At 66.3% G+C, this 56,825-nt stretch carries 50 protein-coding genes and 2 tRNA genes (1 of these 52 only partly in view); 24 read left to right on the forward strand and 28 right to left on the reverse strand.

Features of this window, described 5'->3' with window-relative positions:
- The 4 genes from WBP06_RS14980 to WBP06_RS14995 form a co-directional block, all read left to right on the forward strand.
- Positions 1-236 carry the final stretch of a MotA/TolQ/ExbB proton channel family protein gene (locus tag WBP06_RS14980; protein WP_395329377.1) on the forward strand. The gene continues 538 nt to the left of window position 1, outside the view, so only the last 236 of its 774 coding nucleotides appear in the window; its start codon lies beyond the left edge, outside the window; its stop codon occupies positions 234-236.
- A gap of 117 nt (positions 237-353) precedes the next feature.
- Entirely contained in the window at positions 354-887 is a 534-nt protein-coding gene (locus WBP06_RS14985; RefSeq protein WP_395329379.1) for an ExbD/TolR family protein, read from the forward strand.
- A gap of 23 nt (positions 888-910) precedes the next feature.
- Positions 911-1,345 (forward strand): ExbD/TolR family protein, encoded by a 435-nt coding sequence (locus tag WBP06_RS14990; RefSeq protein WP_395329381.1) that lies wholly within the window; start codon positions 911-913, stop codon positions 1,343-1,345.
- A gap of 161 nt (positions 1,346-1,506) precedes the next feature.
- Positions 1,507-1,929 (forward strand): ExbD/TolR family protein, encoded by a 423-nt coding sequence (locus WBP06_RS14995; protein ID WP_395329383.1) that lies wholly within the window; start codon positions 1,507-1,509, stop codon positions 1,927-1,929.
- An 89-nt stretch (positions 1,930-2,018) separates the two neighbouring features.
- Here the strand turns inward: WBP06_RS14995 and WBP06_RS15000 are convergent, their stop codons facing one another.
- Positions 2,019-4,502 (reverse strand): ligase-associated DNA damage response DEXH box helicase, encoded by a 2,484-nt coding sequence (locus WBP06_RS15000; protein ID WP_395334188.1) that lies wholly within the window; start codon positions 4,500-4,502, stop codon positions 2,019-2,021.
- A gap of 103 nt (positions 4,503-4,605) precedes the next feature.
- Between WBP06_RS15000 and WBP06_RS15005 the strand changes: the two genes are divergently transcribed.
- On the forward strand, positions 4,606-5,877 hold the full coding sequence (locus tag WBP06_RS15005; RefSeq protein WP_395329385.1) for an MgtC/SapB family protein: 1,272 nt from the start codon (positions 4,606-4,608) through the stop codon (positions 5,875-5,877).
- Here the strand turns inward: WBP06_RS15005 and pgmG are convergent.
- From pgmG to WBP06_RS15020, 3 genes are read right to left on the reverse strand one after another with little or no spacing between them, the layout of a single operon-like run.
- The gene (pgmG, locus tag WBP06_RS15010; RefSeq protein WP_395329387.1) at positions 5,874-7,280 is read right to left on the reverse strand and encodes a phosphoglucomutase/phosphomannomutase PgmG; all 1,407 of its coding nucleotides are present in this window, start codon (positions 7,278-7,280) and stop codon (positions 5,874-5,876) included. The two genes, WBP06_RS15005 and pgmG, sit on opposite strands and share 4 nt — an antisense overlap.
- Positions 7,280-7,603, reverse strand: coding sequence for a J domain-containing protein (locus WBP06_RS15015; RefSeq protein ID WP_395329389.1), 324 nt, complete (start codon positions 7,601-7,603; stop codon positions 7,280-7,282). Before WBP06_RS15015 ends, pgmG begins: the two co-directional genes overlap by 1 nt.
- Positions 7,604-7,613: 10 nt before the next feature.
- Positions 7,614-8,426 carry a division plane positioning ATPase MipZ gene (locus tag WBP06_RS15020; protein ID WP_395329391.1) on the reverse strand — a complete coding sequence of 271 codons (813 nt, stop codon included), beginning with the start codon at positions 8,424-8,426 and terminating at the stop codon, positions 7,614-7,616.
- Positions 8,427-8,564: 138 nt separating this feature from the next.
- On the opposite strand from WBP06_RS15020, the gene panC reads away from it, so the two are divergent.
- The 7 genes from panC (at position 8,565) to WBP06_RS15055 (ending at position 16,807) form a co-directional block, all read left to right on the forward strand.
- On the forward strand, positions 8,565-9,422 hold the full coding sequence (gene panC / locus WBP06_RS15025; protein WP_395329393.1) for a pantoate--beta-alanine ligase: 858 nt from the start codon (positions 8,565-8,567) through the stop codon (positions 9,420-9,422).
- Between the two features lie 146 nt (positions 9,423-9,568).
- Positions 9,569-10,351 (forward strand): CsgG/HfaB family protein, encoded by a 783-nt coding sequence (locus tag WBP06_RS15030; RefSeq protein ID WP_395329395.1) that lies wholly within the window; start codon positions 9,569-9,571, stop codon positions 10,349-10,351.
- 167 nt (positions 10,352-10,518) lie between these two features.
- On the forward strand, positions 10,519-11,208 hold the full coding sequence (locus tag WBP06_RS15035) for a response regulator transcription factor (RefSeq protein WP_395329397.1): 690 nt from the start codon (positions 10,519-10,521) through the stop codon (positions 11,206-11,208).
- A gap of 5 nt (positions 11,209-11,213) precedes the next feature.
- Complete coding sequence (locus WBP06_RS15040) at positions 11,214-12,596, forward strand: sensor histidine kinase (protein WP_395329399.1); 1,383 nt, start codon at positions 11,214-11,216, stop codon at positions 12,594-12,596.
- Between the two features lie 45 nt (positions 12,597-12,641).
- Positions 12,642-13,046 carry a hypothetical protein gene (locus WBP06_RS15045; protein WP_395329401.1) on the forward strand — a complete coding sequence of 135 codons (405 nt, stop codon included), beginning with the start codon at positions 12,642-12,644 and terminating at the stop codon, positions 13,044-13,046.
- Between the two features lie 90 nt (positions 13,047-13,136).
- Positions 13,137-15,428, forward strand: coding sequence for a TonB-dependent receptor (locus WBP06_RS15050; RefSeq protein WP_395329403.1), 2,292 nt, complete (start codon positions 13,137-13,139; stop codon positions 15,426-15,428).
- Entirely contained in the window at positions 15,428-16,807 is a 1,380-nt protein-coding gene (locus tag WBP06_RS15055) for a PepSY-associated TM helix domain-containing protein (RefSeq protein ID WP_395329405.1), read from the forward strand. The genes WBP06_RS15050 and WBP06_RS15055 overlap by 1 nt, the downstream gene beginning before the upstream one ends.
- A gap of 57 nt (positions 16,808-16,864) precedes the next feature.
- Here WBP06_RS15055 and cydX read toward each other — a convergent pair whose 3' ends face one another.
- The 3 genes from cydX to WBP06_RS15070 are packed head-to-tail and all read right to left on the reverse strand — an operon-like array spanning position 16,865 to position 19,737.
- Positions 16,865-16,981 (reverse strand): cytochrome bd-I oxidase subunit CydX, encoded by a 117-nt coding sequence (gene cydX / locus WBP06_RS15060; protein WP_395329407.1) that lies wholly within the window; start codon positions 16,979-16,981, stop codon positions 16,865-16,867.
- A 10-nt stretch (positions 16,982-16,991) separates the two neighbouring features.
- Positions 16,992-18,140: a cytochrome d ubiquinol oxidase subunit II gene (cydB, locus tag WBP06_RS15065; RefSeq protein WP_395329409.1), complete on the reverse strand. Its 1,149-nt coding sequence runs from the start codon at positions 18,138-18,140 to the stop codon at positions 16,992-16,994.
- Positions 18,141-18,153: 13 nt separating this feature from the next.
- On the reverse strand, positions 18,154-19,737 hold the full coding sequence (locus WBP06_RS15070; RefSeq protein ID WP_395334190.1) for a cytochrome ubiquinol oxidase subunit I: 1,584 nt from the start codon (positions 19,735-19,737) through the stop codon (positions 18,154-18,156).
- A 129-nt stretch (positions 19,738-19,866) separates the two neighbouring features.
- Between WBP06_RS15070 and WBP06_RS15075 the strand changes: the two genes are divergently transcribed.
- Both WBP06_RS15075 and WBP06_RS15080 read left to right on the forward strand, forming a co-directional pair.
- Positions 19,867-21,450, forward strand: a complete 1,584-nt coding sequence (locus WBP06_RS15075; protein ID WP_395329410.1) for an ATP-binding cassette domain-containing protein — start codon at positions 19,867-19,869, stop codon at positions 21,448-21,450.
- Positions 21,447-23,033, forward strand: a complete 1,587-nt coding sequence (locus WBP06_RS15080) for an amino acid ABC transporter ATP-binding/permease protein (protein ID WP_395329412.1) — start codon at positions 21,447-21,449, stop codon at positions 23,031-23,033. The genes WBP06_RS15075 and WBP06_RS15080 overlap by 4 nt, the downstream gene beginning before the upstream one ends.
- A 4-nt stretch (positions 23,034-23,037) precedes the next feature.
- On the opposite strand, the gene WBP06_RS15085 is transcribed toward WBP06_RS15080, so the two are convergent.
- Positions 23,038-23,409, reverse strand: coding sequence for an ArsR/SmtB family transcription factor (locus WBP06_RS15085; RefSeq protein WP_395329414.1), 372 nt, complete (start codon positions 23,407-23,409; stop codon positions 23,038-23,040).
- Between the two features lies 1 nt (position 23,410).
- Positions 23,411-24,052: a peroxiredoxin gene (locus tag WBP06_RS15090; protein WP_395329416.1), complete on the reverse strand. Its 642-nt coding sequence runs from the start codon at positions 24,050-24,052 to the stop codon at positions 23,411-23,413.
- 292 nt (positions 24,053-24,344) lie between these two features.
- On the opposite strand from WBP06_RS15090, the gene WBP06_RS15095 reads away from it, so the two are divergent.
- Positions 24,345-24,527, forward strand: coding sequence for a hypothetical protein (locus tag WBP06_RS15095; protein ID WP_395329418.1), 183 nt, complete (start codon positions 24,345-24,347; stop codon positions 24,525-24,527).
- A gap of 51 nt (positions 24,528-24,578) precedes the next feature.
- On the opposite strand, the gene WBP06_RS15100 is transcribed toward WBP06_RS15095, so the two are convergent.
- The 7 genes from WBP06_RS15100 to pepN form a co-directional block, all read right to left on the reverse strand.
- Positions 24,579-24,652, reverse strand: a tRNA-Gly gene (locus tag WBP06_RS15100).
- A gap of 105 nt (positions 24,653-24,757) precedes the next feature.
- Positions 24,758-25,294, reverse strand: a complete 537-nt coding sequence (locus WBP06_RS15105) for an adenine phosphoribosyltransferase (protein WP_395329420.1) — start codon at positions 25,292-25,294, stop codon at positions 24,758-24,760.
- A 91-nt stretch (positions 25,295-25,385) separates the two neighbouring features.
- Positions 25,386-26,198 (reverse strand): cytochrome c1, encoded by an 813-nt coding sequence (locus WBP06_RS15110; protein ID WP_395329422.1) that lies wholly within the window; start codon positions 26,196-26,198, stop codon positions 25,386-25,388.
- Between the two features lie 28 nt (positions 26,199-26,226).
- The gene (locus WBP06_RS15115) at positions 26,227-27,525 is read right to left on the reverse strand and encodes a cytochrome bc complex cytochrome b subunit (RefSeq protein WP_395329424.1); all 1,299 of its coding nucleotides are present in this window, start codon (positions 27,523-27,525) and stop codon (positions 26,227-26,229) included.
- A 23-nt stretch (positions 27,526-27,548) separates the two neighbouring features.
- Positions 27,549-28,082, reverse strand: coding sequence for a ubiquinol-cytochrome c reductase iron-sulfur subunit (gene petA, locus WBP06_RS15120; RefSeq protein WP_395329426.1), 534 nt, complete (start codon positions 28,080-28,082; stop codon positions 27,549-27,551).
- 456 nt (positions 28,083-28,538) lie between these two features.
- Positions 28,539-29,306: a peptidoglycan editing factor PgeF gene (gene pgeF, locus WBP06_RS15125; RefSeq protein WP_395334192.1), complete on the reverse strand. Its 768-nt coding sequence runs from the start codon at positions 29,304-29,306 to the stop codon at positions 28,539-28,541.
- Between the two features lie 10 nt (positions 29,307-29,316).
- Positions 29,317-31,950 carry an aminopeptidase N gene (gene pepN / locus WBP06_RS15130; RefSeq protein WP_395329428.1) on the reverse strand — a complete coding sequence of 878 codons (2,634 nt, stop codon included), beginning with the start codon at positions 31,948-31,950 and terminating at the stop codon, positions 29,317-29,319.
- A gap of 84 nt (positions 31,951-32,034) precedes the next feature.
- On the opposite strand from pepN, the gene WBP06_RS15135 reads away from it, so the two are divergent.
- A complete protein-coding gene (locus WBP06_RS15135; RefSeq protein WP_395329430.1) occupies positions 32,035-32,883 on the forward strand; it encodes an SDR family NAD(P)-dependent oxidoreductase in 849 nt (282 codons plus the stop codon).
- Here the strand turns inward: WBP06_RS15135 and WBP06_RS15140 are convergent.
- Together WBP06_RS15140 and WBP06_RS15145 are read right to left on the reverse strand one after the other, a co-directional pair.
- Complete coding sequence (locus WBP06_RS15140) at positions 32,793-33,713, reverse strand: DMT family transporter (protein WP_395329432.1); 921 nt, start codon at positions 33,711-33,713, stop codon at positions 32,793-32,795. The two genes, WBP06_RS15135 and WBP06_RS15140, sit on opposite strands and share 91 nt — an antisense overlap.
- Positions 33,710-34,705: a threonine aldolase family protein gene (locus WBP06_RS15145; RefSeq protein WP_395329434.1), complete on the reverse strand. Its 996-nt coding sequence runs from the start codon at positions 34,703-34,705 to the stop codon at positions 33,710-33,712. Before WBP06_RS15145 ends, WBP06_RS15140 begins: the two co-directional genes overlap by 4 nt.
- Before the next feature lie 62 nt (positions 34,706-34,767).
- Here WBP06_RS15145 and WBP06_RS15150 point away from each other — a divergent pair, with 62 nt between their 5' ends.
- Complete coding sequence (locus tag WBP06_RS15150) at positions 34,768-35,058, forward strand: GNAT family N-acetyltransferase (protein WP_395329436.1); 291 nt, start codon at positions 34,768-34,770, stop codon at positions 35,056-35,058.
- 155 nt (positions 35,059-35,213) lie between these two features.
- Here the strand turns inward: WBP06_RS15150 and WBP06_RS15155 are convergent, their stop codons facing one another.
- From WBP06_RS15155 to WBP06_RS15170, 4 genes are all read right to left on the reverse strand, one after another.
- Positions 35,214-38,810, reverse strand: coding sequence for a hydantoinase B/oxoprolinase family protein (locus WBP06_RS15155; RefSeq protein ID WP_395329438.1), 3,597 nt, complete (start codon positions 38,808-38,810; stop codon positions 35,214-35,216).
- 248 nt (positions 38,811-39,058) lie between these two features.
- Positions 39,059-40,357, reverse strand: a complete 1,299-nt coding sequence (locus tag WBP06_RS15160; protein ID WP_395329440.1) for an amidohydrolase family protein — start codon at positions 40,355-40,357, stop codon at positions 39,059-39,061.
- Positions 40,354-41,739: an amidohydrolase gene (locus tag WBP06_RS15165; protein ID WP_395329442.1), complete on the reverse strand. Its 1,386-nt coding sequence runs from the start codon at positions 41,737-41,739 to the stop codon at positions 40,354-40,356. Before WBP06_RS15165 ends, WBP06_RS15160 begins: the two co-directional genes overlap by 4 nt.
- Before the next feature lie 75 nt (positions 41,740-41,814).
- Positions 41,815-43,437 carry a peptide MFS transporter gene (locus WBP06_RS15170; protein ID WP_395329444.1) on the reverse strand — a complete coding sequence of 541 codons (1,623 nt, stop codon included), beginning with the start codon at positions 43,435-43,437 and terminating at the stop codon, positions 41,815-41,817.
- Between the two features lie 308 nt (positions 43,438-43,745).
- Between WBP06_RS15170 and WBP06_RS15175 the strand changes: the two genes are divergently transcribed.
- The 3 genes from WBP06_RS15175 to WBP06_RS15185 all read left to right on the forward strand — a co-directional run bounded on the left by WBP06_RS15175 (position 43,746) and on the right by WBP06_RS15185 (position 45,143).
- Positions 43,746-44,027: an integration host factor subunit beta gene (locus WBP06_RS15175; protein WP_395329446.1), complete on the forward strand. Its 282-nt coding sequence runs from the start codon at positions 43,746-43,748 to the stop codon at positions 44,025-44,027.
- Between the two features lie 142 nt (positions 44,028-44,169).
- Positions 44,170-44,254, forward strand: a tRNA-Leu gene (locus WBP06_RS15180).
- 208 nt (positions 44,255-44,462) lie between these two features.
- Positions 44,463-45,143, forward strand: a complete 681-nt coding sequence (locus tag WBP06_RS15185; protein WP_395329448.1) for a PilZ domain-containing protein — start codon at positions 44,463-44,465, stop codon at positions 45,141-45,143.
- A gap of 19 nt (positions 45,144-45,162) precedes the next feature.
- On the opposite strand, the gene msrB is transcribed toward WBP06_RS15185, so the two are convergent.
- Genes msrB through WBP06_RS15200 form a run of 3 tightly spaced genes read right to left on the reverse strand, consistent with a single transcriptional unit; the run spans position 45,163 to position 47,950 of the window.
- Positions 45,163-45,654: a peptide-methionine (R)-S-oxide reductase MsrB gene (gene msrB / locus WBP06_RS15190; protein WP_395329450.1), complete on the reverse strand. Its 492-nt coding sequence runs from the start codon at positions 45,652-45,654 to the stop codon at positions 45,163-45,165.
- 26 nt (positions 45,655-45,680) lie between these two features.
- Positions 45,681-46,946 carry an ABC transporter permease gene (locus WBP06_RS15195; protein ID WP_395329452.1) on the reverse strand — a complete coding sequence of 422 codons (1,266 nt, stop codon included), beginning with the start codon at positions 46,944-46,946 and terminating at the stop codon, positions 45,681-45,683.
- The gene (locus WBP06_RS15200; RefSeq protein ID WP_395329454.1) at positions 46,943-47,950 is read right to left on the reverse strand and encodes an ABC transporter ATP-binding protein; all 1,008 of its coding nucleotides are present in this window, start codon (positions 47,948-47,950) and stop codon (positions 46,943-46,945) included. The genes WBP06_RS15195 and WBP06_RS15200 overlap by 4 nt, the downstream gene beginning before the upstream one ends.
- Before the next feature lie 44 nt (positions 47,951-47,994).
- Between WBP06_RS15200 and queG the strand changes: the two genes are divergently transcribed.
- The gene (queG, locus tag WBP06_RS15205) at positions 47,995-49,065 is read left to right on the forward strand and encodes a tRNA epoxyqueuosine(34) reductase QueG (protein WP_395329456.1); all 1,071 of its coding nucleotides are present in this window, start codon (positions 47,995-47,997) and stop codon (positions 49,063-49,065) included.
- Positions 49,066-49,072: 7 nt separating this feature from the next.
- Here queG and WBP06_RS15210 read toward each other — a convergent pair whose 3' ends face one another.
- From WBP06_RS15210 to lgt, 3 genes are read right to left on the reverse strand one after another with little or no spacing between them, the layout of a single operon-like run.
- Complete coding sequence (locus tag WBP06_RS15210; RefSeq protein WP_395329458.1) at positions 49,073-49,582, reverse strand: DUF2306 domain-containing protein; 510 nt, start codon at positions 49,580-49,582, stop codon at positions 49,073-49,075.
- A 19-nt stretch (positions 49,583-49,601) separates the two neighbouring features.
- The gene (locus WBP06_RS15215) at positions 49,602-50,663 is read right to left on the reverse strand and encodes a class I SAM-dependent methyltransferase (RefSeq protein WP_395329460.1); all 1,062 of its coding nucleotides are present in this window, start codon (positions 50,661-50,663) and stop codon (positions 49,602-49,604) included.
- Positions 50,664-50,670: 7 nt separating this feature from the next.
- A complete protein-coding gene (gene lgt / locus WBP06_RS15220) occupies positions 50,671-51,570 on the reverse strand; it encodes a prolipoprotein diacylglyceryl transferase (RefSeq protein WP_395329462.1) in 900 nt (299 codons plus the stop codon).
- 197 nt (positions 51,571-51,767) lie between these two features.
- Here lgt and WBP06_RS15225 point away from each other — a divergent pair, with 197 nt between their 5' ends.
- The 3 genes from WBP06_RS15225 (at position 51,768) to WBP06_RS15235 (ending at position 56,786) form a co-directional block, all read left to right on the forward strand.
- A complete protein-coding gene (locus WBP06_RS15225; protein WP_395329464.1) occupies positions 51,768-54,518 on the forward strand; it encodes a [protein-PII] uridylyltransferase in 2,751 nt (916 codons plus the stop codon).
- A gap of 266 nt (positions 54,519-54,784) precedes the next feature.
- Positions 54,785-55,951 carry a patatin-like phospholipase family protein gene (locus WBP06_RS15230; RefSeq protein WP_395329466.1) on the forward strand — a complete coding sequence of 389 codons (1,167 nt, stop codon included), beginning with the start codon at positions 54,785-54,787 and terminating at the stop codon, positions 55,949-55,951.
- Between the two features lie 52 nt (positions 55,952-56,003).
- Positions 56,004-56,786 (forward strand): 3-hydroxybutyrate dehydrogenase, encoded by a 783-nt coding sequence (locus WBP06_RS15235; RefSeq protein ID WP_395329468.1) that lies wholly within the window; start codon positions 56,004-56,006, stop codon positions 56,784-56,786.
- Positions 56,787-56,825: the final 39 nt, after the last annotated feature.

Below are 56,825 nucleotides of genomic sequence, written 5' to 3' on the forward strand. Positions count from 1 at the left end.
TCGGTGAATCGCTGATCATGACCGCGCTCGGCCTGATCGTCGCCGTTCCCGCCGTTCTCGCCTACAACTACCTCCAGAGCCGCAACAAGCGCATCGCCGAACTGCTGACCGGCTTCTCGAGCGACCTGCTGGCCAACATCAACTCGAAGGGCGCCGTCAAGCCCGCCGTTGCTGCTGCTCCGGTGAAGCCCGCCGCTGCTCCGGCCAAGCCGGCTGCTGCTCCGGCCAAGCCGTAAGCTGCACGGAATGCGTCGCCGCTGGGCGCCGACGCTTTCCACCGGGGACCAAAGGCGGCGCAGCGTACATGCAGCTCCGTCGCCTCCCCAGGGCAACGCAAGGATTAGGATAAGACTATGGCGATATCCACGGGCGGAGGCGGTGCCGAAAAACCGATGTCCGACATCAACACGACGCCGCTCGTCGACGTCATGTTGGTGCTTCTGATCATCTTCCTGATCGCGGTCCCGGTCGCGATCCAGACGATCGAAAAGCTGAAGATCCCGGTCATCAAGTCGGAAGAATCGAAGGACAAGGTCGAAAACCTCCTCCTCTCGGTCACGACCACCGACGATTCGGGTCGCAGCGCAGGTGAACCCGGCTACCAGGGCGCTTCGCGCAACGGTGAATGCCGCGTCTACTTCAACAACATCACGCCGGTGACCTCGAAGGAACTGTACGACCAGGCCTTCAAGCGTCTTGATGCAATCGTGAAGCGTGCAGGCGGTCCGGAAGCCCTTCGGGACAATCCGGATCTGGTTCCGCAGGTTCACATCCGCGGTGACGTGAACGCCCCTTGGCGTTGCGTGGCCGGCGCGATCTACAACGTCCAGATTGCGGGCTACCCGACGGTTGGATTCATTTCCAACCCGGTTGACCCCAACGGCTGACGGTCGAGAAGGAGTAACATTCCATGGCAATGTCAGGCGGCAAGGACGATGGCGCGCCGATGATGGAAATGAACACGACGCCGTTGATCGACGTCATGCTCGTTCTCCTCATCATGTTCATCATCACCATCCCGGTTGCGACCAACTCGATCGACATCGATCTGCCGGTTGCAACCCCTCCGACGAACACGCCGCCGCCGGTGGACCCGATCAAGAACAAGATCGTGCTCACCACGGATGCGAAGATCCTCTGGAACGGCAATCAGGTCGACCAGAACACCCTGCAGAACCTGCTGGCGCAGTCGCTGACCTACAAGGTCGAGCCCGAACTGCAGTACCAGCCGGAGGCGCAGGCCAGCTACGAGCTGTCGGCTCAGGTTCTGCAGCTCATCAAGGCTGCGAACGTGACCAAGTTCGGCTTCGTCGGCAACGAGCAGTTCCGCGACTTCGGCAAGTAAGCCGGACAACGGATCGGTCCTTCGGGATCAGGAAAGGGGCGGAGAGATCCGCCCCTTTTTCTTTGCCCTTCGCAGATGCCCGTGCCGCCTTGGCGGCTTCGCGCATTCGGGTTACATTTCATGCCAGTGCGGAAAAAGATCCCTGAAGAGAGGACTTGCCCATGACCACTGGAGAGGCCGTTTCCCGCGAAGCCCCGATCAGCGCGATCAACACCACGCCCCTGATCGACGTCATGCTGGTGCTGCTGATCATGTTCGTGATCACCATCCCGGTCGCCACGCAATCGATCCAGGTCGATCTGCCTGCCGGCATGACCGAACATACCGTGCAGCCGCTGCAAAACACGATCACGCTGGGCGTCGACGGCACGATCCGCTGGAACGGCCATGCCGTGGACAAGGGTGAACTCGCCAAGCTGCTCTACGGCACCACACACCTGCGGGCCGAACCCGAACTGCGTTTCCGCCCCGATGCGGACGCCGCCTATGCCCGCACCGCCGAAGTGCTGCAGACGATCAAGGCCTCCGGCGTGACCAACTTCGGCTTCGTCGACAACGAACGCTTCCGGACGTTCGACCGCTAACCCGGCTATTCCACTCCGCCATCCGATAGCCCATCGTCCCCATGCAATGGGCCGATGGCGGGGTGGGACGCCGATGCGCAGAAACCCTCTCAGTCCTCGCCGGGCGGATCCACCCGCATCGCCAGCGAGGCAAGGCTTTCCGCCTCCACCAGCAGATCCTCGTCCGCCGAGCCCGACGGCAGCGATTCGCGGCCGATCATCGAAAGGGCCGGCACCGACAGCGGGCTGATTCGCTCCAACTGGACATGGTCCACCTCCCGCGCCGCCCGATCCAGCACGTCCGCCACGCGGGCCACGTCGGTCATCCGCGCGCGCGCATCGGCCCAGGCGGCCTCGATCAGCAGGTGATCGGGCTCGTACTTGCGCAGGACATCATAGATCAGGTCGGTGGAGAACGTGACCTGCCGGCCGGACTTGCGCGTTCCCGGCTGCTGGCGCTCCACCAGTCCGGAGATCACCGCCACCTCGCGAAAGGCCCGGCGCAGGAGATAGGACTGCTGCACCCAGTCGACGAATTCGTGCGTCAGGATATCCGGGGAAAGCAGCGCCGCCGGATCCTCCACCGGCTTCAGGCCCCAGACCACCAGTGCATAGTCGGTGGCGACGAAGCCCAGCGGCCCCAGCCCGCGATCCTCCATGCGCCGGGTGATCAGCATCCCCAGCGACTGGTTCGCGGGCCAGCCCTCGAACGTGTAGTAGGTCGTATAGGCCGCGCCGTGATGCGGAAAGCTTTCCACCAGCAACCGCCCCGGCGCGGGCAGGTGCGAGCGCCAGTCCTGCACTTCCAGCCATTCGCGCACATCGTCGGGAAAGCGCGCCCAGCCCGCCCGGTCGCACAGCATGCCCCGAACCCGCTCGGCCAGATGCGTGGAGATCGGCATGCGCTGGCCCATGTAGCTGGGGATCGTGGCCGATCGCTTCGCCGCGCGCACGATCAGCTCCAGCTCGCGCAGCGCCTCCACTTCCAGATCCATCCCGGCGAAGCGGAAGGTGTCTCCCGGCTTCAGGCTGGCGCCGAAACCTTCCTCCACTTTGCCCAGCGACCGGCCATTGCGGAAGCGGACCTCCAGCATTTCGGCATCGACGATGATACCCGCATTCAGCCGGTGCCGCGCCGCGTGTTCGGGGTGGGTGAGCCGCCACTGCCAGCCGCCTTCCCCATCCTTCTCCCGCACGATGCGGCGGAAGCGGTCGTAGGAGCGCAGCGCGTAGCCGCCGGTCGCCACGAAATCGAGCACGCGGGCGAAGATCGCCTCGTCCACCCAGGCATAGGCGGCGGAGGAGCGCACTTCGGCCAGCACGGCATCCTCGCGGAACGGGCCCGCGCAGGCGGTGCCCATCACGTGCTGGGCCAGCACGTCCAGCCCGCCGGGCCGGAACGCTTCACCATCGCGCTGCCCTTCACGCACGGCTTCCTGCGCGGCGAAGGCTTCCAGAAATTCGAAGCGATTGCCGGGCACCAGCATCGCCTTGCTCGGCTGGTCCAGCCGGTGATTGGCGCGCCCGATGCGCTGGAGCAGGCGCGAGGATCCCTTGGGCGCCCCCATCTGCACCACCAGATCGATGTCGCCCCAGTCGACACCTAAGTCGAGGCTGGCGGTACATACGAGGGCCCGAAGCCGCCCTTCCGCCATCGCCCCCTCCACCTTGCGCCGCGCCTCCTTGGAGAGTGAGCCGTGGTGGATGCCGATCGGCAGATTATCCTCGTTCGCGTCCCAGAGTTCCTGAAAGATGTACTCAGCCAGGAAGCGGGTGTTGGTGAAAACCAGCGTGGTGCGATGCGCCTTGATCTGGCCGATCAGTTGCGGGATCGCCCATGTCGCCGCATGGCCGCTCCAGGGGATGCGCTCCTCCTGCGGCAGCAGGATGGAGACTTCGGGTTCCGCCCCCGGTTCGCCTGCCACCAGTTCGACCGCGTCGATCTCACCCCACGGCGCCAGCCAGCCGCGAAAGGCATCGGGGTCGGCCAGCGTCGCCGAGAGCCCGGCGCGCTGCAACTCGGGGCTGAGTGCCTGCAGCCGTGCCAGCGAGAGTGCCAGCAGGTCGCCGCGCTTGCCGGTGGCGAAGGCGTGGATTTCATCGATCACCACACGCTTCAGGCCGGCGAACAGCGTGGGCGCCTCAGGGTAGGTCAGCAGGAGCGAGAGCGATTCGGGTGTCGTCAGCAAGACATGCGGCGGGCGGGCGCGCTGGCGCGCCTTGCGGTCCGACGGGGTATCGCCGCTGCGCGTCTCGATCCGAATCGGCAGCCCCATCTCCTCGACCGGGGTGAGCAGGTTGCGCTGCACGTCGTGCGCCAGCGCCTTCAGCGGCGAGACGTAGAGCGTGTGCAACCCCTCCGGCACATCGTCGCCCGCCAGGCGTGAGGGGCAGAAATCCGCGAGCGTCGGCAGGAAGCCCGCCAGCGTCTTGCCCGCGCCGGTATCGGCCACCAGCAGCGCGTGCTTGCCGCGATCCGCCGCCGCCAGCATCTCTGCCTGATGGCGACGGACCCGCCAGCCCCGCCCGGCGAACCAGCCGGCGATCTCCGCGGGAACCTGTGAGTCCGTCTTTCGGGGTCTGCGCGCCGCCATGGCAGATAGGTGGAGAGAAAAGCCTTCTGCTGCAAGAACGTCCGGCTTGCGCTTCACCCCGCGGCCGGTCACCATGACAGGCTCAGCCACCGGTGCGAGGCCTATGCCGATCGATCTCGAGCTGTCCGACCTTGCCAGACTGGCCGTCAGCCTTGCGCTGGGTTTGCTGGTGGGCATCCAGCGCGGGTGGGCCCAGCGCGATCGCCCGTCCGGCACGCGGTTCGCCGGCATCCGCACGTTCGCGCTGATCGGGCTGGGCGGCGGCATTTCCGGCATGCTGTTTCGCGGCGCGCCCGGCCCGGCCACCGTGCTGCTGGCGGTGATCGCCCTGCTGGTGCTGATCGGCTATGTGCGCGACAGCCGCCTGAACGAGACGGCCAGCGGCACCAGCGGGCTGGTGGCACTGCTGACGATCGCCAGCGGATTCCTGGTCGGCGTGGGGGAACGGGTGACCGGCACCGCCATCGCCGTGATCATGGTGCTGCTGCTGGCGCTGCGCGAACAGCTTCACGGCTGGATCGACAAGCTGAGCCAGCGCGAGGTGCTGTCGATCGCCCGCTATGCGCTGATTGCGCTGGTGATCCTGCCGCTGCTGCCGGACCAGGCATTCGGCCCCTACGGTGCCTGGAACCCGCGCAAGCTGTGGCTGGTGGTGGTGCTGGTATCGGGCTTTTCCTTCGCCGGCTATTTCGCCACCCGCGTGCTGGGGGCCAAGCGCGGGATCATCGCCACCGCCGCCGCCGGGTCGCTGGTGTCCTCCACCGCCGTCACCGCTTCGCTGGCGAGCCGGATGAAGCTGGGCGAGGAACCGCGCCCGGTGTTTCCCGCCGCGATCGCCTTCGCATCGGTGATCATGTTCCTGCGCGTCTTCGTGCTGGTCGCGCTGCTGGCGCCGATCGCCCTGCCCACGCTGGCGCGGTTGATTGCCCCCGGACTGGTGGTGGGGATCATCGCCGCCGCATGGTACTTGCGCCGCAGCCGCGCCGCGCCTGTCCCCAATCCCGGCCACGAACTGGCGATGCGCAATCCGTTCGACATCGGACCGGCGCTGATGCTGGCCGGGCTGGTGATGGTGCTGACGGTCGCCTCGCTATGGGTACTGCGCAATTTCGGCGAGCGTGGGCTGGCGGTGGTGCTGGCAGTTTCCGGCACGGTGGACGTCGATTCGGCGATCATCACCATGGGCGGGCTGGCCGGGCAATCGCTCGACGCGCGGACCGCCGGGGTGGTGTTGGCTATCCCGGTTGCGCTCAACACCTTGTTCAAGGCCGGTGTGACGGTCAGCCTTGCGGGCTGGCAGCAGGGCAAGAGCGCGGCCTTGCCGCTGGTCGCCAGCGCGGCCGCCGTGGGTGTGGCGATCCTGGCGCTGCCTTAGGCCCGGCGCGACAGCCCCGATGCCGCGAGTTGAGCGTCGATCGCATCCAGCAACCGCTGGAGCCCTTCCTCCGTCTCGCTCTCCGCCCGGGCGGTCAGCATCGCCTGCGTGTTCGAGACGCGCAGTAGCCACCAGCCATCGGGCGTGGTGACGCGCACCCCGTCGACCGCCACGACGTCGGCCCCGGCGCCGACAAGGCGCATGCGCACTTCCTCCACCGCCGCAAACTTGCGGTCTTCGGCAACCGCAAAACGCAGTTCGGGTGTGGAGATCAGCGGCGGCATGGCATCGTGCAGTTCAGCCACGCTGCGGCCCAGCCGCAGGCTGGCGGCGATCAGGCGCAGGGCCGCGTAGAAGGCATCGTCAAAGCCGTGATAATCGTCGGCGAAGAACATGTGGCCGGTCATTTCACCCGCCAGCAGCGCGCCGGTTTCCTTCATTCTGGACTTGATCAGCGCGTGCCCGGTCTTCCACATGTCCGGCACGCCGCCCATCCGTGCGACACCTTCGAACAGCGCGCGGGATGCCTTCACATCAGCGATCACTTGCGCCCCCGGATTCCGGCGCAGCAGATCCTCGGCATAGATCAGCAGCAACTGGTCCCCCGCCAATGCGCGGCCGTGGCTGTCGATCACCCCGATCCGATCGGCATCCCCATCGAAAGCGACACCGAAATCGAGGTTCTTCGCCGCGACGAGCGCGCGAAGGTCTGCAAGATTGGCATCCTCGCTCGGATCGGGATGGTGGTTCGGGAAAGCCCCATCCACTTCAGTAAAGAGAAGATGATGGTCCCCAGGCAGCCGGGAAGTCAGCAGCTCCAGAACCGGACCGGCAGCGCCGTTGCCGGCATCCCAGCCGATCCGCAAGTTGGCCAGCTCCTCGCCCGGCAGCCCGTCGAGGGCCGGCAGCAGCCCCTCGACATAGGCAGCGATGACGCTGCGATCCTCGACGACGCCACCGGCAGAACGGGCATCGTCATCCCATTCCCCCGCCGCCGCCAGTTCGCCCATCCGCTGGATCGCCGCCCCGTAAAAGGGCCGACCCGCCATTACCATCTTGAAGCCATTCTGATCGGCGGGATTGTGGCTGCCAGTTATCTGAATGCCGCCCTGCACGTCTTCGGCTGATATCTCCGCGAAATAGAGCATCGGGCTACTGGACAGGCCGATCCGCACCACGTCGACGCCGCTGGCCGTGAGGCCATCCACCAGCGCCGCCTCCAGCACCGGGGAACTGACGCGGCCATCGCGGCCGACCACCACCCTGCGCCCACCGTCGCGGCGCAGCAGCGTGCCGAACGCGCGGCCAATGGCATGGGCATCGTCCGCGTTCAGGTTTTTGCCGAAAGTGCCGCGAATGTCGTATTCGCGCAGGATCGTGGGATCGAACCGATGCGCCCGCATCAGCCCTGCGTGCCGCCGTCCAGCGTTTCCAGCAGCAGATCGCGTGCGGCATTGGCCTCGTGGATCTTCTCGCTCGATCCACCGCGATCGGGATGGACCTGGATCACCCGGCGCCGATGCGCCTCCATGATCGCCTCGCGGCTGGCCCCCTCTGGCACACCCAGTACGGCGCGGGCCTGGGTCTGGGCGTGGATCTGGGCGAAGCTGGATGCCTTGGGCTCACGCGATCCGGCCAGATAGCGGCGCCAGTTCCGCCACGGCCATTGCCCGGTAGCCAGTTTCCACGCGATGCAGCCCAGCGCAATCAACCAGATCAGCTTCATCGCCGGGGTTTCAACCTTCGTCCGAGAGTTCGAACTGCGGTTCGCGCCGTTCGGGCATCGGCAGGTTCAGGCCCGCCACCAGCCCGCGCAGTTCCTGCCGCGCGACAAGGTGGCTGGTGCCCAGCTCGCCCAGGTGCCCCTTGTCCAGCAAGGTCAGGCCGGAAGGGAACAGTTCACGGAAGATGACGCGTTCGGACAGGCCGGGCGAAATGCGGAAGCCCACGCGCTTCGACAGTTCCTTCAGCGCGCCTTCCAGGCGGCGCATGTTTTTCGCCTCAACGTGCTGGACGCGGTTGCGCACCACCACCCAGTCGAGTTCACGGCGCCCTTCGTTGATGGTCTTGAGGCCGCGTTTCTTGCGGGTTTCCCACATGAGTTCGGCGTAGAAAGACAGCTTCTTCACGCGGAAGGTTTCATTCTCCACCTGGCCGATCAGGTCGAAGTCGACGAAGCTGTCGTTCAGCGGCGTCACCAGCGTATCGGCGGTGGCGGCCACGTGGCGGGCGAACTGATCGTCGCGGCCGGGGGTGTCGAACACCAGGAAGTCGTAACCCTCGGCGATCTGTTCGGCCAGTTCGTCCAGCTCGTTGATATCGTCGCCATCGTAGACCGCGAAGCGGGCGCCGGGCAGCGCGATCTCGCGCTGGCGCTCCGTCTCCATGCGGTTTTCCAGATAGCGGTACAGCGTGCGCTGGCGCGGATCGAGGTCGATCGCGGCCACCTTGGCGCCCTGATAGGCCAGCGCGATGGCGACGTGGACGGCTGTGGTGGACTTGCCGGTGCCGCCCTTTTCATTGGCGAAAACGATGCGATGCGCTGTCACGGACCCTAGCTTTCCCTGTTACCGCCGGCCCTGCCCGGCAGGCGAATTCTCAACCGCTTCTTGCCGCCCGGGGCGCGCCGGCGCTAAGGGCTGGCGCGAGGACCGGTCAAGTCCATTCTAACGGAGCAGCCACCCCCAATGCAAACCGTCCACAGCCTTGATCCACTGCGCAGTGCCATCCAGACCCTGCGGCAGACCGGGACTGTCGCCCTTGTCCCCACCATGGGCGCACTTCATGAAGGTCACCTGACACTGGTGCGCGAAGCGCGGAAACGGGCGGATCACGTGGTCGTCTCGATCTTCGTGAACCCCCTGCAATTCGGCGTGAACGAGGATCTGGACGCCTATCCGCGCCAGCTTGAACGCGATTGCAACTTGCTGGAGCCCGAAGGCGTGGCGCTGGTCTGGGCCCCCACGGTGGACGCGATGTATCCGCAGGGCTTTGCCACCAATATTGCGGTCACCGGCGTGTCGGACGGTCTGTGCGGCGCCTCGCGCCCCGGCCATTTCGATGGCGTTGCCACCGTCGTCTGCAAGCTGTTCCACCAGGTGCTGCCCGATGTGGCGCTGTTCGGGGAGAAGGACTGGCAGCAATTGGCCGTGATCCGCCGCATGGCGCGCGACCTTGACCTGACCCGCCCCCATGTCGACGCGATCATCGGCGTGGACACGGTGCGAGAGGAGGACGGCGTCGCCCGATCCTCGCGCAATGCCTATCTGACGGCGGAACAGCGCGCGGCGGCAGTTACCCTGCCCACCGCGATGAAGGCCGCGATCGCCGCGATCGAGGGCGGTGCGCCGGTTGCGGAGGCCTTGGGCGATCTGGAAAAGGCGCTGCTGGCCGGCGGCTTCGCGTCGATCGACTATGCCGAACTGCGCGATGCCGAAAGCCTTGTCCCGCTCGACGCGCGTTCGGACCGGCCGATGCGCCTGCTGGTGGCCGCGCGGATCGGCAAGGCCCGCCTGATCGACAACATGGCGGTTGTCCCGCGCTGAGGCATTTTCTTACGCGCAAAACTGTCAATAAGGATTGAATCTGACAGAAATAGTCATTTGTTTGCAAACGATTCAACCCTAAGGTCCCCCGCGCAATGGGCAAGCCGCGCCGGGTCGCCGCGCGGCGAAACAGAGGGATCAGCATCATGAAGACGTTCGCATGCGCGCTCGCCGCGCTGGCCGTTGTGGCAGGCGCTCCTTCCGCGTTCGCGGAAGACAAGTCCTCCGGCCGCAAGCTGCAGGACAAGGGCACGCAGCAGATTCCGGTCTGCCGCAAGAACCTGGGCACCGTGGCCATCATCGAGCCGGACAACCAGTGGTGGCGCGAACTCAGCCTGGGCAGCCCGGAAGCGATCCTGCGCGTCTTCGTGCAGCAGTCACACTGCTTCACGCTCGTCAACCGGGGCCGCTCGCTGCAGAACAGCGCCATGGAGCGCGCACTGGCCGAACAGGGTGAACTGCAGCGCGGCTCCAATATCGGCAAGGGCCAGATCAAGGCGGCGGACTACTTCCTGCAGCCGGACATCGTTTCCACCAACAACAACTCCGGCGGCGGCGGCCTGGGTGCCGTGCTGGGCGGCGTGGGCGGCATGTTCGGCAACGGCATCGGCCGCATCGCCGGCGGCTTGAACGTCAAGAAGGGCGAGGCGAACGTCACGCTCTCCGTCGTCAATTCGCGCACCACCGTGGAAGAGGCGCTGACCGAGGGCTATGCCCGCAAGTCGGACGTCAGCTTCGGCGGTTCGGGCAGCGGCTTCTTCGGCGGCACCTTCGGCGGGGCCGGCGGCGGCGGTTACCAGAACACGCAGATCGGTCAGATCATCGTGCTCGCCTACCTCGATGCCTATACCAAGCTGGTCTCCCAGCTGGGCGGCCTGCCCGAGGATCCCTCGGCAGCGGCGCCGATGGCGACTTCGGGCTCGCACTGACAAGGCGGGCAGGTGCCGCAGGCGATGCTCTAACAGGCATTGTCAGCGGATATCCTGTCGGCCAATGCCTAGTCTGGACGGGGGCCTTTCACCGGGCTCCCGCCAGAATGGGGCACCTGCATGACGGAAACGACACGAAGCGCTGGCGGCGAGGGCCGCGGACGGGCATGAACGCGCTGCGCATTCTCTATATCGAGGACGACGCCCGCGCCGCCGCGCAAGTGGCGGAACTCGCCGACGGCGCCGATCTCGCGCTCACCTGGGCCGCGAACGGGCAGGACGGCCTGATGCGCGCCGGCGTCGAACGCTACGACGTGATCATCCTTGATCGCATGCTGCCCGATCTTGACGGGCTGACCATCCTGGAACGCCTGCGCGAATCCGGCGTGGGCACCCCCGTGCTGATGCTGTCCGCGCTGGGCCGCACATCGGACCGGGCCGAGGGGCTGGACGGCGGCGCCGACGACTATCTGGCCAAGCCGTTCGAGGCCGAGGAACTGCTCGCCCGCCTGCGCGCGCTGCACCGCCGCGCTTCCGGACGGGAACACAGCGCGGTGATCCTCTACGGCGCCTTCGAATGCCACGTGAAGGCGCGCACTGCCTTTCGCGACAACCGCCACCTTGCGCTCAGCCCCAAGGAATTCGAGCTTTTCCGCTATTTCATGGAAAACGCCGGCGAAGTGCTGACGCGCGAGATGCTGCTGCGCGACGTGTGGAAGATGAATTTCGATCCCCAGACCAACGTGGTGGACGTCAATATCGGCCGCCTGCGCCGTAAGCTGGAGGATGGGTTCGACAGCCCGGCGCTGGAGACCATCTGGGGTTCCGGCTACCGCCTGCTCGACGGCGCCCACTGACCGCGATGGCGCGGCTGGTAGACATTCGCCGATCGATCTTCGCGCAGATCGTGCTCTGGGCGATCGCGATCGCCGCGATCATCACCGGCTGCCTCTGGCTGCTGACCGATACGACGATCCGCAGTACCAGCCGCACCGCGCTGGAACGCGCGGTCGAGGTCGATCTTGCCGGCATGGTCGATATCTACGCCAGCGGCGGGCGCGACGAACTGGCCCGCCGCATACAGGACCGTCTGGCGCTGCAACCGCGCGACGGCCATACCGCGCACTACATGCTGGCCGACAAGGCGAACCATCGCATTGCCGGCAATTTCGATACCTGGCCCGGCCTTCATGCCGCCACGTCCGAAAGTGCCGACATCATCTCGCCCGACGGGGTCCGCGCCCATGGCCGCGCCATGCAGCTGAGCCCGGACCTGAAGCTGGTGGTGGCGCACGAGGATCGCGACATCGGCCCGCTGCGCCGTCAGGTCGCCTTCGTCTACGGGGCCGGCGGGCTGCTGGCGGTGATGGCAGTGGCACTGGCGGGCTGGCTGGCGGTGTTTCGGCTCGGCACCCGGATCGAGCGGATCAATGCGGCCTTCCGCCATCCCGACAACCAGGCACTGGCCCGCCTGGAAAAGGGCTCGCACGATCGGGACGAGATCGACGAACTGACCCGCCATTCCGCCGATGCGCTGGCCCGCCTGCGCCGGCTGGCCGGGGCCCAGCGCGAAACCACCGACCAGCTTGCGCACGAGATGCGCACGCCGCTGATGCATCTCGACAACCGGCTGGTGAAAGCGCTTTCGGCAACGCCCGATGCCGAGACCGCCGCCCGCATCGCCGATGCGCGGCAGGAGATCCGCCGCATCGTGCGGATGCTGGAATCGCTGCTCGACATTGCCGCCAGCCAGGCGCGGCGCGGCGATCGCCACGGCCTTTGCCCCGTGGACCTCAGCGCACTCGCCGATCGGCTGGGCGAACTCTATGCCGACAGTGCCGAGGAATCGGGCCACACCCTGAAGCTGGACATCGCCCCCGGCGTGGTGGTGGAGGGGGAGGAAATGCAGCTGACCCGGCTGATCACCAACCTGCTGGACAATGCGTTCAAGTTCGTGCCGGCCGGCGGCACCGTGGAACTGCGGCTGAAGCCCGGCCCCTGCCTTACCGTCTGCGACGACGGCCCCGGCGTGCCGGAAGCCGAGCGGGAGCGGGTATTCGACAAGTTCGCACGGGGCAGCGAGCCCGGATCGCAGGACGGCGCCGGTCTGGGGCTGGCCTTGTGCCGGGCGATCGCGGAGCGGCACCAGCTTGAGATCGCCCTGCTGCCCTCCGCGCGCGGCGCCTGCTTCATGGTCGCCCCGCAAGCCGGGCGGCGCGCCACCACGGATCGCCTGCACGGTTGAACTTGGCCGATGACGCCGCCGCATTTTCCGGCTAGGCCCCTTCGCGTGGGCACACTTCGGCACTTCTTTCGGGCCCGTCCCGAACTGGCGGCTCTGCTGCTGGCGCTGGCGCTGTGCCTCAAGGCCGTGGTCCCCGCCGGATACATGCCCACCACGCAAGGCAGCACGCTGACGGTGGAGCTGTGCTCCGGCTCTACACCCGGCGGTAAAGTGACGATCGCCCTGCCGACGCGCGACGGCCATGCCAACGAAAACGCCAGCAAGACGATGGACCATCCCTGCGCCTTCTCGTCGCACGCGGCCGCAGCCATCGACACGGTACTGCCGGCCCTTCTGGCCATCGCGCTGGCCTTCGTCTTCGTGGCCGCAATCCTGCGCGAGCCATTGGCCCTGCGCGCAATCCGCGCGCAAATCCGCCCACCCTTGCGCGGACCACCCGCCCAAGCCTGATCCCCGCCATCGCCGCGCGCCTGCGTGCGGCCCTTCCGGCTTGAGTGCACGCGGACGCCCAAGGCGCGCGTGCCGATCAGGTGACGTTCGATGATCCGTATTCTGCTCGCGCTTGGCGCGGCTCCGCTTGCCCTGTTTCCACCAGCCGCTTTTGCCGATGATCCCGCAGAAGCCCCTTCACCGGATTCCATTCTGGTCGTCGGCCAGCGAGATGCGCCGATCAGCCTCGACGCGCGCGGGCTTTCCGTCAGCCTGGGCGACGAACAGTTCCAGGGCGTGAATGCCCAGAACGTCGAGGATCTGATCAAGTACGCGCCCGATTTCTTCGTGCGCAAACGCTTCGCCGGCGATTCCAACGGCGTGCCCGGCTTTCGCGGCACCCATTCGACCCAGAGCGCGCGTACGCTGGTGATGGTGGACGGGTTCACCGTGTCCAACTTCCTGGGCAACTCGTTCGCCTACGCGCCCAAGTGGGGCGTGGTCGGCCCGGGCGAGGTGGAACAGTTCGACGTCGTCTACGGCCCTTATTCGGCGCGCTATGCGGGCAATTCGATGGGCGGCGTGGTCAATATCGTGACCCGCTCCCCCGAACGGACCGAGGCGTTCGCCACCGTGCAGGGCCTCGTTCAGCCATACGACCAGTACGGCACGCATGACACCTATTGGGGTTGGTCCGGCGAGGCGGGCATGGGCTTTCGGCAGAAGGACGGCCCATGGTCGCTGCGCCTGTCCGGCCGCCACCTGCGCAACACCGGCCAACCGATGATGTTCTATGGGTTGACGCCATCGGCCAGCACGGCGGCGACAACGCCGGTTACGGGCGCCGTGGTCGATCCCAAACAGCACATGACCGGTGCGCCCGGAACCGCCACCAACCCGATCTTCGCGGCGCAGAGCCCCGCCGAAATCACGCAGGATCAGGCCAAGCTGCGCCTTGGCTATGACGGCGCCTCCGGTGTCACCGGCGAACTGCTGCTGGCCTATTGGCACAACCTCGACAGCCAGACCGCGCCGGACTGCTACTTGCGCGACGCCACGGGCAACATCGTGTGCGAGGGGCTCGTCTCGATCGACGGACAGAAATACGCCGCCAGCGGCGCCAACTGGTCCCGCACCATCCGCGACGAACTGCTGGCGGGGGCCAAAGTCTCGGCCCCGGTTTCGGATGTGCTGACGCTGGACCTCAATCTCTCGACCTACCAGATCCTGCGGTCGGACGGGTTCACCTCGAAAGGCTACACCGCAGGAGAATCCAATGGCGCGGGCACGCTGGCGCGGCAGGGGCCGACGTACTGGTACACCGGCGATCTGGCGCTCACCGCCGATCTGCGCGGGGCCACATTGGCAGGCGGCCTCAGCGGCAACCTCTACAAGACCGATCAGATCAACTACACACTGGCGAACTGGCGCAAGGCTGCCGGCAAGGCGTTCTCAACCGAAACTTTCGGCAAGACCCGCAACCTGGCCGCCTGGGCCGAACTGCGCGTGCCGATCCAGACCGTGACGCTGACATTGGGCTCGCGATTCGAGGATTGGCGCGCCTTCGACGGCGGGCTGGGGCGGCTCGATACCAATGGCCAGCCGGTGTTCAACCGCTACGCCAGCCGCCACGCCACCGGCTTCCAGCCCAAGGCCGCCGCCGAATGGGCGATCGATCCCGATACCCGGCTTCAGTTCAGCCTTGCCAAGGCCACTCGCTTCCCGACAGTGGGCGAGCTGTTCCAGGGCAGCCTGAACGGCGACGGCAGCTTCAATCCGGACAGTTTCGATCCCGCCCTGAAGCCCGAACGCTCGACCGACGCCAACCTGCTGCTGGCGCACCAGTTCGGCAACGTGAAGCTGACCGGATCGGTGTTCTGGCAGCGGGTGAAGAACACGATCTTCAGCTTTACCGGCTTCAACCAGAACGGCGTGACCACCTCCAGCTTCAAGAACATCGACCTGACCCGCCAATACGGGATCGAACTGATCGCCGAGGCCAGAGAGGTGCTGCCCGGCCTGGACGTGGACGCCAACGCCGCGTGGATCGATTCGGTCACCCTGCGCAACGATGCCGCGCCTGCGGCCGAGGGCGTGCAGTTCCCGCGCATTCCGCGCTGGCGGCTGAACGGCAACCTGCGTTACCGGGTGATCGAGCCGGTCCTGCTCTCGATCGGCGTGCGCTATGCCAGCCGCCCGAACACCGACCTGTTCGGCCTGCAGCGCGGTGACACCTACGGCTATACCTCCGAACTGTTCGCACTCGACGCCAAAGTCAGCTGGGACGTGACCGAGCAACTGCGCCTCAGCGCCGGCGTCGACAACCTGACCAACGACCGGGCCTGGGTCTACCACCCCTACCCGCAGCGCAGCTTCCTTGTCGAAGCGGGATGGAAGATGTGATGGGAACCGAAATCCCGGCCGAAATGCGTAAGGAACGCTGGTATCGCGCGGTCTGGCGCTGGCACTTCTATGCCGGGCTGTTCTGCGTGCCGTTCGTGCTGTGGCTCTCCGTCACCGGCGGGCTCTACCTGTTCAAGCCGCAGATCGAGCAGGCGCTCTACGCCCCCTATCGCAATGTCGTGAGCGGGCCCGGCCCGCGCCTCTCGCCAGACCGGATCGCCGCGCAGGCGGTGGCGGCGGTGCCGGGATCGATGCTGCACAAGTACGTCCTGCCGCGTTCCCCCGCAGACGCGGTGGAAGTGCTGGTGGGCAAAGGCGCGGGCGAGATGCGCGTCTGGGTCCACCCGCAGACCGGCGCGGTGCTCTACAAGGTGCCGGAGGAAAGCCGGTTCATGCGCGTGGTGTTCCGCCTGCACGGCGAACTGCTCTCGGGCAACTATGGCTCCGCACTGGTCGAGACGGCGGCATGCTGGACCGTGGTGATGCTGCTGACCGGCCTATTCCTCTGGTGGCCGCGCGGCGCTAGCGGGCTGGCAGGCGTGCTCTACCCCCGCCTGCTCCGGGGGAAGACGCTGTTCTGGCGCGACATCCATGCCGTCACCGGCCTGTGGATTTCGCTGGGCGCACTGTTCCTGATCGCCACCGGCCTGCCTTGGGCCAATGCCTGGGGCGACTATTTCCGGCAGGTGCGCACGGTGACCGGCACGGCGGCAGGGCAGCAGGACTGGTCCGCCGGTTCCTCCGCCGAGGCGCACCAGCGTATGGCGGCGGACGCGGGAATGCGCGCGATGATGTCCGAACATGCCGAACATCACGGCATGACCATGCGCCACTTGCCCGCCAACCCCGCCGCGCTGGATGCCGTGGTGGGCCGGGCAGGAGGGCTCGGTTTCGCGCATCCGGTCGAAGTCAGCCCGCCCACCGCGCCGGACGGCCCATGGCAGGTGCGCAGCCAAGCGGAGAACCGCCCGATGCGCGATAGTGCCGAAGTCGCCGAGGACGGCACGCTGATCGGGATCGAGCGCTATTCCCAACGCCACTGGATCGACCGCGCGGTGGGCTACGGCGTCGCCATCCACGAAGGCGAATGGCGCGGGCTGGCGAACCAGCTGGTCAATCTGGCGGTGCTGCTGGGGCTGGTCACGCTCTGCCTGTCCAGCGTGGTGCTGTGGTGGCGGCGCAAGCCGGAGGCGATGCTAGGCGCCCCGGCGACATTCGCGCCGTTGCGTCACAGCTGGGCGCTGGTCTTGCTCGTGCTGCTGATGGCCCTGCTGATGCCGTTGTTCGGTCTCTCGCTGGGCCTTGTCGTGCTGGCGGAATGGAGCCTCAAGCGCCTTGTGCCCCGGCTCGGCCAGTGGATGGGCTGGCGCACGGCATAAGAAAACGGCGGCGCTCCGGGTGGGAGCGCCGCCGCTGTCGTGACGTCGATCATGACGTCAATCGAGGACCGTCTTCTCTTCGGACGGATCGGTGTGGAACTCATGCCACACGCCGTTGATGATGCCGAAGCCGACCGCCAGGCCAACGCCGAGGATCCAGGAAAAATACCACATAGTCGGCTCCTCAATAGAAGTCTGGGTTCATGCCCACTTCGTGCTGGGTCACCCGGCCGAACATCACCTTGTAGGCCCAGGCCGTGTAGAGCAGCACGATCGGCAGCAGGATCACCGTCACCAAGAGCATGATGAACAGCGTCGTGTGGCTGGACGATGCGTTCCACGCCAGCAGGCTGGAGCGGGCATCGATCGAGCTGGGCAGGATGAAGGGGAACATCGACAGGCCGACCGAGGCGATGATGCCCAGGTTCGCCATCGACGATCCGGCGAAGACCAGCACATCCTTGCGCCCGCGAATGCCGAACAGTGCAACCAGCGGCCCGGCCAGCCCCAGCACCGGCGCCAGGATCATCCACGGATGCGCGCCGTAATTGGCCAGCCACGCCCCGGCGACATGCGCGCTTTCGGCAAGGCGGGGGTTGGATGCCCCCTGCGGATCGACGGTGCCGACCAGCGCATAGCCGATATCGCCCTTCGCCAGCCACAGCCCGCCCACGGCGTAGAGCACGAGGGCGACCAGCGCCGCCACCTGACCATAGCGCTGCGCACGGTCGCGCGCCGGTCCGTCTTCCAGCTTCAGCGTCAACCAGCCGGCGCCGTGCAGCACCAGCATCGCCACCGACACCAGCCCACAGAGCAGCGCGAAGGGGCTGAACAGGCCAAGCAGCGTGCCTTCGTAGAAGCTGCGCAAGTCGCTATCCAACCGGAAGGGCACGCCCTGCAACACGTTGCCGATCGCCACGCCGAACACCAGCGAAGGCACGAAGCCGCCGACGAACAGCGCCCAGTCCCAGCGCGAACGCCAGGCCGGATCGGGCCTCTTCGAACGGTACTTGAAGCCGACCGGGCGCAGGATGAAGGCGGACAGCACCAGGAACATCGCGATGTAGAAGCCGGAGAAGCTGACCGCGTAGACGAAGGGCCAGGCGGCGAAGATCGCGCCGCCGCCCAGGATGAACCACACCTGGTTGCCTTCCCAGGTGGGGCCGATGGCGTTGATCACCATGCGGCGTTCCGCATCGGTGCGCCCCACGAAGGGCAGCAGCGCGGCCGAGCCGAGGTCGAAACCGTCGGTCAGGGCGAAGCCGATGAGCAGCACGCCCATCAGCGTCCACCAGATCACCCGCATCGTTTCATAGTCGAAGGGAATGGACATCGTTGCCTCCTTCTTACTCGGCCGGGATCGCGGTGAAGGTGGTGGCGGGCGCACGCTCGGGCGCGGGCTCGCCATCATAGCCTTCGTAGACCTCGGGCCCCTTGCGGATCGTCGCCAGCATCAGCTTGACCTCGATCACCGCCATGATCCCGTAGAGCGCGGTAAAGCCGAAGATGGTGGACCAGATCTGGGTCACCGTCAGGCTGGATGCGCCCAGGAACGTGGGCAGCACACCGTCCACCGCCCAGGGCTGACGGCCCAGTTCGGCGACCAGCCAGCCGATCTCGATCGCGATCCACGGCAGCGGCATCACCAGCACCGCCGTGCGCAGGAACCACTTGCGGTCGAACCGGCGACGGACGGAGAAAGCAAAGGCGGTCGCGAAGAAGGCGATGAAGAAGAAGCCCAGCCCCGCCATCACGCGGAACAACCAGAACAGCGCCGGCACATTGGGCACCGTGGTCCATGCCGCCTTCAGGATCGTGGCGTCGTCCGCCATGCGCGGATCGGCCACGAAGCGCTTCAGCAGCAGGGCATAGCCAAGGTCGTCCTTGTTCCGCTCCCACGCCTCACGCGCGGCAAGGTCGGTGGGATTGACCTTCAGCTTCTCCACCGCGTCATAGGCCAGCACGCCATTGCGGATGCGATGGTCCGCGCGCTCCACCAGCGGAATGATGCCGGTGACTTCGCCCGAAAGACTGCGCGTCGCGATCAGGCCCAGAACATAGGGAATCTTGATCTCGTGCGTCGTCTCATGCGCGCTGTTGGACGGCAGGCCGAACAGGTCGAGCCCGGCGGGCGCCTGCTCGGTCTCCCACATGGCCTCCATGGCGGCCATCTTCATCTTCTGGTTGTCCGAAATCGCGTAACCGCTCTCGTCCCCCAGCACGACGACCGAAAGTGAGGAGGCAAGGCCGAAGGCTGCCGCCACGGTAAAGCTGCGCTTCGCCAGTTCCAGATGACGCCCGCGCAGCAGATAGAAGCACGAGACGCCCAGCACGAAGAGGCTGGCGCAGACGTACCCCGCGCTGACGGTGTGCACGAACTTCGCCTGCGCGACCGGATTGAAAATCACGTCCTTGAAGTTCGATACTTCCATGCGCATCGTTTCGGGATTGAACACCGCCCCGGTCGGATGCTGCATCCAGCCGTTGGCGACGAGAATCCAAAGCGCCGAAAGGTTGGAGCCGATGGCCACCATGATGGTCGTCAACAAGTGGCCGCGCTTGGAAAGCCGGTCCCAGCCGAAGAACATCAGGCCCACGAAGGTCGCCTCCAGGAAGAAGGCCATCAGGCCCTCGATCGCCAGCGGCGCGCCGAAAATGTCGCCCACGTAGTGCGAGTAATAGGCCCAGTTCATGCCGAACTCGAACTCCATGGTGAGGCCGGTGGCCACGCCAAGGACGAAGTTGATGCCGAAAAGCTTGCCCCAGAACCGCGTCACGTCCCGCCAGATGGGACGATCGGTTATCACATAGACACTTTCCATAATTACGAGAATGAAGGAAAGGCCGAGTGTCAGGGGAACGAAGAGAAAATGGTACAGCGCCGTAAGGGCGAACTGCAACCGGGAGAGTTCAACCACTGCCATATCGATCATGTCGAATCCTGCCTTTTGAGCACTCTGGCGAGACAGATTGGGTTGCCTCGAACAGGTTGGTTTCGTAGGGTCGCGTTAGGCTCGCCCCTTTGGGCTGTCAAACAATACTTACATGGTTTCCGTAATTTGATCTATGTCAAAACAACCGTGCCGTGGCTGGCCGACATCGCCGGCGCAGCGATCCTCTCCTGGGGATTGGCCAGCGGTGTTGGGCGGATCGCCGGACACGTGACTGGGCCGCTCGCCGCGTCCGCTGCCGGACCCGGCCCCCTGCTGCTGCCCGCCGCGTTCATGCTCGGCGGGGCGACCCTGCGTGCCGGCGCGGCTTTCGCCGTGGACCGGAATGCCGTCGGCACCGCTCTGGCCAAAGGCCGGGAACGCCGCCGCCGGTTGTGGCCCGCTCTCCTCGGAGGACCGCTGCCGGGCCCGCTAAGCACCGGGGAAAGCACCACACTTGCCATCGACCATAACACGGCAATCGCAAATCGCGATGTCAGGTATTCCCCTGTCCGCCTGAACGCCGTGATCGGGCCGCTGGTGGTTGCCGGCATCGTCGCCCCCGCCAGTTGGGTGGCCGCCGCGATCATGCTGGCGACGCTGCTGCCCTTCGTGCTCGGCTCGATCCTGGCCGGCACCGCCGCGCGCCGCGCGTCCGAACGCCAGCTGGCCGCCCTGTCCGCACTGTCCGGCCTGTTCGTCGACCGCGTGACCCACTTGCCGCTGATCCGCCACTACGGCGCCGAAGCGCGCATTTCGCAGCAAGTGCGCGAGGCGACCCGGCAAGTGGCGCAACGTACCGTGGCGGTGCTGCGCGCCGCCTTCCTGTCGAACGCGGTGCTGGAATTCTTCGCCGCACTGTCGATCGCGCTGGTCGCCGTCTACTGCGGCTTCTCGCTGCCCGGCCTGCTGCCGTTCCGCGCGCCGGAAACGCTGACGCTGGTTCCCGCCTTCTTCGTGCTGGCCATGGCGCCGGAATTCTACCTGCCGATGCGCCGCCTTGCCGCCGCCTATCATGAGAAGCAGCTTGGCGAAGCGGCCGAAGCCGCGCTCGCCCCCTACACGCAGCAAACGACCGAAGCCGCCGAGCCCGCCGGAAGTGACTTCCACGGGATTGAGGTAATCGGCCTGACACTTGCCTTTCCGGGCATCGCCGTGGGGCCGCTGAGCTTCGCGCTGGCCCGGCACGACCTCGTCGCGCTGACCGGCCCCACCGGCAGCGGCAAGACCAGCACGCTGGCCGCGATCGCCGGCCAACTTGCGCCCGCCGCCGGCCGCGTCGTCGGGTTGGACGGCAGCCCCCTGCCAAGCACAGCCATCGCCTGGGCCGCGCAGCGCCCGCTGCTGGTCACCGGCACGCTCGCCCGCAACCTTGCGCTGGCCGCTCCAAACGCAAGCGACAAGCAAATCCACGCCGTCGCCGAGCAGGTCGGCCTCGGCCCGCTGCTTGGCCGGCGGGGCGGCCTCGACATGGCCGTCGACCACGCCGGCTCCGGCCTCTCCGGCGGCGAACGTCGCCGCATCGGACTGGCTCGCGCCATTCTCTCGGGTCGCCCGCTGATGCTTTGCGATGAACCCACGGCCGACCTTGATGCCGCCTCCGCCGCCGCCATGATCGCGCTGCTGCAAAACCTTTCGCAATCGCGCTGCATTCTCGTCGCCACGCACGATTCCACGCTTGCGGCCGCCGCGCGGCAGGAGATCGCGCTATGAGCCGGCCCAACGACAATCCGCTCGCCATCGCCGGCCTCGCCCGTGGGCGCCTGCTTTTCGCCAGCCTCTGCGCCGGTTTCGCGGCCTTGGCCGCCATCGGCCTGCTCGGCATCTCCGGCTGGTTCCTGACCGGGGCGGCGATCGCCGGAGCTTCGGGAACCGTGGCGGTCGCCGCCTTCAACTACCTGATCCCCAGCGCGCTGATCCGTCTGCTCGCCATCGTCCGCACCATCGCCCGCTATGGCGAGCGGCTGCTTTCGCACAAAGTCGCGCTGGAAAGCATGGCCGACTTGCGCGGATCGCTGTTCGACAAGCTGGCCGCTCAGGACAGCCGCCGTGCGCTGGACACGTCGCCGGGCGAGGCCAGCAACCGCCTGATCGACGATGTCGCCGCGCTGGAAGACCTGGTGATCCGCGAACCGGCCCGCCATGCAGCAGTGGTTTCGGCAGCGGTGAGCCTGCTTGCGGCCCTGCTTGCGGGCATTCCGGCGCTGCTTTTCCTCGCGGCGATGCTGGCCGCCCTCCCCGCGCTGTTCGGCCGGGTATCCCGGGCGCTGACCCGCAAGCCGGCGAACGATGCCGCCGAAGCGCTGGGCGACTTGCGCCGCCACTACATCGAACTCGCCGCATCGCGTGCCGAGATCGCCGCCTATGGGCTGGCTGACCAAGCGCTGGCCGAACTCGAACCCATCGCCGACCGCCTTGACGCTGCCCGCTGCCGCCTGTTCCGCGCCGAGGCACTGCAAGGCGGATTGCTGACGGTCTACGGCGCCGTGGCCATGACCGGCGTGCTGCTGCTGGCGCAAGCGAGCGCCCCGATCGTCGCGCTCGCCATGCTGGCAACCGCCGCAGCGGTGGAAGCCATGGGCGGCTTCGCACGCAGCCTGCTCCGCCGCGCCTCGCTCGACGCCGGCCTGCGCCGGATCGCCGCACTCCAGGCGCTGGATCCGGCGCTCTCGCCACCAGAAACGGCGGAAGGCGCAGCGGAACTGAGCCTCGGCGCCCACCGCATCGCGCCGGGCGCCCGCGTCGCGCTCACCGGCCCTTCAGGATCGGGCAAGACCCGCGTGCTGCTGTCACTTGCGGGATGGCAGAAGCCCGCAGTTCCGCTGACCCTGGATGGTACCAGCGTCGATCAATGCCCCGCCCGCCATCTCGAAGCGCAATTCGCCCTCTCCCCGCAGGACGCGCCGATGCTGATCGGCACCGTGGCGGACAACCTCCGCCTCGCGCGCAAGGGAATCACCGAGGCCGAGATGTGGCAGGCGCTGGAGGTTGCCCAGCTTCGCGACCGCATCGCCAACAGCGAATGGGGCGTGGATACACCGCTTGGCGAAGCGGGCGGCACGTTTTCCGGCGGCGAACGCAAGCGCCTCTCGCTCGCGCGCGCGCTATTGACGGGTCGACCTTGGCTGCTGCTCGATGAGCCTACCGAAGGGCTGGACGCGAAGACCGAGGCGGCACTCGTCGCCAGGCTCGACGCCTGGCTGACACGCACGGGCAGCGGGCTGATCCTGGTCTCGCATCGCCAGGCGCCACTGAGCCTCTGCAACGCGCGCGTGGAAATCGCCTCACTGGCGTAAATGCTCAGCGCAGAACGCGCGCAAAACCAGCGGCACCGCCCTTGGTCGTGGGCGCCGGCTCCGCCTGATGGCCCGCCGGTTGCGATGTGCCGGCGGCCAACCCCGCCATGCCGTCGAGAAATCCGCTCAAGACACGCACGCGATCGCCATCCACGCGGTAGAACACCTGTTTGCCGGTCCGCTGCGACGTCACGAGTTCGGCCTTGCGCAGCACTGCAAGCTGCTGCGAGAGGCCCGGTTGACCAATGCCGGTCACCTCCTCGATCTCGCCCACCGAAAGCTCCGCGGCACGAACGGCGTGGAGAATTTGCAACCGCAGTGGATGCGCCAGCGCGCGCAGCAGTTCCGCAACGGCGTCAAGATCGTCCTCGCCCACCTCAGTCCCCTTTGCCCAACGGCGCGTAGAACCAGGCGGCCGGATCGGACGTCGCCAACGCCGCCGCCGCCGTATCCTCCGGCGCACGCAACAAGTCGTCGCCCGGCTGCCAGTCGGCCGGCGCCAGACCGCCACCGTCCCTCACCTCCTGAAGCGCCGCCAGCAGCCGCAACATTTCCGGGATCGAGCGCCCCACCGTCAGCGGATAGCTGTTCAGGGCCTGCAACACGCCTTCGGGATCGATGAAATAGGTCATCCGCACCGTGGCACTGTCCCGCGCGTCGGCACCGACCATGCCAAAGCCGCGTGCAATTTCCATCGTCGGATCCTCGATAATGGGAAACTCGATGGCGACACCGGTCGTGTCCCGGATCAGCCGGATCCAGGCGAGGTGCGAATAGAGACTGTCCACCGACAGGCCCACCAATCGACAATCGAGCGCCGCAAACTCCGGCACCGCGCGGGCAAGGGCCAAAACCTCACTGGTACAGACCGGCGTGAAATCGGCAGGATGCGAAAAGAGGATCAGCCAGCGCCCGCGATAGTCGTCGAGATCAAACGCCCCCTGCGTGCTGCGCGCGACAAACCGCGGAACCCGATCACCGATGCGCAACGGCTGCAGCAGGGTTTCCAGCGTTTCCACTCAATCCTCCATCCGCGCCCTGAGGCACAACGGCGCGAACGCTTACATGATTATCCGGTATCGTAAAGCATGGGACATCGAATCCGCCCCGATCTCGTCGCAGCGACAGCAATGAACCCAATTCATCATCTGAAACATCGTAACTGTTTTCGGATGACGCTTTCGGAAATGCGAAGCAATCTCGGCATGGCCGCGCCGGCAAGACACCTTCAGACAAATTGATGCGAGCACGGCAAAGACCTGCGACATCGGCAGAACAAAACCCCAGCCTCACCTTTTGGAAAGGGGCTCCATGGTCCGCCTTGTACCCGCCGCAGCCGCCATCGCGGCCTCATCCTCGCTCGCTTATGGCTTTGTTTCGACCGCGCATGAACCGATGCGCGCTTTGGGCGCGACGCGCGCGCCGATCATAATCGGCAACGACAAACCCGTTAATCTCGGCCGCATGATCATCACGGCAACGCCGCTGCCATGATCCTGCCCCGAGGCGGAGAACAGCTGCACATCTACAGAAAAGTTCGGCGGCTGGAGCGGGTAGCGGGAATCGAACCCGCATAGCCAGCTTGGAAGGCTGGAGCTTTACCACTAAGCTATACCCGCCCGCTCGACATCTGCCGATGGGGCTTGCGCCGCCAGAGGCAGGCGCTTGCCATGAGAAGCGGCGGCTCGTCAACGGTTCTCTTGTTAAAATTCGTGTGGAGAGCCTTAGTGCCCCTCAAACGAGAGCAGACCATCGGCTGCCACGCCTGCGGTTCTGAGGCGTTCGCCGCCGCCCAGTTCGAACAGGTCGATCGCGAAGAGGGCGTGGTCCACGCGGGCGCCGGCGCGGCGCAGCAGTTCGACCGCCGCCAGAGCCGTGCCGCCGGTTGCCAGCAGGTCATCCACCAGCACCACGTGCTGTCCATCGTGAACCGCGCCGGGGTCGACCTCCAGCGTATCGGTGCCGTATTCCAGCGCATAGTCGATGGCGATCACCGGGACGGGCAGCTTGCCGGGTTTGCGCACCGCCACGAAGCCCAGGCCAAGCCGGGCGGCGATGGCGGCGCCGAAGATGAAGCCGCGCGCTTCGATGCCGGCGATCGCTTCCGCCCCGGTCGCGGCGGCGCGCTCGGCCATCCGTTCCACGGCAGCGGTGAAGCCGGGGCCGTGGCCGATCAGCGTGGTGACGTCGCGGAACAGGATGCCCGGCTTGGGAAAGTCCGGCACGGTGCGGACGATCGCCTTGATCTCATCGAGTGTCATGGTCGATGGACCTAGCCGCTGCGGGTGACAAACGAAAGGCCCCGCCATCCCAAGGAATGGCGGGGCCTTCGATTCGCCGGATGAACCGGCCTCAGTGTTTCTTGCCGGCCCAGATGTTCCGGTAGGACATGTAACCCAGCACCGTGGCGAAGAGCAGGAAGCCCAGCACGGCCCAGCCGGTCTGCTTGCGCTTTTCCAGCTTCGGTTCGGCGGTCCAGACCAGGAAGGCGGCAACGTCGGTGGCCATCTGTTCCTTGGTCGCCTTGGTGCCGTCCGAATAGGTGACCTGGCCATCGGCGGTCAGCGGCGGCGGCATCGCGATGTTGAGGTTCGCGAAGTACGGGTTGTAGTGCAGGCCGTCCGGCACCTTGGCATCGGGGAACTTGCGCAGCAGTTCGGCGGGCTGGTCGCGATAGCCGGTGATCAGCGAGCGAACGTACTGCGGACCTTCATGACGCGCCTTGGTGATCAGCGAGAGGTCCGGCGGGCTGCCCTGGCCACCATAGACCACGGGCGGGAAGTAGTCGGTCGCGACGCCTTCGCGCGTGGCCACTTCTCCGGTGGCCGGGTTGTAGACCGGAACCTGGAAGCCCTTGGCGATCGCCTTCACTTCCGGCTGGCTGTAGCCCAGCGCGGCGAGATCGCGGAAGGCGACGTGGCGGATCGCGTGGCAGACCGAGCAGACTTCCTTGTAGACCTGGAAGCCGCGCTGCAGCTGCTGGCGGTCGAACTTGCCGAACGGGCCATCGCTGGCGAAGTGGTATTCCTCCGGCCCGATGTGGAATTCGTGTTCGGCCGTGGCCGCGGGCGGTTCGGTAAGTTCGGTATAGGCGCCCTTGCCGAAGGACCACGCCAGGGCGACCGTGAAGAACAGCCCGACGAGGATCGAGAGAATGCGTGCCATGTCTTTCGTCTTTCGTTCCAGCTGTTGATCAGGCTTCCAGCGCCGCGGCGGCGGGAGCGAGTTTGGCTTCTTCATCCGCGCCGAGGACAGCCTCGGTGATGGAGAAGGGCAGCGGGTCCGGCTTCTCGATGGCCGAGACGATCGGAATGATGATCAGGAAGTGCGCGAAGTAGTAGAGCCCCGCCAGCTGGCTGAGCATCACGTAGGGTTCTTGGGCCGGGGCGCCGCCGCAGTAGAACAGCACCGCCATGGCCGGGATCAGGCCGAAGAAGAAGAACTTGCGGTAGAGCGGGCGATAGGCGCCCGAACGCACCGGCGACTTGTCCAGCCAGGGCAGGAAGAACCATACCAGGATCGCGCCGAACATCGCCATCACGCCCATCAGCTTGGCGGGGATGAACAGGAAGTCCTGGGTGAAGGCGCGCAGGATCGCGTAGAACGGCCAGAAGTACCATTCGGGCACGATGTGCGCGGGCGTGCTCATCGGGTTGGCCGGAATGTAGTTGTCCGGGTGGCCGAGGTAGTTCGGGAAGAAGAACACCATCGCGCAGAACAGGATGGCGAATACGCCGATCGCCCAGCCGTCCTTGGCGACGTAGTAGGGGTAGAACGGAACTGTGTCGCTCTCGCTCTTCACTTCCACGCCGGTCGGGTTCGACGAGCCGGGGATGTGCAGTGCCCAGATATGCAGAATCACCACGCCCAGGATCACGAAGGGCAGCAGGAAGTGCAGCGAGAAGAAGCGGTTGAGCGCGGCATTGTCCGGCGCGAAGCCGCCCAGCAGCCACTGCTGCAACGGCTCACCCACGAAGGGAATGGCGCTGAACAAGCCGGTGATGACCTTGGCGCCCCAATAGCTCATCTGGCCCCAAGGCAGGACGTAGCCCATGAAGGCGGTGGCCATCATCAGCAGGAAGATCACGACGCCCAGCAGCCACACCATTTCGCGCGGGGCCTTGTACGAACCGTAGAAGAAACCGCGGAAGATGTGGATGTAGATGACGACGAAGAAGGCCGAGGCGCCATTGGCATGCGCATAGCGCATCAGCCAGCCCCAGTTCACGTCGCGCACGGTCTGTTCGATGGTGTCGAAGGCGACTTGCGTGTTGGCCGCATAGTGCATGGCCATGACCACGCCGGTCACGATCTGGAGGATGAGGCAAAGCCCCGCGAGGAAGCCGAAGTTCCAGAAATAGTTCAGGTTGCGCGGCACCTCGTAACCGCCGCCGACGGCGTTGTAGACGAGGCGCGGGATGGGGAGTTTTTCATCCATCCACTGCATGAAAGGGTGGCTCGGCTTGTATTCCTTGGCCCAGGGAAAGCTCATTTTCGTTATCCTCTCGCTTCGCCTCAGCCGATCTTGACGACCGTGTCACTGGAGAATTCGTAAGCCGGAACCTCAAGGTTCTTGGGCGCGGGGCCCTTACGGATACGGGCGGCGGTATCGTACGTGGAGCCGTGGCAGGGGCAGAAGTAGCCGCCGAACTCACCGCGCGGCTCGCCCTCGCCGGCACCGAGCGGAACGCAGCCCAGGTGGGTGCAGACGCCCATGGTGATCAGCCAGTTTTCCTTGCCTTCCTTGGTCCGTTCCTCAAGCGTCTGCGGATCGCGCAGGCTGGAAACGTCGACCTTGTTGGCTTCCTCGATCTCATGCGGGGTAAGGTTGCGGACGAAGACCGGCTGCTTGCGGAAAATCGCCTTGATCGCCTGCCCCGGCTGGATCGACGAGATGTCGACCTCCGTCGAGGAAGCGGCGAGAACGTCTGCCGAAGCGGACATCTGGCTGACGAGCGGAACGACCACCCCGACGCCTGCAACTCCCGCAGCGCTTACTGCGGCGATATTGATGAAATCGCGCCGGCGCACGCCGTCTGCCTCAGCCATGTTTGCCCTTGCCCTACAGTTATTGACTTGTTTTTATCGACAACCCGCCCCGGCGCAATCCGGAGGCGAGCCCAGATCCTGACCACTTTTATTTTAGCCTGGTATACCCCGTTAAGGGTCGCCCGATCCGAACACATCACTGTGTCTGCCCCGGACCGAATACCGACCTATCGGGCTGATATACACGAAAATCCGGCCTGCCAACCGCCTTTTTGGCAGGACGATGGCGCAGGCCATGCCCGCAAATTCAAGCGATAAGCCCCGGGCACGCAAACCGGGGAGAGAGCGGGCGCAGGGCAACGCAGGGGCGATCCATCGGGCGCGCCGCCGGGGGTAATCAATCCCCCCAGCGATCCGAATCCACTTGGAAAATGCCAGGACCGGCGTTTCCCGGCCAATGCCGCCCAGATCCGCCTTCAGCGGATTTCAGGGAAACGCCCGATTATCGATGGGTAATCAACGATTGGCAATCAGCGAGAACTGCCGGCCGTAATTCGCCTCTGCCAGATGCGTGGCGCGGCGAAACGAATAGAATCGCTCTGGCTGCACGTAAGTATCGAGGCCGAGCCGCTCCACCGCCGCAATCCCCGCCGCTTCGAGCCGGGCTGCGACATAGGCCTCCAGATCGAACTGCCAGTGCTCCGGCCGCCCCGGCGCAAAGAACCGGCCGTTATCGGACGACTGCGCCAGGAAGCGCTGGTGAAAGCCTTCGTCCACTTCGTAGGAGGTTGCCGCAATGCAGGGGCCGACTGCGGCGACGATCCGCGACGGCGCGGCGCCGAGCGATATCATCGCGGCGATAGTGCGATCGGTCACGCCGGCCACCGCGCCCTTCCAGCCCGCGTGCGCCGCGCCGACCACGCCGGCTTCGCGATCGGCCAGCAGGACCGGCGCGCAATCGGCGGTCAGCACGCCCAGCACCGCGCCGGGACGATCGGTGACGAGCGCATCGGCATGGGGGCGTACGTCGTCACCCCACACCGCGTCGCCCACCGTCACGCAATCGGCCGAATGGACCTGATAGACGCTGGCCAACCGGCCACCAGGTAGCACCGCCTCCACGGCGCGGCGCCGGTTCTCCGCAATCGCCACCGGGTCGTCGCCCGAACCGAGGCCGACGTTGAGGCCGGCAACGGCTCCGGTGCTCACGCCGCCACGGCGGCCGAGGAAGCCATGGGGAATGTCGTCCAGTACCCCGGCGCGGTTGACCTCCACCGCCTGCATGTCGACCGCCTCAGCCAAGACTTTTGCTCACCTGTTCGCGCACATCGCGCGAGAGGTCTGGCAGGGCCATGGTCTGTTCCAGTTCGGCGCGCATCATGGCGGCGCGTACCGGCTCGATCCGGCGCCAGCGGCCGAGATGAGGCACGAAACGCGCGGTGGTCTGCGGGTTGATCGGGTCCAGCCGGCGGATCAGATCACCGATCAGGCGATAGCCCTCGCCACTGGCATCGTGGAAGCCCTTGGCATTGACCGCCAGCGACATGAACAGCGCGCGGACGCGGTTCGGGTTGTGCAGCGTGAAGTCGGGATGCTCCGCCAGCGCGCGAACATGATCGAGCACTTGCGGATGGAAGCTGCTGGCCTGAAGCTGGAACCACTTGTCGATCACCAGGGCGTTGCCCTGATAGCGCTTGTGGAAATCCGCCAGCGCCTCCGCCCGTTCGGGACCGTCAAGATTGCACAGCACCGTGAGCGCGGATTGGCGGTCGGTCATGTTGTCGGCCGCGCGATACTGCGCGATGGCGCGGGCGGCGCCTTCGACGACATCGCCGGCGGCGATCAGGCCCAGCGCCTGCGCCTTGGCCTTGCGCGCGCCGCGGGCGGCGGCATCGCGGCCGTACGGCACGGCGGCGGCACGGTCGTGCAAGGTCTTGAGTTCGCTCGCCAGTTCGCCGCCCAGCCAGTGCTTCAGCGCCTCGCGCTCCTCATGAATGGCGTAAGGGTCGGCCACCAGCACCTGTTCGGAAAGGTAGGCCACCGTCGGCAGCATCATCAATTCGCCACGCATCAGGTCGTCAAGCGCCGCGTCCACGATCACCGCCGCGAAAGCCTTGCCGATGGCGGCACGACCGGCGGCGCGGTCCGCATCGGACAGGCCGCCGCCCACGGCGGCGACGAGGTGCTGGACGACCAGGCTCTGCATCGCCTCGTAACGCGCGAAGGGGTCGTCGTCGCGCGCGGCCAGGAACACCAGATCCTCGGGATCGCGCTCGAACTCGATGGCGACGGGGGCGGAGAAACCGCGATTGATCGACAGGACCGGCGGCCGCGCGAAACCGGGGAAGGTGAAACTGTCCTCGGCCTTGTCGAGCACGATCAGCCGCTCGCCCGCATGGGTGCCGCTATCCCGGTCGTAGAGCGCGATGCGCAGCGGGATCGGCATCGGCTGCTTGTCGGGCTGGCCGGGCGTGGCAGGCACGGTTTGCGCCAGGGTCAGCGTCGCGACATCGCCTTCATGCGTCAGCGAGACCGAGACTTGCGGGGTGCCCGCCTGCGAATACCACAGGCGGAACTGCGTGAGATCCAGCCCGGCGCCATCCTCGATCGCCTTGACGAAGTCCTCGCACGTCGCCGCTTCGCCATCGTGGCGGTCAAAGTACAGGTCGGTGCCGTTACGGAACCGTTCGGTGCCGGCCATGGTGCGCATCATGCGAATCACCTCGGCCCCCTTGTTGTAGACGGTGGCCGTGTAGAAGTTGCTGATTTCCTGATAGGAATCTGGCCGGATCGGATGCGCGAGCGGGCCCGAATCCTCCGGGAACTGGCCGCCGCGCAAGGTGCGCACATCCTCGATCCGCTTGACCGGCTCGCTGCCCATGTCGGCGCTGAACAACTGGTCGCGCAGGACGGTGAAGCCCTCCTTCAGCGAAAGCTGGAACCAGTCGCGGCAGGTCACGCGGTTGCCCGACCAGTTGTGGAAATATTCGTGGCCGATCACACTTTCGATGCCGTCGTAATCGGCATCGGTGGCGGTTTCCGGCTCGGCCAGGACGTAGCGGGTGTTGAAGACGTTGAGGCCCTTGTTCTCCATCGCGCCCATGTTGAAGTCCGACACGGCGACAACGTTGAACAGGTCAAGGTCGTACTCGCGCCCGAACGCGTCTTCGTCCCACTTCATCGAGTGGACCAGCGAATCCATCGCGTGCTGGGTGCGCTGCTCGTCCCCCGCGCGGACCCAGATGTTGAGATCGACCTTGCGGCCCGATCGCGTGGTGAACTGCGCGTGGTTGGCCACCAGATCGCCCGCCACCAGTGCGAACAGGTAGCTCGGCTTGGGCCAGGGATCGTGCCATTCGGCCCAGTGGCTGCCGTCCGCATTCTCGCCGGTGGCCGTGCAGTTGCCGTTGGAGAGCAGAATCGGGAACTGCGCTTTGTCGCCCGCCATGTGCACCGAATACGTGGAGAGCACGTCGGGGCGATCGGGGAAGAAGGTGATGCGGCGGAAACCCTCAGCCTCGCACTGGGTGCAGAGCATGCCGTTCGAGGCATAGAGGCCCATGAGCTGGCTGTTGCCCGCCGGATTGACGGCGGTTTCAACCTCGACCTGATGGGCGTCGCCCGAAAGCTCCACCAGCAAGTCCGGGCCATCGAGGCGCCAATCGTTCACCGCTTCGCCATCGACGCGCACGGCCAGCGGGGCGATCTGGTCGCCATTGAGGCGCAGCGTCGTGCCGCCCGTGCCCGCAGGATTGCGCTCCACGGAGAGCTTGGCCGTTACATGCGTGGCATCGATGCCCAGCCGGAAATCGAGCGCGATCGCCGGCACCAGCCATTCGGGCGGCTGGTAATCCTCGCGGTGGATCACCGGAGGCGTGGCAAGCGCAGGAGCGGCTTCGGGCGAGACGGCGTTGCTGGCAATGTCCATAGCCTTGGAGTTAGGGCCACAGCCTTGCGATTGCCAGCCATCCCGCTACGAATTCGCGGCGATTTTCGAGAGGAAGCGAAAGCCATGCCGCCCCGCCTATTCATCTTCGGCCTCGGCTACACCGCCAAGGCCATTGCCGCGCGGCTGACGCGGATGGGCTGGGAGGTGATCTCGACCGGGCGCGAAGGCACGCTTTCCTTCGAGGATGAGGGCAACGTGCGGCTGGCGCTGGCCGATGCCGATCATGTGCTGTCCTCCGTCCCGCCCGGCAGCGAGGGGCGCGGGGAGCCGCTCGATCCGGTGCTGGACCGCTATGGCGACGCACTGAAAGGCAAGGCGCTGTCCTACCTCTCCTCCACCGGCGTCTACGGCGATGCCGGCGGGGCGTGGGTCGACGAAAGCGCCCCCATCGGCACCGGCCGCCGCACATCCCGGGCCGAGGCGGATCAGGAATGGCTCTCACGGGGCGCACGGGTCTACCGGCTGCCCGGCATCTACGGCCCCGGCCGCTCGATGCTCGACCGCGTGCGCGAAGGCCGTGCGCATCGCATCGACCTGCCGGGGCAAGTGTTCAGCCGCGTGCATGTGGAGGACATCGCCTCGGGCGTGATCGCCGGCCTCAGGGCTCCGGACGGCGCCTACAACCTATCCGACGATCTGCCCTGCGCGCAGAACGCGGTGGTGGAGGAAGCCTGCCGCCTGGCCGGCCTGCCCTTCCCGCCGCTGCAATCGCTGGAAGAAGCGCAACTCTCCTCGATGGCCCGCGCGTTCTATGCCGAGAACCGCCGCGTCGCCAACGGCAAGGCGCGGCAGGTGCTCGGCTGGAAACCGCGCTTCGCGACTTATCGCGAGGGGCTGCGCGACATCAGCGCCACCACCAGGCCTACGGTCGCCAGCCCCGCGCCGGCGATCGCCAGCGGCGACCAGCGGTAGCCTTCGAACAGCGTCGAGATGAACATGGCGATCACGATCACCGCCACGCCGTTATAGGCCGCCTTGCCCGCGCCCAACTGGCGGATCAGCGTGTAATAGAGCGGGAAGGTCACCACCGAACCCAGGATCGCCAGATAGGCCGTGCCCATCCAGTAGCTCGCCTCGTGCGGGATCACCGGCGGGCCGGCAAAGATCAGCGCCAGAATCACGTCGCAGATCGTGCCGTAGAGCATCGCCCACGACAGCAGGCTGACCATCGGCAGCGCCTTGCCCGTATCGTTGGCCTGAATCACGTTCGAGACCGAAGCACAGAGCATAGCGATCAGTGCGAATACCGTGCCCAGCACCACCTTGCCGCCCAGCGGCGCCTCATGCGCCTCATGAAGCAGCAGCAGCGCAAGGCCGCCGATGGCAATCAGGCTGCCGATGGCGAAGCGCAAGGTGATCGGCTGCTTCAGCAGCACCCGCGCCAGAATCGCATTGGGCACCAGCAGCAGCCCGATCATGACCGCGACGATGCCCGAAGTCAGGTGCATCTCGGCCCGATAGACGAAGTTGTAATTGCCGCAGAACTGGGTGAGGCCCACCGCGAAGGCGAGCAATTGCCCCGCCTTGCCCAGCCTCAGGCTCTTGCGCATGGCAATCGCCACCAGGAACATCGCCGGCGTCGCCAGCGCAAAGCGCCACGCCACCGACCAACTAGCCGGGACCGCACCGATCTGGCCGGTGATGACGAACCAGGTCGATCCCCAGATGAGCGCCACCAGCAGAAACGGCAGCGCCACCGCCGGCTTCAGGAAGCTCGGCGCCGTGTCGGTTGCGGCGCTCACAGTGCGGCAATCGCGCGGGCGAGTGCCGTCACATGCTCACCGCGCGAATCCCATGCGGTAACCAGCCGGGCGGCATCGTCGCCCCAGTCGTAGAACTCGAAGCCCTGCGCCCGCAGCGCGGCACGCTCGGCCGCGGTGGAGGTGAGGAAGATCTCGTTCGCCTCGACTGGGTGCAGCAGGCGCCTGCCTGCAGAGGCTGCGATTTCGGCAGCGGCGGCGTTCGCGGCACGAGCGTTGTCGAGCCAGAGGTCACCCTCCAACATCGCCAGAATCTGCGCGGCCAGATAACGGCCCTTCGATTGCAGATGCCCCGCGCGCTTGCGGCGGAAGCGGACCTTGTCGGCCATGGCGGGATCGAAGAACACGATGGCCTCGGCGCTCATCGCGCCGTTCTTCACCATGCCGAAGCTCAGGGCATCGACGCCCAGCGCCGCATCGGCCGCATTGCCGCCCAGAAACGCCACGGCATTGGCGAACCGCGCGCCGTCCATGTGCAGGCCGAGACCCTTGCTTTTCACGAAGGCCGAGAGCGCCGCCAGTTCATCGGGCCGATAGACGCAGCCATATTCGCTGGCCTGCGTGATCGAGACGGCGTGGGGCTGAACCTGATGCACGCCGTCGCGGATCGGATCGATCACGCGGGCAATCGCCTCAGGCGCGATCTTCGCGCTTTCGCCATCGGCCAGCAGCAGCTTGGCGCCGTGGAGGTAGAACCCCGGCGCGCCGCCCTCATCCATCTCGATATGCGCCTCGCGGTGGCAGATCACCGCGCCATGCGGCTCGACCATCGCCGAAAGCGCCAGGCAGTTCGCCGCCGTCCCCGTCGCCACCCAAAGCGCCGCGCATTCGCGCCCGAACAGCGCGGAAAACCGTGTATCCAAGGCTTTGCTAAGGCCATCGCCATCGTACGGCGAATCGGGCTCATCGGCGGCCTTCATGGCATCCCAGACCCTCGGGTGGACCCGTGCGGCGTTGTCGGAAAGGAACTTCATGGCCATATGCCCTAAAGCGGACGCCATCCCCGTCAAGCAGACCTTTTCAGGAGAGCCCACATATGCTCGGCGTGACTATCACTGCCCATGAAAACGGAAATTCGGGCGAGTACATCGCCCATGTCGCCGACAGCGACGCCACTGGCCGCCTCACCTGGACCGAGCGCGACGGGGTTCGCTATGCCGAGCATACCTTGGTGCCGCCGGTGATCGGTGGGCGCGGCGTGGCGGCGCGACTGGTCGAGGCGATGGTGGCCGATGCGCGGGAGAACCATTTCAAGATCGGCCCGCTGTGCAGCTATGTGGACGTCGCGTTCCAGCGGCATCCGGAATGGGCGGATGTGAAGGCGTGAGCTGAGCTGAGCCGACGCACCACCTCCTCCACAAGAATTCCGTCGCCCCCGCGAAGGCGGGGGCCCAGCTTTCCCTAGGTGCCACCACAAGAAGGAAGCGGGATCCCCGCCTTCGCGGGGATGACGAGGTTGGGGTCAATGCGTGGGGCCCTGCTTTACTGAGGCTTCCCGAAGCCACCGCCACCCGGCGTCTCGATCACGAAGACATCACCCGGCGCCAACTGCGCCGTAGCGGTCGCGCCCAGTTTCTCGATCGAGCCATCCGCCCGCTCGATCCGGTTGCGTCCCGGCTCGCCCTCCGCGCCGCCGGACAGACCGAAGGGCGAGGTCTTGCGCCGCTGCGAGAGGATCCCCGCCTGCATCGGTTCCAGGAACCGCACCCGCCGGGTGGCGCCATCGCCGCCCTTGTGCGCGCCTGCACCGCCCGATCCGCGCCGGATCGAGAATTCCTCCAGCAACACCGGATAGTTGGTTTCCAGCACCTCGGGATCGGTGAGGCGGCTGTTGGTCATATGCGTCTGCACCACCGGCGTGCCGTCGAAGTCCGGACCGGCGCCGGATCCGCCCGAGATCGTCTCGTAATACTGGTAGCGGGCATTGCCGAAAGTGAAGTTGTTCATCGTCCCCTGCGAGGCCGCCATGGCGCCCAGCGCGCCGAACAGCGCATCGGTGATCGCCTGACTCGTCTCGACATTGCCTGCAACCACCGCTGCCGGCGCCTTGGGATAGAGCATCGAGCCTTCGGGCACGCGCAAGGTGATGGGCCGCAGGCAGCCCTCGTTCATCGGCACGGCATCGTCGATCAGCGTCCGCACCACATAGAGCACGGCCGCGCGAACCACCGGCAGCGGGGCATTGAAGTTGTCGGGCAGTTGGGCGCTGGTGCCGGCGAAGTCGATGGCCGCGCCACGCGCCGCACGGTCGATCTCGACGGAAACCGCGATCTCGGCGCCGTTGTCCATCGGCACGCGGAACTTGCCGTCCTGCAGCCGGTCGATCAGCGCACGGACGGCCTGTTCGGCATGGGCCTGCGCGTGGGCCATGTAGGCGTCCACCACCTCGCGCCCCTGCTCGCGCGCCACGCGGCGCAGCTCGGAAGCACCACGCTGGCAGGCCGCAAGCTGCGCGCGCAAGTCGGCAAGGTTCTGCTCGATCGCGCGCGAAGGATACGGGCCGGAGGCAAGCAGGTCACGCAACAGTTCTTCCTGCAGATCGCCGCGATCGACCAGCAGCACATTGTCGATCAACACGCCTTCCTCATCGAGCGAGCGCGAGCCCGGGGGCATCGATCCGGGGCTGATTCCACCGATATCGGCATGGTGCCCACGCGCGGCGACGAACCAGGCCGGAACCCCCTCGCCCTCGATAAATACCGGCATCACCACAGTAATATCGGGCAAGTGGGTGCCGCCATCGTAGGGCGCGTTCAAAACGTAGGCATCGCCGGGCAGGATACCCCGTCCGTCCTTCGCCTCGCCGCGCCGTTGGAGGATCGTGCGCACGCTCTCGCCCATCGAGCCCAGGTGAACCGGCATGTGCGGAGCATTGGCGACGAGATTGCCTGCGCGGTCGAACAACGCGCAGGAGAAGTCCAGCCGCTCGCGGATGTTCACCGAACTGGCCGAGTGCTGGAGCGCTGCGCCCATTTCCTCGGCGATCGCCATAAACAGCGCGCCCATGATTTCGAGGCGCACGGGATCGCATTCGGTCGAGAGCGCGGCCGAGACCTGCTGTGCAGCCTCGCGCGTGAGGATCAGGTTGCCGACATGATCCACCCGCACCCGCCAGCCGGGTTCGACGACGGTGGTGGAGACATCATCCACCACCAGCAGCGGGCCATCGGCCGTGAATCCCTCAGCCAGCCCCTCGCGCAAATAGAGCGGCACGCGATGACGGGTGCCTTGCGTCCAGAGATCGACCTGTTCGGCCGCCGGCGCGGACTCGGCAGGCAGCACCAGCGTGCCGCCGCCGCCAGAATGGCCCGCGTAAACGGCCTCCACCCGCAGCGTCTCGCCGATAAGCTGCTCGCCCGCACCGAAGCCGAAGCGCTGGTGCCAGCCCTCGCGGAAGGCTTCGCGCATCATGTCCAACGAACGCACCGACACTTCGATGGCGTTGTCGCTGCCCTTGGGCCGCACGGCCAGCGCCGCCTCGATCACGATCTCTTCCGGCGCGATGCCCTGCGCGGCAAGCGCCTTGCGCGCCTCTTCGCCCAATGCGGCAACGGCGGCATCGAGTGACGTCATGGCGTCACCGTCCAGTGGCAGCGCCAAGGTGCGCTGCCGCAGCATCCGCCGGTCCGCGAGGCCCATGCCATAGGCCGACAGCACCGAGGCGAGCGGGTGGCACAACACGCTCGTCACCCCCAACGCATCCGCCACCTTGCAGGCGTGCTGTCCGCCGGCGCCGCCGAAGGTCACCAGCGCCGCGCGGGTCATGTCATGGCCGCGCCGCAGCGAGACGGTCTTGATCGCATTGGCCATGTTGGCGACGGCGATTTCCAGGAAACCTTCCGCCGCCTGCTCACGCGTCAGTTCGCGGCCGGTGGCGGCGCGGACTTCGGCCAGCACTTCGTCCATCCGCGCTTCGGCCGCCGCCAGGTCGAGCGGTTCGTCGCCCTCGGGCCCGAAGACATGCGGGAAATGCTCGGGGCGCAGCTTGCCGAGCAGCAGGTTGCAATCGGTCACCGCCAGCGGGCCGCCGCGTCGGTAGCAGGCCGGTCCGGGCACCGCGCCAGCACTCTCCGGGCCGACGAGGAAGCGGGCCCCATCGAAGCGGCAGATCGATCCGCCGCCCGCCGCCACCGTTTCGATCCGCATCATCGGCACGCGCACGCGAGCGCCGGCCACGCGCGTCTCACTGTCACGCTCATAGGCGCCGGCATAGTGCGATACGTCGGTGGAAGTGCCGCCCATGTCGAAACCAAGCACGTGATCGAACCCGGCCTCCTTCGCGATGGCCGCCATGCCGACGATGCCACCGGCCGGGCCGGACAGGATCGCGTCCTTGCCGGCAAAGGCGTCGCCCGTGGTCAGGCCGCCGCTGGATTGCATGTAGAGCGCCGAAACTTTCGGCCCAAGGCCAGATTCCAGCCCGGCGACATAGCGCGCCAGCACCGGCGAGAGGTTGGCATCCACCACCGTGGTGTCGCCGCGCGCGATCAACTTGATCAGCGGCGCGACTTCGTGGCTGACCGAGACCTGGGTGAAGCCGATCTCCCGCGCGAGCTGGGCCAGTGCCGCCTCGTGCGCGGGATGGCGATAGCCATGCATCAGCACCACCGCCACGGCCCGCAGGCCCGCGTCGAAGTAGTGTTGCAGACCCTCACGCGCCGCATCGACATCGAGCGCGCGGTGCACGGTGCCGTCCGCGCCGATACGCTCGTCGATTTCCAGCACGGCGGCGTTCAGCGGTTCGGGCAGGACGATATGGCGCGCGAAGATGTCCGGCCGCTCCTGCGTGCCGATCTTCAGCGCATCGCCGAAACCGCGCGTGATCGCCAACAGCACCGGCTCACCCTTGCCTTCGAGCAGGGCATTGGTGGCGACGGTGGTGCCAAGGCGGAGTTCGGCCTCCGGTAGCTCACCCTCCGCCGTGCCGGTCAGCCGCCGCATCGCCTCCACGGCGGCATCGTCATAGCGGCCGGGATCTTCGGAAAGCAGCTTCAGCCGCTCGAACCGACCATCGGGCGCGCGTGCGACCACGTCGGTAAAGGTGCCACCACGATCGACCCAGAATTGCCACTTGTTCATGGCGCTCTTCATGGCCGGGGCAGGCGGGAGAGGGAAGGCGAAATGGAGAAAAGATACGAGTGTCAGGTTCGCGCGATGCCTGCGACGAGCGAGACATCAAACTTCGTCGCCCCCGCGAAGGCGGGGGCCCCGCTTCCTTTTTCCGAGCGCGCAAGAAAAGCGGGATCCCCGCCTTCGCGGGGATGACGGAGATTTGGATGTGGGGTTAGGTGCCGGATGAATTCCATCCCGCGCCCAACCCGGATCGCTTACCAGTCGTAGGCCTTGGGCAAATAGGTCCGATCAAGGCTCTTGTAGCGCTGCTTCAAACGGCTCTGGTGGTTGTCCAGCGGCTGCTTGACGCCATCGATGAACACCTCGGTCGGGGCCGAGGACAGTTCCAGCGGATCGCCGTCCCAGATCACCACGTCGCCCACCGCGCCGGGGGCCAGCACGCCCTCTTTTCCGCCCATGCCGCTGATCTCGGCCGGGACCGAGGTGATGGCCGCGAAGGCTTCTCCCCAGGTCAGCCCCGCCGCTCCCGGCAGCTTGGCGAGGGCGACGAGGTTGCCGGCCTCCTGCGGTGCATAGCGCGGCTGGTTAGAGGTGTTGAACATGCCGATGGCGACCTTCACGCCCGCCTTCTTCATGCGCCCGACGTTGGACTGCGTGGCGGCCAGCGCTTCGAACGCGGAAGGCAGGTCGCGCAGCGGCATCGTGATCACCGGCACTTTGGCGGCGGCGATATCGGCGGCGACCAGCCAGCCCTCGGTCGCGCCGACCAGCACCAGATCGAGCTTGGGAAACTCGGTCTTGAGCGCCAGCACGCTGCGAATGTCGGATGCCCGCTCCACACCAACGTAGAGCGGCTGGCGACCGTCAATCACTTGTGCCAGCGCCACCGCATCGACGCGGGTGAGCAGTGCATCCGGGCTGCGCGCCGCGTTGGGCGAAGCCGCCACCTCGCGCGCCTCACGCAAGGCGTTGCGCAGCGCGACATGGGCCGCCACGCGGCTGCCGCCGGCCAGCTTCGCACCCGCCTCCCCCAGTTCGACGAACTGGAAAGCGCGCGCCTTGGTCACCGCATTGGGATCGGCGCCAAGGTCGATCACCGCGCCCTGCCCGGCGAAGATCGAATGGCCGTTGTAGGGCGAGACGCTGGCGCGGGTGACGCCGCCTTCGCGGCTGATGGCGATATGCTCGCTGTTCGGATTGACCGCCGGGCTGACGTCCAGCGCGGCGTTGAACGGCGAATCCTCGGCTTCGGTATCGTTGCTGTTGGCAACGCCTTCGACGTCGAGCAGGCCAAGATCGGTGACGGCGGCGAAGAGGCCCGGGGTCACCCACTTGCCGGTGCCGTCGATGCTCTGGACGCCGGCGGGAACGGCTACGCCAGCCCCGGCCGCGACCACCTTGCCCGCGCGCACGACGACGGTGCCATGCTCGATCGGGGCGCTGCCGTCACCGGTGGCGACGGTGGCGTTGGTGATCGCGAAGTCCTGCGCGAAAGCAGCGGAGGGAAGGGCAACAGCCGCGAGCGCCGCGGCGATGATGGCACGGCGGCTCATTTCACGTCTCCTTCACCGGCCTGCCCAAGTTCGAAATCGCTCACCGGGCGGCGCTTGGCGTCCAGCGCGTCGAACATCAGGGCACCGTCGATCCACACCTTCTCCGGGCGCGAATAGACCGAGAGCGGGTTGCCGTTCCACAGCACCACATCAGCCATCTTGCCGGTTTCCAGGCTGCCGGTCTTCTCGCCGATGCCCATGGCCTTGGCGGCGTTGTAGGTGAACCAGCCCACCACCTTGGCATCGGGAATGTCGATGCCGATGCGGCGGCCATCGGCCTGCGCCTTGGCGGCTTCCTGATTCAGACGCTGGATGCCGTTCTCGTCGTCCGAGTGGATCACCACGCAGGTGCCGGAATTGGCCAGCAGCGCGGCGTTTTCGGGAATGGCGTCGTAGGCTTCCATCTTGAAGCCGTACCAGTCTGCCCAGACGGCAGCGCAGATGTCGTTTTCGCGCAGCACGTCGGCGATCTTGTAGGCTTCGACGGCGTGGTGGAAGGCGGCGACCTTGTAGCCCATTTCCTTGGCCATATCGATCACCTGCGCCATCTCGTCCGCGCGGTAGCAGTGGTTCTGGACCAGGATCTCGCCCTTCAGCACACCTTCCAGCGTGTCCTTGCCCAGATCCCGCTCCGAATGGTCGCCATCCATGTACTGGCGTGCGTCGATCCAGGCCTGACGGTCGACCGAGAAGTTGCCCATGCGGGTGGAGGGCTTCTGCCCCTTGCTGCCGTAGACGCGCTTGGGATTTTCGCCGCAGGCCATCTTCAGCGCATAGGGCGCACCGGGAAACTTCATGCCCTGCACGGTGATGCTGGGCACGTTCTTCAGCGTGACGGTGCGTCCGCCCATCAGGTTGCCCGAGCCGGGCAGGATTTCCAGCGTCGTGACGCCGCCATTGGCCAGCGCGCGGGTGAAGCCGGGATCCTGCGGCCAGACCGAGTGTTCGGCCCAGACGTCGGGCGTGGTCGGGCTGGTCATCTCATTGCCGTCCGACAGCGCATCGACCGAGGGCGAGGGATAGACGCCAAGGTGCGAGTGGATGTCGATCACGCCGGGGGTGACGAACTTTCCGGTGCCGTCGATCCGGGTGTAGCCGTCCGGGATCGCCATGCCGGCAGCGCCGATCGCCACCAGCTTGCCGTCCTTGAACAGCACCACGCCGTTGTCGATGCGGCCGCCGCGCCCGTCATAGACGGTGGCGCCGACGAGGGCGGTCGGCGTGCCGGGATAGGCCTTGTAGGTGGAAGGATAAGGATCGGCGACGATGGGCGCCGGCTTCTTGTCCTGCTTCTTGGCGTCCGCGCTGTTGGCGCTGAACGCCAGCGCCGTGCCCAGCACGAGCAGCGACGTCCAGCGCCGCAATCCCGGCGTTTTGGTCATGTGGAATCCCCTGTCTTGAAGCGTATTCGTGAAACCGGCCCGGAAACCTTGGTTTCCGGGCCGGTGATTTTCAATTCAGTTCGGCTTGAGCGTTGGGTGGATGCCCGCTTCCTGCGCCTCCAGCCCGAACTCGGAGGCGCCCTCCAGTTCGATGTCCTTCAGCGTGTCCATGTGCATCCAGCGCTTCACAAGGCGCGCGACCAGGATGACGGCGACGCCGATGCCCACGACCCACCAGCCGATGGTGCCGTAGATCGCGACGGTGCCCTCACGCGTCATCGCGCCATGTTCGCCGCCGGTCGCCTGGCCGATCATGCCGGCCACGAAGTTGCCACCGGCAGTGGCGAAGAACCACGCGCCCATGATGAAGCTGGCAAGGTGGCGGGGAGCAAGGCGGTTCATCGCGCTGAGGCCCACCGGCGACAGGCACAGCTCACCCAGCGTGTGGAACCAGTAGATCAGGAAGATGAAGAACACGCCGACCTTGGCGCCCTGCCCGGCAACGGCGTCACCCCAGACCAGCGACACGAAGCCGAGGCCCACGAGCACGAGGCCGAAACCGAACTTCGCCGGTGCCGAAGGCTCCACCTGCTTGCGGCCGAGCGAGCGCCACAGCCATGCCAGGATCGGCGCGAAAGTGACGATGAAGATCGGGTTGACCGCCTGGAACAGCGAGGTGGGCACGCCGCCACGCTCCACGAAGCGATCGGTGAACAGCGAGAGCGAGCCACCGGCCTGTTCGAACAGGCCCCAGAAGATCGGCTGGAAGGCCAGCAGGAAGATGATCGCGAAGATGCGCTCACGCGGTTCCTTGGGCATGCGGAATGCTTCGACCAGCAGGTAGCCCAGCAGCGCCACGGCAGAGATCAGCAGCAGCGTGCCGACCACGGCCTGGAACTGGATCAGCGCCCAGAGCACCGCGACCGAGGCCGTGCCCATGGCGTAAAGCGACCATTCGCGCTTCTTCGCAAGCGGCGCCGGCGGTTCGCCGCGGCCATTGAGCGCAGGCTTGCCGACCATGAAGATGATCAGGCCCAGCACCATGCCGATGCCGGCCAGGCCGAAGCCGTAGCCCCAGCCGATCGTCTCGCCCAGGTAACCGACCAGGATCGTGCCCAGCGCCGCGCCCGAGTTGATGCCCATGTAGAACAGCGAATAGGCGCCATCGCGACGCTCATCAGTCAGCTTGTAGAGCTGGCCGACGATCACCGAGATGTTGGCCTTCAGGAAGCCGGAGCCGACGATGATGAAGGCCAGGGCCAGCCAGAACACGTTGATCGTGGGATCGCTCTGCCCGCCGGTGCCCTCGAACGCCATCAACACGTGGCCGAAGGCCAGCAGTACGCCGCCGAACAGCACGGCCTTGCGCTGGCCAAGGTAGCGGTCGGCCAGATAGCCGCCCAGCACGGGGGTGATGTAGACCAGGCTGGTATAGGCGCCGTAGATCAGGTTCGCCTTGCCGTCATCAAACAGCCAATGTTTGGTGAGATAGAGGATGAGCAGGGCGCGCATCCCGTAGTACGAGAAGCGTTCCCACATTTCCGTGTAGAAAAGCACGAAAAGACCGCGCGGGTGGCCAACCACTTCCTGGCTCTTGCGCGAGGCGATGACGCCGCCGATCGCCAATATGGCGAACAGCAGGATCGCGCCGATCGCGCCGACCCAGTCCCCCTCGTTCCAGGTTCCGATATCTTTCATGCGTCCTCTTGTGCTTCGTTCACGCCGACCCGTGGCGCCAAATGCGGGGACGTTAACGGGCAAATTCGCGCTGTAAATGGGCGAGAGGCGCAAGGAACCGCCCATTCGTGCGGCTGGCGGCCCTCACGCGCAGGAAACTTCCATCATCCGGTAGGAGCATTGCGCGAAAGCCCGCGCGATGGCATTTTCTGAGTCAGAGGCCCCCAAGTCACGCGAAATATTGTGATTCGCGCCCGACTGGAGGATTTTTTCGCCTGAGGATGTTTTCGCCCGATGGTGTCTTTGTTGGCTCTACGGAAAGGTGCGAGATGATCAGATCCGAACTGTTGCAGGCCCTCTCGAAGGAAAATCCGGAACTGCGTACCGAAGACGTGGAACGCGCAGTGGACACCTTCTTCGACGAAATCGCCCAGCGCCTTGCTGACGGCGGCCGAGTCGAACTGCGTGGCTTCGGCGCCTTCTCCACCCGCCATCGCGACAGCCGCAAGGGGCGCAACCCCCGCACCGGCGAAAGCGTGGAAGTGCCCGAAAAGCGCGTGCCCTATTTCAAGCCCGGCAAGGAAATGCGCGTCCGCCTGAACGTGCATTGAGCTGGAATTGAACGCTCAAGGCCCAGCTTTCCCCGATCCGCGCCGGCGGTAATCACCGATTGCGTGCCGGCGCCCTGTTGCCGGACCCGCCGCGATCTGCCAGATCGCGCACGGCTTTTGAGACGTGCTTCCAGCATGTCGTGCGGGCGTGGCGGAATGGTAGACGCCGGGGACTTAAAATCCCCTGATCTGTGATCGTGCGGGTTCGAGTCCCGCCGCCCGCACCAGCCTTCTCCTTCGGGAATTCCCTTTACCCTTCGGTAACCCGCGAATCGGTATCCTGATCGCGTACCCGTTTAGCGCGTTTGAGATTTCCCCACCGCCCGGCCCCGTGCCGGTTGAGGAACCCTGCCCGTGGCAGAGCCTCCTTGCGGACCGAATCGAGCAGGATCGCCCGGCCCCATTCCCGGCGACCGACAGGGTGCAACCTAGGACATGACCAATCCCGATCGCCTGCCGCACGAAACGTCCTCCCGGATGCCCGACGAATTGCTCGACGCGCTCGGCCGCGTGCGGGCGGAGCGGGTCGCCGACCAGCGCGTCCAGCCGCGTTTCGCGCTGCTGTTGCGCCAGGCCAAGCTGATCGGCAAGGGCCGCGAATACCTGTGCATCGTGCGCGACGTTTCCGAAACGGGCGTGAAGCTGAAGCTCTTCCACGAACTTCCCCCCGGCGACGGATTCGCGCTGGAAATCGCGACCGGCGAACGCTTCCCGGTCGAGCGAATCTGGGAACAGGAGAACGAGGCCGGATTCCGCTTCGCCGCCTCGGTCGACCTTCAGCGCTTCATTGCGGAGGCCGGGCCATTCCCCAAGCGTCCGGTGCGCCTGCGGGTGGAACACCCGGCAGTGATCCTTGTCAACGGCGAGCAGCACCCCGCCATCATCCGCGATCTCTCACGCCAGGGCGCCGGCATCGAAACCGTGCAGAAGCTGGCGATCGGCCAGAAGCTGCGCCTTTCGGCCAGCCAGTTGCCCGCCTTCGACGCCACCGTCTGCTGGCGCCAGCACCCCGGCTATGGCCTGGTCTTCGCGCAATTGCTCAGCCTTGAGGAACTGGCGCTGCGCACCTCCCGGATGGACGTGGCGACGGACACGCTGCCCCCGTCCGAAGATTGATGGGTCTCCAGCCTGAAGGTCAGCCCGGCCTGAAGGTCATTGCCGCGCCGTTCATGCAATAGCGCTTGCCGGTGGGTGGCGGCCCATCGTCGAACACGTGGCCAAGGTGACCGCCGCAACGCGTGCAGTGCACTTCCGTCCGCGACACCCCGATCAGATAGTCGGTGGAAGTTTCCACCGCGCCGGGCAGCGGCTTTGTAAAGCTGGGCCAGCCGGTGTGGCTGTCGAACTTGGCGGTGGAGGCAAACAGCGGATTGCCGTCCGCCGCGCAGAGGAACGTGCCCTTGCGATGCTCGTCATTGAGCGGCGAGGAATAGGATCGTTCGGTGCCCGCCTCGCGCAGGATGTGGAACTGGGCCGGCGTCAGCAGCTTGCGCCACTCTGCCGGGGTGTGGCTGACCGGATAGGTCTTCGCCTGGGCGGTGCTACTGTCGCAGGCGGCCAGCACCGGCATGGCGGCGCCGACGCCCAGCCAGCCCAGGATTTCACGGCGTGTGGATAGAAACGGCATCGAAGGTTCTCTCCTTCTCGTGCTGTTCAATTCGCTGCCGCCTCGCCCCCGGTTACACGCCGCGACCATGCCCGCTTTGCAGAGCGCCGCTTCGGTCCCCTGGCCGGGCCGGACTTCATCACCCGCGAACGGAACAGCCGCGCGCCGATGCGCACCAGCAGCAGCACCCAGGCCGCCTGCCAGCCGATCGCGATCAGGTGCGGCGTCAGCGCCGGATCCTGCGCCGCGCGCGCCAGCATCGCGAAGGGCGAACTGAACGGGAAGATCATGGCGGCCGTCTCCACCATGCTACCGGGCTGCGTCATTGCGAAGCTGGCGAAGAAGAAGACCATCAGTTGCAGCATCGTCACCGGCATCGACAGCGTCTGCACCTCGCGCACGGTGGTCGCCATCGATCCGATCGACAGGAACACCGAGCCGAGCAGCAGATAGGCCATCGCGAAATAGACGACGCCCAGCGCGATCAGCAACGGCCAGCCCACGGCGGGCTCCGCCAGATGCGGCAGCGCCGATCCGCCGAAGTGGATCACCAGCGATGCCGCGGCCGCCCAGGTGCCGATGCCCATCAGCGAAACACCCAGCATCGCGAACAGCTTGCCCAGGAACACCGAATCCATCGGGATTGCGGCGGCCAGCACCTCGATGATCTTGTTGCCCTTTTCCTCGACCAGATTGGACAGGACCATGCCGGCCAGCATCATCGTCAGCAGGAACAGCAGCATCTGCGCGCTCTGCGCGGTGGTCAGGCGGCCCCGGCGTTCGCCCGCGGAACTGCTGGCCACCGGCTTCAGCGCAATCTCCGGATAGGCGATGACATGGCTGGAGCGGGCCTGCACCGCCAGCAGCGAAACCGGGCCGCGCCAGTTGGCAATCAGCCCTTCGGGGCCCGTCAGGACCGGCGCCGCCACGCTGCCGGTCAGCACGGCGGCGACATTGCCCTTCTTCGCCGCCAAGGCCGCATGGGCATCGAATGTCTGGCCGGGGGCAAGCTTTTGCAGGACGATCAGGTTCGGCACCGCGTCCCCCAGGGCCGGGGCCAGTCGCGCCCGCGCCGCCGTCAGCGCATCGATATCGGTGGCACGCATCGCCACGCCGAGCGCCGGCTGCTCCGCACTCGCCTGAACCCGCGCGCCTACACTGCCGGCCAGCGCGCCGACGATCACCGGAAACAGTGGCCCCAGCAGGAAGAAGAAGAAGCTGCGGCTGAACAGAATCGCCGTGAAATCGCGCCGGGCTACCACCCAGGCGGCGGCCAGTACCGAAAGACGGCCGGTTCGGACATGTTCGCTCATCGGCCCTGCTCCTGTTCGGGGCTCTCTTCCAGCGCCTTGGCCGCCGCCTCGCCGGCGATGGCGACGAAGGCATCGTGCAGCCCGGCCCGCTCGATCGAGAGCGAGAGGATGCCGGCATCGCCCTCGATCAGCGCGCGCAGCAGCGGTTCCACGCCGGTTTCCGGCAGCGAGAAGTTCCAGAACGCGCCTTCGCGGCGCACATCGGCGGGCAGCGCGGCGCGCCAGGGGCCGTCGGCGGCGCGGGTTTCCAGCCGGACTTGCGGGCGAATGCGATCGCGGGCGACGTCGACAGGCCCCGCAAACGGCACTTTTCCGCCAGCGATGATCGCCACATCGTCGCACAAGCGCTCAGCGTGCGCGATGACGTGGGTGGAGAAGATCACCGTCGTCCCCTCCTCCGCCAGCCCGCGCATCATGCGTTCCAGCTTGCCCTGATTCAGCGCGTCCAGCCCGGAAAACGGCTCATCGAAGATCACCAGTCGGGGGCGGTGGACCAAGGTGCCCAGGATCTGCACCTGCTGCGCCATGCCCTTGGAAAGCTGGCGAATCTGCCGGTCCGCCGCGTAGCCGAGGCCGTGGCGTTCGAGCAGTTCGTGCGCCCGCTTGCGCCCTTCCTTCAGCGGTAATCCGCGCAGCGATCCCAGGAAAGCGATTGCTTCCGTGGCCTTCATCGCGGGATAGAGGCCCCGCTCTTCGGGCAGGTAGCCGATGGCGTGGGCGACGTCGTGCGGCCGCTCCGAGCCCAGAATCCGGCGGGTTCCGGCGTCGGGATCGATGATTCCCAGCAGCATCCGCAGCGTCGTGGTCTTGCCCGCGCCATTGGGACCTAGGATGCCATAGACGGCACCTACCGGTACCTGAAGGTCCACACCGTCCACCGCCGTGAACCCGTCGAAGCGCTTGACCAGTCCGCGCGCCTCTATCGCAAGAGGACGCGGATCGACGTGCGCCGAATCGGCTCCCTCATTGCTGGCCACGGGCCAATCTCCTAGTGCGATGTTCATCGAGCCCACCTACCGTCATGACGTGAACCGGAGCATCCGCAAGCTTGGTTAACAACCCTCTAAGTGACCTGACCGAGAATCTTGAGGCGCAAGCCCGCGCATTGGGCTTCTGCGCCTTCGGAATCGCATCCGCCGAAGAGGATGCCGATCGCGCCGCCCGCCTCGATTCGTGGCTGGCCGAGGGGATGTACGGTTCGATGGAGTGGATGGCCGATCGCGCGCACCATCGCCGGTCCCCCCAGGGGCTTTGGCCCGAGGCGCGGCGGGTGATCGCGCTGGGCATGAGCTATGCCCCGGCCTCCGATCCGCTGCGGCTGGCCGATGTGCCCGAAGTGGGCCGCATCTCGGTCTATTCGCAAGGCGCCGACTATCACGACGTGGTGAAGAAGGCGCTGAAGCATCTGGCCCGCTGGCTGGTGGAGGAAGCGCGCAAGCGCGGCTTGGGGGACATCGGCGTCAAGGTCTTCACCGATACCGCGCCGGTCATGGAAAAGCCGCTGGCCGCCGCCGCCGGGCTGGGGTGGCAGGGCAAGCACACCAATGTGGTCAGCCGCGAGCATGGATCGTGGCTGTTCCTGGGCGAAATCTACACCACGCTGGACCTGCCGCTCTCCACGCCGGGCCGCGACCGCTGCGGATCGTGCCGTGCCTGCCAGGACGCCTGCCCTACCGCCGCCTTCCCCGCGCCGTATCGGTTGGATGCGCGGCGCTGCGTCAGCTACCTGACGATCGAGCACAAGGGCCCGATTCCCGAGGAATTCCGCGAGGCGCTGGGCAACCGCATCTATGGCTGCGACGATTGTCTGGCCGTCTGCCCGTGGAACAAGTTCGCGGACATGGCGCACACCATCAAGGCGTTCCTGCCGCGCGCGGAGCTGACCGTGCCCGAACTGGCCGACCTGTTGGCGCTGGACGATGCGGGCTTTCGCAAGCTGTTCTCCGGCTCCCCCATCAAGCGGATCGGCCGCAACCGCTTCGTGCGCAACTGCCTCTACGCGGCGGGCAACAGCGGCTCCGCCGCGCTGCTCGATACGGTGGAAGCCTTGCGCAACGATCCCGACCCGGCCGTGGCCGATGCTGCCGAGTGGGCGATCGGTCAGTTGCGCGGGGCCTGAGGCTCTATCAACCCCCGAACAGCCAGTGCCCCAGCAGGCGACCGAAGGGGAAGGTGAAGAACCCGGCCACCAGCAGCGCGCCGATGATCAGCCCGCGCGCGGTGCGGCGGTGGCGGGCGACATTATGGTTGCGCGCGGCCAACACCAGCACCGGCACCATCACGATCACGAAGGCCGACAGCAGGTGGATCACGCTGAACTGGCCGTTGTGGCCCCGGATGAACAGGCTGTCGATCGCGGTGGCCATCATCGATCCGGCCCAGACATAGCCCATCACCCGATGGCGGTAATCGCCGCGCCGCCGCCACAGCAGCATCGGCGTCAACGCCAGCGTCACCAGCATGGTCGCCAGATGGAACCACACGACCGCCGGGATCCGCGCCCATTCGGCCATGCCACGCACGATGGCGACAAGAATCACCGCCATCATCACCAGCGCCAGCACGCCCAGCGCGCGTTCGAGGCGATCGGGCCCCTTCAGATCCTGCGCGGTTACACCCTTAACCTTGTCGTGCATCGTGCCCCCTGTTGCACCTTCAAAGCCCCTGGAACCCGGCGCCCTCCGGCCAATCCGGCCCGGCAAGGGCCATGACCTTGAACAGACTGCCCATCTGTTCGTCGGACACCAGCCGGTCCAGCGCCGTCCTGATAGCATCGGCTTGCTGCGGTGCGGAAGCGGCAAGTCGCTCGGCGCGCATTTCGATGCCCAGCGCGCGCAGGAAGGCCCCTTGCGTGACGGTGCCCAGCCATTCCGCGCCGCTTGCCCGCGCCACATCGGCCGCAGTGGCGAAATCGACCAGGCAGGTCAGGTCCGCCTCGCCCGGCGTGGCGAAAGGATCGACCTTCGTATGCTCCCGCAGCGCCTGCAGCGTCGATCCGGCCTGCCTTTCGGCAAAACCATAGTCGATCAGCAGCGCCGCGCCGCCCTGCGCAGAAAGGCGATGGCCGATTTCCTGCACGACCGCCGCCGCGCCGGGGCAGGTTTCCAGGATCGTGCCTTCGGCCGCGTCCTTCCATTCTTCGGGAACGGCGGCGTCCATCGGCTTGTCACCGGCGACGGGGCGAAAGCGATCCTCCGCCCAATCGACCATGCGTTCGCGCCAGCCGTCGGCGGTCTTCACCAGTTGGCGCACCGGCAGCGCGTCGAGAAATTCGTTGCCCACGATCAGCAGCGGCGCATCGTCCGGCAACGTCGCCAGATCGTCGTGGAACTGCACTTGCGGCACCGCTTCGCGCTGCAAGGCGCGCAGCGCGGTGGAGCCTTCGACGAAGTGCACGTCCGGCACCAGGCCGAAGCGGGCCATCGTGCGCAGCGCATCGCGCGCCAACGTGCCGCGACCGGGGCCGAGTTCGACGTAATGAACCTTCGGGCTGCCCGCACGGCTCCACACGTCGGCCAGCCACAGGCCGATCAGTTCGCCGAACATCTGGCTGATTTCGGGCGCGGTGATGAAGTCCCCCGCGCTGCCGAGCGGGTCCTTGCCCGCGTAATAGCGCGCGTTGGATTCGCCCATGTAGTGCAGCAGCGAAATCGGGCCGTAGCTTTGGATCAGCCGCCGGAAAATCTCGGCCAGCGGCTCGGAACGGCCTTCGGTCATCGGTGCATCACGCCGGAACCGGACGGCCGGTGGCGAGCGCCGGGCGCATCAGCGAACGCGCGATCAGCGCCAGACCCAGCGCGAACAGCGGGATCGTCAGCCACTGGCCCATCGAAAGGTGTGTGCGCTGGGCGAATTCCAGCAGCTGGGCGTCCGGCTCGCGGAAGAATTCCACGGTGAAGCGGGCGGCGGCGATGCCGGTGGTGAACACGCCGACCAACATGCCGGGGCGGAAGCGCGCACGCGTCTTCCAGAACAGCGTCAGCATGATCACGGCCATCGCCAGACCTTCCAGACCGGCTTCGTAAAGCTGGCTGGGGTGGCGCGGCAGCGGGCCGGCATCGGGGAAGACCATGGCCCAGGGCAGGTTCGGGTTGGTGACCACGCGGCCCCAGAGTTCGCCGTTCACGAAGTTGGCCAGACGGCCGAACATCATGCCGAACGGCACGCAGACCGCGATGTAGTCCGACACCCGCAGGAAATCGAGCTTGTTGCGCCACGATACCCAGGCCAGCGCCAGCAGCACGCCGATCAGCCCGCCGTGGAAGCTCATGCCGCCGTGCCAGAGCGAAACCAGCGCCCGCCAATCGGTCCAGAGGCTGGGAATGCCGGTATCCCCGCCGGTGTAGAACGTGGCGTAACCCAGGCGACCGCCCAGGATGATGCCCAGCGTACAGTAGAAGAACAGATCGTCCGCATGGCGTTGCGCCAGCGGGGCGCCGGGCGCCCGGATCATCCGCGTCAGGTGCCAGTAGCCCAGCATGATGCCGGCCAGATAGGCCAGCGAATACCAGCGCAGTTCGAAGCTGCCGATCCGGAACAGGTAGTTCTTCAGGCCCAGATTGGCCCAGTAGATCGGCTCGTGCGCCTGTGCGACGGCGCTTGCGGCAAGTGCGGTGAGGGACAAGTGGTTCGACCTCGTAGTTTTTCAGGCCGCCGTACCGAACCGGCGCGACGGATGCGTAGAGGAATGCGTGGCCCGCCTTCTGGCATAGCCTTGGGGCGGTTGGTAGGCTCGTTTTAGGAACTTGGCGGCAAAATCAATGCGGCGAGCATCGCGCGCGCCTTTTCCTGTCCCCTTGGAACGATTAGATACCGCCTGACATGAGCGTGATCCGCATCCCTTCGCCCCGTTCCGTGATCGACCGCCGCGCGCTGGTCGAGGCCATCGAAGCCGTCGTCGCCGGCGAAGGCGCCGCCAAGGGCCGCAAGCAGATCGTCGATCTTCTGCGCGGCGCGCTGGAGGATGGCCGGGCCGAGATCGCCCGCCGTCTGGTCGCCAAGCCCTCCGCCGGGCACGAGGTGGCCGAGGCGCAGGCCTATCTGGTGGATCAGCTGCTGCGGGTGATTCACGATCACGTGTCCACCCACGTCTATCCGGCGATGAACCGATCCACCGGGGAACGGCTGACGATCATCGCGGTGGGCGGCTATGGGCGCGGCGAGATGGCGCCGCATTCGGACGTCGACCTCGCCTTCGTCACCCCGATCAAGCAGACCGCCTGGTGCGAGCAGATCATCGAGGCGATGCTCTATTTCCTGTGGGATCTGGGCCTGAAGATCGGCCATTCCAGCCGCTCCGTGGATGACATGGTGCGCATGAGCCGGTCGGACCTGACGATCCGCACCGCCATGCTGGAAGGCCGCTACGTCTGGGGCGACCAGCATCTCTACGAGGAAGTGCGTGCGCGCTTCTGGAAAGATGTGGTCGCCGGGACCGAGCGCCAGTTCGTGGTGGAAAAGCTGGCCGAGCGCGAGGAACGCCACAAGCGCATGGGCGACAGCCGCTATGTCGTCGAACCCAATGTGAAGGAAGGCAAGGGCGGCCTGCGCGATCTGCACACGCTCTACTGGATCGGCAAGTACATCCACAAGGTGCGCGATCCCAGCGAACTGGTGGACGTGGGCCTGCTGACCCACAAGGAATACCGCGCGTTCCGCCGGGCGGAGAACTTCTTCTGGGCGGTGCGCTGCCACCTCCACACGATCACCCGCCGGGCCGAGGATCGCCTGACTTTCGACCTGCAGCGCGAAGTGGCGATGCGGATGAACTATGCCGATCGCCCCGGGAAAAGCGCGGTCGAACGGTTCATGCAGATGTTCTTCCTGCAGGCGAAGATGGTCGGCACCCTGACCGGCGTGTTCCTGGCCCAGCTGGACGACCAGTTCGCCAAGAAGCAGCCGCGCGGGTTGCTGGCAGGCTTTCGCGCCCGGCCGCGCGCGCTGAAAGGCTACAAGGTGTTCGGCGGGCGGATCATGGCCCCGTCGGACAACTGGTTCGAAGCCGATCCGGTACGCCTGATCGAGATATTCGTGCTGGCGGACCGCGAAGGGCTGGAGATCCACCCCGAAACCATGCGTCTGGTCTCCCGCGATGCGGCACTGATCCGGGAGGAAGTGCGCCGCGATCCGCGCGCGAACGAGCTGTTCATGGAACTGCTCACCAGCCGCAACAATCCCGAAGTGGCGCTGCGTTCGTTCAACGAGGCGGGCGTGTTCGGCCGCTTCGTCACCGAATTCGGCCGCGTGAACGCGCAGATGCAGTTCGACATGTACCACCACTACACGGTGGACGAACATACGATCCGCGCCATCGGCCTGCTCGCCCGCATCGAGAAGGGGGAGCTGAAGCAGGACCACCCGCTCAGCCACGAGATCATCCACAAGGTCCGCTCGCGCCGGGCGCTCTATGCCTCAGTGCTGCTGCATGACATCGCCAAGGGCCGCGGCGGGGATCACTCCGAGATCGGCGCGGAGATCGCGCTGAAACTGTGCCCGCGCTTCGGGCTGGACGAGGAGGAGACGGAGCTGGTCTCGTGGCTGGTGCTGCGCCACCTGCTGCTTTCCGCCACCGCCTTCAAGCGCGACCTTTCGGACGCGAAGACGATTAGCGATTTCGCGGCAGTCGTGCAGTCGGTGGACCGCCTGCGCCAGCTGACGATCCTGACCATCGTCGATATCCGGGCGGTGGGGCCGGGCACGTGGAATTCGTGGAAGCGCCAGCTGATCAGCGACCTTTACGGCGCGGCCGAGGAACGCCTGCGCCTGGGCCACGTCGAATTCGGGCGCGAGAAGCGCGTGGCGGCGAAGAAGGCGGCGGTGATCGCGCTCGATCCCGCGAACGAGGCGCTGATCGAGGAACTGGGCGGCCAGTTCGCCGATGCCTACTGGATCGCCGAACCGGACGACGTGATCGCCCGCAACCTCGCCCAGTTCAGCGCATCGCGTGACGAGCCGCTGTCGATCCTCAGCGAATACTACCCGGCACGCGGGGCAACGCTGGTGACGGTGATCGCATCGGACCATCCCGGCCTGTTCTACCGCATCGCCGGGGGCATCCACCTGGCCGGCGGCAACATCATCGACGCGCGCATCCACACCACCCGCACCGGCCGCGCGGTCGACAACTTCCTGATCCAGGACCCGCTGGGCCGCCCGTTCAGCGAGGATACGCAGTTGGCCCGCCTCAGCGCCTCGATCGAGAATGCGCTGGCCAATCGCATCAAGATCCTGCCGCAACTGGTCGCCAAGCCCGACGCCCGGCCGCGTGCCGACGCCTTCGACGTGCGCCCGCGCGTGCTGGTGGACAACAAGGCATCGAACCGCCTGACCGTGGTGGAAGTGAACGCCCGCGACCGCCCGGCGCTGCTCAACCGGCTGGCCCATGCGCTGTTCGAGAGCAAGCTGATGGTCCATTCCGCGCATATCGACACGTACGGCGAGCGCGCTGCGGATACGTTCTATGTAACCGACCTGCTGGGCGAGAAGCTGACCTCCACCACGCGGATCAAGGCGCTGGAACGGCGTTTGCTGGAAGCCGCGAGCGAAGGAAGCCTGACCGAAGTCGCGGCTTAGTTTGAAAATCCGCTGATGGCGGATTTTGCGGCACCGGCCCACTCCCGTCCCGAAGAACACGAAAAGGTCCGGGGGACCTTTTCGCTGAGGGGGCCGACTACCCACGAGTGTATCCTGATGGGTGGTCGGGTGGGGGAGTGGGCCGGTGCCGCTCAAAATGCCCGGATGGGCCTTTTCTACCAAACAACAGATTCTTCCCGCTTGAAAGGAACCGCACGCGGGTCCACTTGTTGCACCGCAACATCCCCATGCGCAGGACCCTGCCCATGAATGCCAGCAAGACCACCGCTTCCCCCGCTGATCCCGGCCACGATCTGGGCGACCATCAGTCGGTACTCGTATTGCAGGGAGGCGGGGCGCTGGGGGCCTATCAGGCCGGGGTTTTCGAGGCCTTGAGCGAAGCCGGCCACGCGCCGGACTGGGTGGCGGGCATCTCCATCGGCGCGATCAACGCCGCGATCATCGCCGGCAATGCGCCGGGAGAACGCGTGAAGCATCTGCGCGCCTTCTGGGAAGGGGTGAGCCACGAACTGCTCTACAAGCTGGACGTCGGCAACGGCTTCGCCCGCCGCGCCTTCAACGAGACGTCTTCGGCATGGGCCGCCGCCTTCGGCATTCCCGGTTTCTTCACCCCGCGCCTGCCGACGCCGCTGCCCGAATGGCCGAACGATCTCAGCCGCCTGAGCTTCTATGACACCACGCCGCTGCGCCAGACGCTGCTGGATCTTGTCGATTTCGACCGGATCAATCGCGGCGAAACCCGCTTCTCGGTCGGCGCGGTGAACATGATGACCGGCAACTTCGCCTATTTCGATAACCAGAGCGAGCGCAAGATCGGGCCCGAGCATGTCATGGCCAGCGGCGCCCTGCCGCCCGGCTTCCCGCCGGTGGAGATCGACGGCGAGTGGTATTGGGACGGCGGGCTGGTTTCCAACACCCCGCTGCAATACGTGCTGGACAATCGCAGCCCCTGCGAGATGACCGTATTCCAGGTGGACCTGTTTCCCTCTCGCGGGGTCATGCCCAAGACGATGGCCGACATCGCCCAGCGCGAGAAGGACATCCGCTATTCCAGCCGCACGCGCCTGAATACGGACTTGTCCAAGCAGCTGCAGAAGATGCGCGCCGCCGCGCAGCGTCTTTACCGCAAGCTGCCGGACGACCTGCGCGACGATCCCGATCTGGCCCACCTGCTGGGCTGCCGGCCGGCGGGGGCGGTGGCGATCATGCACCTGATCAACCGGCCGCGCGGCTATGAAACGATGTCCAAGGACTACGAATTTTCCCGGATGACGGTTACCGAGCACTGGGAGGCGGGCCGGGCCGACGCACACTGGTCGCTGGAAAAGCCGGACTGGAGCGACCGTCATCTGAAGCCGGACGAGATCATGACGTTCGACCTTGCGGCCGACCGTCCCGTCAACGGACACTGAACACAATGCCGAGGGTGCGGCCCCGGCGAACAAGATCAAGGAGAAGAGGTCAATGAAGCTGAAGGACAAGTCCTGCATCGTCACCGGCGCCGCCAGCGGCATCGGCAATGCCATCGCCCACAAATATGCCTCCGAAGGCGGCAAGGTGGCGATCGCCGACCTCAATCTGGATGCCGCGCAGAAGGCGGCGGACGATATCAAGGCCAAGTACGGCACCGATGCGATCGCCGTCGCCATGGACGTGACGAGCGAGGATCAGGTCAACGCCGGCGTCGCCAAAGTGGTAGAAGCCTGGGGCACGGTGGACGTGCTGGTGTCCAACGCCGGCATCCAGATCGTGAACCCGGTGGAGCAGTTCGCCTTTTCCGACTGGAAGAAGATGCTGGCGATCCACCTCGACGGCGCCTTCCTCACCTCCAAGGCGGTGCTGCCGCACATGTATGCGCAGAATTCGGGATCGATCATCTTCATGGGATCGGTCCATTCGAAGGAAGCCAGCCCGCTGAAGAGCGCCTATGTCACCGCCAAGCACGGCCTGCTCGGCCTTGCCCGCGTGATCGCCAAGGAAGGCGGCAAGAAGGGCGTGCGTTCCAACGTGATCTGCCCCGGCTTCGTCCGCACCCCGCTGGTGGACAAGCAGATCCCCGAACAGGCCAAGGAACTGGGCATTTCCGAGGATGAAGTGATCAGCAAGGTCATGCTGGGCCAGACCGTCGATGGCGAATTCACCACCGTGGACGACATTGCCGAAGTGGCGCTGTTCTTCGCCGGGTTCCAGACCAATGCGCTGACCGGCCAGTCGCTGGTCGCCTCGCACGGCTGGTTCATGGAGTGATTGCGGAAGGCCGTGGGGGCGTCAGCACGCCCCCACGCC

It is taken from the genome of Novosphingobium mississippiense (assembly GCF_044029535.1).
Taxonomy (GTDB): Bacteria; Pseudomonadota; Alphaproteobacteria; order Sphingomonadales; family Sphingomonadaceae; genus Novosphingobium.

What these genes read in the sequence shown, in the direction of transcription:
- WBP06_RS14985 (WP_395329379.1), top strand. Translation starts at nt 354, where the DNA reads ATGGCGATATCCACGGGCGGAGGCGGTGCCGAAAAACCGATGTCCGAC.
- WBP06_RS14990 (WP_395329381.1), top strand. Translation starts at nt 911, where the DNA reads ATGGCAATGTCAGGCGGCAAGGACGATGGCGCGCCGATGATGGAAATG.
- WBP06_RS14995 (WP_395329383.1), top strand. Translation starts at nt 1,507, where the DNA reads ATGACCACTGGAGAGGCCGTTTCCCGCGAAGCCCCGATCAGCGCGATC.
- WBP06_RS15000 (WP_395334188.1), bottom strand. Translation starts at nt 4,502, where the DNA reads ATGGCGGCGCGCAGACCCCGAAAGACGGACTCACAGGTTCCCGCGGAG.
- WBP06_RS15005 (WP_395329385.1), top strand. Translation starts at nt 4,606, where the DNA reads ATGCCGATCGATCTCGAGCTGTCCGACCTTGCCAGACTGGCCGTCAGC.
- pgmG (WP_395329387.1), bottom strand. Translation starts at nt 7,280, where the DNA reads ATGCGGGCGCATCGGTTCGATCCCACGATCCTGCGCGAATACGACATT.
- WBP06_RS15015 (WP_395329389.1), bottom strand. Translation starts at nt 7,603, where the DNA reads ATGAAGCTGATCTGGTTGATTGCGCTGGGCTGCATCGCGTGGAAACTG.
- panC (WP_395329393.1), top strand. Translation starts at nt 8,565, where the DNA reads ATGCAAACCGTCCACAGCCTTGATCCACTGCGCAGTGCCATCCAGACC.
- WBP06_RS15030 (WP_395329395.1), top strand. Translation starts at nt 9,569, where the DNA reads ATGAAGACGTTCGCATGCGCGCTCGCCGCGCTGGCCGTTGTGGCAGGC.
- WBP06_RS15035 (WP_395329397.1), top strand. Translation starts at nt 10,519, where the DNA reads ATGAACGCGCTGCGCATTCTCTATATCGAGGACGACGCCCGCGCCGCC.
- WBP06_RS15040 (WP_395329399.1), top strand. Translation starts at nt 11,214, where the DNA reads ATGGCGCGGCTGGTAGACATTCGCCGATCGATCTTCGCGCAGATCGTG.
- WBP06_RS15050 (WP_395329403.1), top strand. Translation starts at nt 13,137, where the DNA reads ATGATCCGTATTCTGCTCGCGCTTGGCGCGGCTCCGCTTGCCCTGTTT.
- WBP06_RS15055 (WP_395329405.1), top strand. Translation starts at nt 15,428, where the DNA reads ATGGGAACCGAAATCCCGGCCGAAATGCGTAAGGAACGCTGGTATCGC.
- cydX (WP_395329407.1), bottom strand. Translation starts at nt 16,981, where the DNA reads ATGTGGTATTTTTCCTGGATCCTCGGCGTTGGCCTGGCGGTCGGCTTC.
- cydB (WP_395329409.1), bottom strand. Translation starts at nt 18,140, where the DNA reads ATGTCCATTCCCTTCGACTATGAAACGATGCGGGTGATCTGGTGGACG.
- WBP06_RS15080 (WP_395329412.1), top strand. Translation starts at nt 21,447, where the DNA reads ATGAGCCGGCCCAACGACAATCCGCTCGCCATCGCCGGCCTCGCCCGT.
- WBP06_RS15095 (WP_395329418.1), top strand. Translation starts at nt 24,345, where the DNA reads ATGGTCCGCCTTGTACCCGCCGCAGCCGCCATCGCGGCCTCATCCTCG.
- WBP06_RS15105 (WP_395329420.1), bottom strand. Translation starts at nt 25,294, where the DNA reads ATGACACTCGATGAGATCAAGGCGATCGTCCGCACCGTGCCGGACTTT.
- WBP06_RS15110 (WP_395329422.1), bottom strand. Translation starts at nt 26,198, where the DNA reads ATGGCACGCATTCTCTCGATCCTCGTCGGGCTGTTCTTCACGGTCGCC.
- WBP06_RS15115 (WP_395329424.1), bottom strand. Translation starts at nt 27,525, where the DNA reads ATGAGCTTTCCCTGGGCCAAGGAATACAAGCCGAGCCACCCTTTCATG.
- petA (WP_395329426.1), bottom strand. Translation starts at nt 28,082, where the DNA reads ATGGCTGAGGCAGACGGCGTGCGCCGGCGCGATTTCATCAATATCGCC.
- pgeF (WP_395334192.1), bottom strand. Translation starts at nt 29,306, where the DNA reads ATGCAGGCGGTGGAGGTCAACCGCGCCGGGGTACTGGACGACATTCCC.
- pepN (WP_395329428.1), bottom strand. Translation starts at nt 31,950, where the DNA reads ATGGACATTGCCAGCAACGCCGTCTCGCCCGAAGCCGCTCCTGCGCTT.
- WBP06_RS15135 (WP_395329430.1), top strand. Translation starts at nt 32,035, where the DNA reads ATGCCGCCCCGCCTATTCATCTTCGGCCTCGGCTACACCGCCAAGGCC.
- WBP06_RS15145 (WP_395329434.1), bottom strand. Translation starts at nt 34,705, where the DNA reads ATGAAGTTCCTTTCCGACAACGCCGCACGGGTCCACCCGAGGGTCTGG.
- WBP06_RS15150 (WP_395329436.1), top strand. Translation starts at nt 34,768, where the DNA reads ATGCTCGGCGTGACTATCACTGCCCATGAAAACGGAAATTCGGGCGAG.
- WBP06_RS15155 (WP_395329438.1), bottom strand. Translation starts at nt 38,810, where the DNA reads ATGAACAAGTGGCAATTCTGGGTCGATCGTGGTGGCACCTTTACCGAC.
- WBP06_RS15160 (WP_395329440.1), bottom strand. Translation starts at nt 40,357, where the DNA reads ATGAGCCGCCGTGCCATCATCGCCGCGGCGCTCGCGGCTGTTGCCCTT.
- WBP06_RS15165 (WP_395329442.1), bottom strand. Translation starts at nt 41,739, where the DNA reads ATGACCAAAACGCCGGGATTGCGGCGCTGGACGTCGCTGCTCGTGCTG.
- WBP06_RS15170 (WP_395329444.1), bottom strand. Translation starts at nt 43,437, where the DNA reads ATGAAAGATATCGGAACCTGGAACGAGGGGGACTGGGTCGGCGCGATC.
- WBP06_RS15175 (WP_395329446.1), top strand. Translation starts at nt 43,746, where the DNA reads ATGATCAGATCCGAACTGTTGCAGGCCCTCTCGAAGGAAAATCCGGAA.
- WBP06_RS15185 (WP_395329448.1), top strand. Translation starts at nt 44,463, where the DNA reads ATGACCAATCCCGATCGCCTGCCGCACGAAACGTCCTCCCGGATGCCC.
- msrB (WP_395329450.1), bottom strand. Translation starts at nt 45,654, where the DNA reads ATGCCGTTTCTATCCACACGCCGTGAAATCCTGGGCTGGCTGGGCGTC.
- WBP06_RS15195 (WP_395329452.1), bottom strand. Translation starts at nt 46,946, where the DNA reads ATGAGCGAACATGTCCGAACCGGCCGTCTTTCGGTACTGGCCGCCGCC.
- WBP06_RS15200 (WP_395329454.1), bottom strand. Translation starts at nt 47,950, where the DNA reads ATGAACATCGCACTAGGAGATTGGCCCGTGGCCAGCAATGAGGGAGCC.
- WBP06_RS15210 (WP_395329458.1), bottom strand. Translation starts at nt 49,582, where the DNA reads ATGCACGACAAGGTTAAGGGTGTAACCGCGCAGGATCTGAAGGGGCCC.
- WBP06_RS15215 (WP_395329460.1), bottom strand. Translation starts at nt 50,663, where the DNA reads ATGACCGAAGGCCGTTCCGAGCCGCTGGCCGAGATTTTCCGGCGGCTG.
- WBP06_RS15225 (WP_395329464.1), top strand. Translation starts at nt 51,768, where the DNA reads ATGAGCGTGATCCGCATCCCTTCGCCCCGTTCCGTGATCGACCGCCGC.
- WBP06_RS15230 (WP_395329466.1), top strand. Translation starts at nt 54,785, where the DNA reads ATGAATGCCAGCAAGACCACCGCTTCCCCCGCTGATCCCGGCCACGAT.
- WBP06_RS15235 (WP_395329468.1), top strand. Translation starts at nt 56,004, where the DNA reads ATGAAGCTGAAGGACAAGTCCTGCATCGTCACCGGCGCCGCCAGCGGC.